The 55,041-nt window shown below is 43.8% G+C and carries 54 protein-coding genes, 2 tRNA genes and 2 rRNA genes (2 of these 58 cut by a window edge); 31 read left to right on the top strand and 27 right to left on the bottom strand.

The window, feature by feature from the left end; translation table 11 throughout:
- The 3 genes from V7S74_RS10970 to V7S74_RS08105 all read right to left on the bottom strand — a co-directional run.
- Positions 1–161, bottom strand: a 23S ribosomal RNA gene (locus V7S74_RS10970) (it extends 2,778 nt beyond the left edge of the window).
- 84 nt (positions 162–245) lie between these two features.
- A tRNA-Ile gene (locus tag V7S74_RS08110) sits at positions 246–319 on the bottom strand.
- A 129-nt stretch (positions 320–448) separates the two neighbouring features.
- Positions 449–1,954, bottom strand: a 16S ribosomal RNA gene (locus V7S74_RS08105).
- The 16S and 23S rRNA genes sit together here with 1 tRNA gene alongside, the layout of an rRNA operon.
- A gap of 444 nt (positions 1,955–2,398) precedes the next feature.
- On the opposite strand from V7S74_RS08105, the gene V7S74_RS08100 reads away from it, so the two are divergent.
- A complete protein-coding gene (locus tag V7S74_RS08100) occupies positions 2,399–3,124 on the top strand; it encodes an RluA family pseudouridine synthase (protein ID WP_406778254.1) in 726 nt (241 codons plus the stop codon).
- Between the two features lie 10 nt (positions 3,125–3,134).
- Here V7S74_RS08100 and V7S74_RS08095 read toward each other — a convergent pair whose 3' ends face one another.
- The 5 genes from V7S74_RS08095 to V7S74_RS08075 all read right to left on the bottom strand — a co-directional run bounded on the left by V7S74_RS08095 (position 3,135) and on the right by V7S74_RS08075 (position 7,610).
- The gene (locus tag V7S74_RS08095) at positions 3,135–3,542 is read right to left on the bottom strand and encodes an RrF2 family transcriptional regulator (RefSeq protein ID WP_130895317.1); all 408 of its coding nucleotides are present in this window, start codon (positions 3,540–3,542) and stop codon (positions 3,135–3,137) included.
- Positions 3,543–3,688: 146 nt separating this feature from the next.
- Complete coding sequence (gene rpsG / locus V7S74_RS08090; protein ID WP_130895318.1) at positions 3,689–4,156, bottom strand: 30S ribosomal protein S7; 468 nt, start codon at positions 4,154–4,156, stop codon at positions 3,689–3,691.
- 70 nt (positions 4,157–4,226) lie between these two features.
- The gene (gene rpsL / locus V7S74_RS08085) at positions 4,227–4,631 is read right to left on the bottom strand and encodes a 30S ribosomal protein S12 (RefSeq protein ID WP_127805424.1); all 405 of its coding nucleotides are present in this window, start codon (positions 4,629–4,631) and stop codon (positions 4,227–4,229) included.
- 139 nt (positions 4,632–4,770) lie between these two features.
- Positions 4,771–5,961 carry a mannonate dehydratase gene (gene uxuA / locus V7S74_RS08080; RefSeq protein ID WP_406778253.1) on the bottom strand — a complete coding sequence of 397 codons (1,191 nt, stop codon included), beginning with the start codon at positions 5,959–5,961 and terminating at the stop codon, positions 4,771–4,773.
- A 185-nt stretch (positions 5,962–6,146) separates the two neighbouring features.
- Positions 6,147–7,610: a DUF4301 family protein gene (locus V7S74_RS08075; RefSeq protein ID WP_406778252.1), complete on the bottom strand. Its 1,464-nt coding sequence runs from the start codon at positions 7,608–7,610 to the stop codon at positions 6,147–6,149.
- Positions 7,611–7,709: 99 nt separating this feature from the next.
- On the opposite strand from V7S74_RS08075, the gene V7S74_RS08070 reads away from it, so the two are divergent.
- Positions 7,710–9,632, top strand: a complete 1,923-nt coding sequence (locus V7S74_RS08070) for a RecQ family ATP-dependent DNA helicase (RefSeq protein ID WP_406778251.1) — start codon at positions 7,710–7,712, stop codon at positions 9,630–9,632.
- Here the strand turns inward: V7S74_RS08070 and lon are convergent.
- The 7 genes from lon to V7S74_RS08035 all read right to left on the bottom strand — a co-directional run bounded on the left by lon (position 9,593) and on the right by V7S74_RS08035 (position 18,029).
- Positions 9,593–12,088 carry an endopeptidase La gene (lon, locus tag V7S74_RS08065; protein WP_406778250.1) on the bottom strand — a complete coding sequence of 832 codons (2,496 nt, stop codon included), beginning with the start codon at positions 12,086–12,088 and terminating at the stop codon, positions 9,593–9,595. The two genes, V7S74_RS08070 and lon, sit on opposite strands and share 40 nt — an antisense overlap.
- A gap of 80 nt (positions 12,089–12,168) precedes the next feature.
- Complete coding sequence (locus V7S74_RS08060) at positions 12,169–12,648, bottom strand: DUF6702 family protein (RefSeq protein ID WP_406778249.1); 480 nt, start codon at positions 12,646–12,648, stop codon at positions 12,169–12,171.
- On the bottom strand, positions 12,649–14,040 hold the full coding sequence (gene rseP / locus V7S74_RS08055) for an RIP metalloprotease RseP (RefSeq protein ID WP_406778248.1): 1,392 nt from the start codon (positions 14,038–14,040) through the stop codon (positions 12,649–12,651).
- Between the two features lie 6 nt (positions 14,041–14,046).
- Positions 14,047–15,207, bottom strand: coding sequence for a 1-deoxy-D-xylulose-5-phosphate reductoisomerase (locus V7S74_RS08050; protein ID WP_406778247.1), 1,161 nt, complete (start codon positions 15,205–15,207; stop codon positions 14,047–14,049).
- Entirely contained in the window at positions 15,204–15,818 is a 615-nt protein-coding gene (locus V7S74_RS08045; RefSeq protein ID WP_406778246.1) for a rhomboid family intramembrane serine protease, read from the bottom strand. Before V7S74_RS08045 ends, V7S74_RS08050 begins: the two co-directional genes overlap by 4 nt.
- A gap of 17 nt (positions 15,819–15,835) precedes the next feature.
- Positions 15,836–16,813 (bottom strand): polyprenyl synthetase family protein, encoded by a 978-nt coding sequence (locus V7S74_RS08040; protein ID WP_406778245.1) that lies wholly within the window; start codon positions 16,811–16,813, stop codon positions 15,836–15,838.
- Position 16,814: 1 nt separating this feature from the next.
- Positions 16,815–18,029, bottom strand: coding sequence for an NADH-quinone oxidoreductase subunit D (locus tag V7S74_RS08035; protein WP_406778244.1), 1,215 nt, complete (start codon positions 18,027–18,029; stop codon positions 16,815–16,817).
- A 134-nt stretch (positions 18,030–18,163) separates the two neighbouring features.
- On the opposite strand from V7S74_RS08035, the gene rpmG reads away from it, so the two are divergent.
- The 3 genes from rpmG (at position 18,164) to ftsY (ending at position 19,585) form a co-directional block, all read left to right on the top strand.
- Positions 18,164–18,346, top strand: a complete 183-nt coding sequence (rpmG, locus tag V7S74_RS08030; protein WP_130895329.1) for a 50S ribosomal protein L33 — start codon at positions 18,164–18,166, stop codon at positions 18,344–18,346.
- Between the two features lie 8 nt (positions 18,347–18,354).
- Positions 18,355–18,507, top strand: coding sequence for a DUF4295 domain-containing protein (locus V7S74_RS08025; RefSeq protein ID WP_109324168.1), 153 nt, complete (start codon positions 18,355–18,357; stop codon positions 18,505–18,507).
- A gap of 100 nt (positions 18,508–18,607) precedes the next feature.
- On the top strand, positions 18,608–19,585 hold the full coding sequence (gene ftsY / locus V7S74_RS08020) for a signal recognition particle-docking protein FtsY (RefSeq protein ID WP_406778243.1): 978 nt from the start codon (positions 18,608–18,610) through the stop codon (positions 19,583–19,585).
- Here ftsY and V7S74_RS08015 read toward each other — a convergent pair whose 3' ends face one another.
- On the bottom strand, positions 19,586–21,256 hold the full coding sequence (locus V7S74_RS08015) for a glutamine--tRNA ligase/YqeY domain fusion protein (RefSeq protein ID WP_406778242.1): 1,671 nt from the start codon (positions 21,254–21,256) through the stop codon (positions 19,586–19,588). It abuts the gene before it with no gap.
- Between the two features lie 107 nt (positions 21,257–21,363).
- Here V7S74_RS08015 and V7S74_RS08010 point away from each other — a divergent pair, with 107 nt between their 5' ends.
- A complete protein-coding gene (locus V7S74_RS08010) occupies positions 21,364–22,401 on the top strand; it encodes a WD40/YVTN/BNR-like repeat-containing protein (protein WP_406778241.1) in 1,038 nt (345 codons plus the stop codon).
- Here V7S74_RS08010 and der read toward each other — a convergent pair.
- Both der and era read right to left on the bottom strand, forming a co-directional pair.
- Positions 22,381–23,703, bottom strand: coding sequence for a ribosome biogenesis GTPase Der (der, locus tag V7S74_RS08005; RefSeq protein WP_406778240.1), 1,323 nt, complete (start codon positions 23,701–23,703; stop codon positions 22,381–22,383). The two genes, V7S74_RS08010 and der, sit on opposite strands and share 21 nt — an antisense overlap.
- 11 nt (positions 23,704–23,714) lie before the next feature.
- Positions 23,715–24,617, bottom strand: a complete 903-nt coding sequence (gene era / locus V7S74_RS08000; RefSeq protein WP_406778239.1) for a GTPase Era — start codon at positions 24,615–24,617, stop codon at positions 23,715–23,717.
- A 107-nt stretch (positions 24,618–24,724) separates the two neighbouring features.
- Here era and V7S74_RS07995 point away from each other — a divergent pair.
- Both V7S74_RS07995 and V7S74_RS07990 read left to right on the top strand, forming a co-directional pair.
- Positions 24,725–24,797, top strand: a tRNA-Met gene (locus V7S74_RS07995).
- A gap of 148 nt (positions 24,798–24,945) precedes the next feature.
- A complete protein-coding gene (locus V7S74_RS07990; RefSeq protein WP_406778238.1) occupies positions 24,946–25,260 on the top strand; it encodes a LytR/AlgR family response regulator transcription factor in 315 nt (104 codons plus the stop codon).
- 62 nt (positions 25,261–25,322) lie between these two features.
- On the opposite strand, the gene V7S74_RS07985 is transcribed toward V7S74_RS07990, so the two are convergent.
- The 5 genes from V7S74_RS07985 to atpD all read right to left on the bottom strand — a co-directional run bounded on the left by V7S74_RS07985 (position 25,323) and on the right by atpD (position 29,191).
- Positions 25,323–26,222, bottom strand: coding sequence for a flagellar motor protein MotB (locus tag V7S74_RS07985; protein ID WP_406778237.1), 900 nt, complete (start codon positions 26,220–26,222; stop codon positions 25,323–25,325).
- 74 nt (positions 26,223–26,296) lie between these two features.
- Positions 26,297–26,743 carry a MarR family winged helix-turn-helix transcriptional regulator gene (locus tag V7S74_RS07980; RefSeq protein ID WP_406778236.1) on the bottom strand — a complete coding sequence of 149 codons (447 nt, stop codon included), beginning with the start codon at positions 26,741–26,743 and terminating at the stop codon, positions 26,297–26,299.
- Positions 26,744–26,854: 111 nt separating this feature from the next.
- Positions 26,855–27,427 carry a hypothetical protein gene (locus tag V7S74_RS07975; RefSeq protein WP_406778235.1) on the bottom strand — a complete coding sequence of 191 codons (573 nt, stop codon included), beginning with the start codon at positions 27,425–27,427 and terminating at the stop codon, positions 26,855–26,857.
- Positions 27,428–27,434: 7 nt separating this feature from the next.
- Positions 27,435–27,665: a F0F1 ATP synthase subunit delta/epsilon gene (locus V7S74_RS07970; protein ID WP_406778234.1), complete on the bottom strand. Its 231-nt coding sequence runs from the start codon at positions 27,663–27,665 to the stop codon at positions 27,435–27,437.
- Positions 27,666–27,673: 8 nt separating this feature from the next.
- Positions 27,674–29,191 (bottom strand): F0F1 ATP synthase subunit beta, encoded by a 1,518-nt coding sequence (gene atpD / locus V7S74_RS07965; protein WP_406778233.1) that lies wholly within the window; start codon positions 29,189–29,191, stop codon positions 27,674–27,676.
- Positions 29,192–29,404: 213 nt separating this feature from the next.
- Between atpD and V7S74_RS07960 the strand changes: the two genes are divergently transcribed.
- The 8 genes from V7S74_RS07960 (at position 29,405) to V7S74_RS07925 (ending at position 36,265) form a co-directional block, all read left to right on the top strand.
- Positions 29,405–31,501: a tetratricopeptide repeat protein gene (locus V7S74_RS07960; RefSeq protein WP_406778232.1), complete on the top strand. Its 2,097-nt coding sequence runs from the start codon at positions 29,405–29,407 to the stop codon at positions 31,499–31,501.
- 105 nt (positions 31,502–31,606) lie between these two features.
- Positions 31,607–31,912, top strand: a complete 306-nt coding sequence (rpsJ, locus tag V7S74_RS07955; protein ID WP_130895342.1) for a 30S ribosomal protein S10 — start codon at positions 31,607–31,609, stop codon at positions 31,910–31,912.
- A 91-nt stretch (positions 31,913–32,003) separates the two neighbouring features.
- Positions 32,004–32,159: a 50S ribosomal protein L34 gene (rpmH, locus tag V7S74_RS07950; RefSeq protein WP_130895343.1), complete on the top strand. Its 156-nt coding sequence runs from the start codon at positions 32,004–32,006 to the stop codon at positions 32,157–32,159.
- 62 nt (positions 32,160–32,221) lie between these two features.
- Positions 32,222–32,626, top strand: a complete 405-nt coding sequence (locus tag V7S74_RS07945; protein WP_406778231.1) for a ribonuclease P protein component — start codon at positions 32,222–32,224, stop codon at positions 32,624–32,626.
- Positions 32,610–34,181, top strand: a complete 1,572-nt coding sequence (locus V7S74_RS07940) for a S41 family peptidase (RefSeq protein WP_406778230.1) — start codon at positions 32,610–32,612, stop codon at positions 34,179–34,181. Before V7S74_RS07945 ends, V7S74_RS07940 begins: the two co-directional genes overlap by 17 nt.
- Position 34,182: 1 nt before the next feature.
- Complete coding sequence (gene tsaB / locus V7S74_RS07935; protein WP_406778229.1) at positions 34,183–34,857, top strand: tRNA (adenosine(37)-N6)-threonylcarbamoyltransferase complex dimerization subunit type 1 TsaB; 675 nt, start codon at positions 34,183–34,185, stop codon at positions 34,855–34,857.
- A 1-nt stretch (position 34,858) separates the two neighbouring features.
- Positions 34,859–35,368, top strand: coding sequence for a DUF2480 family protein (locus V7S74_RS07930; protein WP_406778228.1), 510 nt, complete (start codon positions 34,859–34,861; stop codon positions 35,366–35,368).
- Positions 35,369–35,377: 9 nt separating this feature from the next.
- Positions 35,378–36,265 carry a fructosamine kinase family protein gene (locus V7S74_RS07925; RefSeq protein ID WP_406778227.1) on the top strand — a complete coding sequence of 296 codons (888 nt, stop codon included), beginning with the start codon at positions 35,378–35,380 and terminating at the stop codon, positions 36,263–36,265.
- Here the strand turns inward: V7S74_RS07925 and V7S74_RS07920 are convergent.
- A complete protein-coding gene (locus V7S74_RS07920) occupies positions 36,240–37,541 on the bottom strand; it encodes a 4-hydroxy-3-methylbut-2-enyl diphosphate reductase (protein WP_406778226.1) in 1,302 nt (433 codons plus the stop codon). The two genes, V7S74_RS07925 and V7S74_RS07920, sit on opposite strands and share 26 nt — an antisense overlap.
- 103 nt (positions 37,542–37,644) lie before the next feature.
- Here V7S74_RS07920 and V7S74_RS07915 point away from each other — a divergent pair, with 103 nt between their 5' ends.
- From V7S74_RS07915 to V7S74_RS07900, 4 genes are read left to right on the top strand one after another with little or no spacing between them, the layout of a single operon-like run.
- Positions 37,645–38,010 carry a hypothetical protein gene (locus tag V7S74_RS07915; protein ID WP_406778225.1) on the top strand — a complete coding sequence of 122 codons (366 nt, stop codon included), beginning with the start codon at positions 37,645–37,647 and terminating at the stop codon, positions 38,008–38,010.
- Complete coding sequence (locus V7S74_RS07910) at positions 37,997–38,761, top strand: exodeoxyribonuclease III (RefSeq protein ID WP_406778224.1); 765 nt, start codon at positions 37,997–37,999, stop codon at positions 38,759–38,761. Before V7S74_RS07915 ends, V7S74_RS07910 begins: the two co-directional genes overlap by 14 nt.
- A 4-nt stretch (positions 38,762–38,765) precedes the next feature.
- The gene (locus tag V7S74_RS07905; protein WP_406778223.1) at positions 38,766–39,068 is read left to right on the top strand and encodes a (2Fe-2S) ferredoxin domain-containing protein; all 303 of its coding nucleotides are present in this window, start codon (positions 38,766–38,768) and stop codon (positions 39,066–39,068) included.
- Between the two features lie 8 nt (positions 39,069–39,076).
- The gene (locus tag V7S74_RS07900; protein ID WP_406778222.1) at positions 39,077–39,700 is read left to right on the top strand and encodes a hypothetical protein; all 624 of its coding nucleotides are present in this window, start codon (positions 39,077–39,079) and stop codon (positions 39,698–39,700) included.
- On the opposite strand, the gene V7S74_RS07895 is transcribed toward V7S74_RS07900, so the two are convergent.
- Positions 39,683–40,366 (bottom strand): YjjG family noncanonical pyrimidine nucleotidase, encoded by a 684-nt coding sequence (locus V7S74_RS07895; protein ID WP_406778221.1) that lies wholly within the window; start codon positions 40,364–40,366, stop codon positions 39,683–39,685. The genes V7S74_RS07900 and V7S74_RS07895 overlap by 18 nt on opposite strands.
- Positions 40,367–40,419: 53 nt before the next feature.
- On the opposite strand from V7S74_RS07895, the gene V7S74_RS07890 reads away from it, so the two are divergent.
- From V7S74_RS07890 to V7S74_RS07840, 11 genes are all read left to right on the top strand, one after another.
- Positions 40,420–41,229 carry an exonuclease domain-containing protein gene (locus V7S74_RS07890; RefSeq protein WP_406778220.1) on the top strand — a complete coding sequence of 270 codons (810 nt, stop codon included), beginning with the start codon at positions 40,420–40,422 and terminating at the stop codon, positions 41,227–41,229.
- A 105-nt stretch (positions 41,230–41,334) separates the two neighbouring features.
- On the top strand, positions 41,335–41,664 hold the full coding sequence (nuoK, locus tag V7S74_RS07885) for an NADH-quinone oxidoreductase subunit NuoK (RefSeq protein ID WP_406778219.1): 330 nt from the start codon (positions 41,335–41,337) through the stop codon (positions 41,662–41,664).
- 28 nt (positions 41,665–41,692) lie between these two features.
- Positions 41,693–43,576, top strand: coding sequence for an NADH-quinone oxidoreductase subunit L (gene nuoL, locus V7S74_RS07880; protein ID WP_406778218.1), 1,884 nt, complete (start codon positions 41,693–41,695; stop codon positions 43,574–43,576).
- Positions 43,577–43,597: 21 nt separating this feature from the next.
- Positions 43,598–45,043: a complex I subunit 4 family protein gene (locus tag V7S74_RS07875; protein ID WP_406778217.1), complete on the top strand. Its 1,446-nt coding sequence runs from the start codon at positions 43,598–43,600 to the stop codon at positions 45,041–45,043.
- A 19-nt stretch (positions 45,044–45,062) separates the two neighbouring features.
- Positions 45,063–46,460 (top strand): NADH-quinone oxidoreductase subunit N, encoded by a 1,398-nt coding sequence (locus V7S74_RS07870; RefSeq protein ID WP_406778216.1) that lies wholly within the window; start codon positions 45,063–45,065, stop codon positions 46,458–46,460.
- 9 nt (positions 46,461–46,469) lie between these two features.
- Positions 46,470–46,964: a GtrA family protein gene (locus V7S74_RS07865; RefSeq protein ID WP_406778215.1), complete on the top strand. Its 495-nt coding sequence runs from the start codon at positions 46,470–46,472 to the stop codon at positions 46,962–46,964.
- A gap of 191 nt (positions 46,965–47,155) precedes the next feature.
- Entirely contained in the window at positions 47,156–47,332 is a 177-nt protein-coding gene (locus tag V7S74_RS07860; RefSeq protein ID WP_161566409.1) for a hypothetical protein, read from the top strand.
- Between the two features lie 66 nt (positions 47,333–47,398).
- Positions 47,399–48,013, top strand: a complete 615-nt coding sequence (locus tag V7S74_RS07855) for a SprT-like domain-containing protein (RefSeq protein WP_406778214.1) — start codon at positions 47,399–47,401, stop codon at positions 48,011–48,013.
- Positions 48,000–51,125 carry a type IX secretion system sortase PorU gene (gene porU / locus V7S74_RS07850; protein WP_406778213.1) on the top strand — a complete coding sequence of 1,042 codons (3,126 nt, stop codon included), beginning with the start codon at positions 48,000–48,002 and terminating at the stop codon, positions 51,123–51,125. Before V7S74_RS07855 ends, porU begins: the two co-directional genes overlap by 14 nt.
- Before the next feature lie 3 nt (positions 51,126–51,128).
- On the top strand, positions 51,129–52,280 hold the full coding sequence (gene porV / locus V7S74_RS07845) for a type IX secretion system outer membrane channel protein PorV (protein WP_406778212.1): 1,152 nt from the start codon (positions 51,129–51,131) through the stop codon (positions 52,278–52,280).
- 1 nt (position 52,281) lies between these two features.
- Positions 52,282–53,547, top strand: coding sequence for a M16 family metallopeptidase (locus V7S74_RS07840; RefSeq protein WP_406778211.1), 1,266 nt, complete (start codon positions 52,282–52,284; stop codon positions 53,545–53,547).
- Positions 53,548–53,550: 3 nt separating this feature from the next.
- Here V7S74_RS07840 and V7S74_RS07835 read toward each other — a convergent pair whose 3' ends face one another.
- Positions 53,551–54,459 (bottom strand): PfkB family carbohydrate kinase, encoded by a 909-nt coding sequence (locus V7S74_RS07835; protein ID WP_406778210.1) that lies wholly within the window; start codon positions 54,457–54,459, stop codon positions 53,551–53,553.
- A 10-nt stretch (positions 54,460–54,469) separates the two neighbouring features.
- Positions 54,470–55,041, bottom strand: partial view of a hypothetical protein gene (locus tag V7S74_RS07830; protein WP_406778209.1) — the final stretch only. The gene runs 604 nt beyond the window's last position; 572 of the gene's 1,176 nt are visible here — the last part of the coding sequence; its start codon lies beyond the right edge, outside the window — the gene reads right to left on this strand; its stop codon occupies positions 54,470–54,472.

Here is a 55,041-nt window from a genome sequence, read left to right as displayed (position 1 = left end):
CCTCTATAATCTCTACTCTTACTTTGTACTCTGGTGGAGAATAACGGATTCGAACGCGGAATGCAATTCCGTTGACCCGGTCAACTTCACACTTGTGGAGAATAACGGATTCGAACCGTTGACCCCCTGCGTGCAAGGCAGGTGCTCTAGCCAGCTGAGCTAATCCCCCAGGGATTATGTTGCTTTTAGCATTTCTGCTTTTAGCGGCTTTTGCCTCTCATCCTCACTAGCCTTTCAATTTCTTGTGGGCCTGCGTGGACTCGAACCACGGACCTCTACATTATCAGTGTAGCGCTCTAACCACCTGAGCTACAAGCCCGCTTAATCTTTTAATCTAATGCTTTAAAAGCTTAACCGCTTTTGGTTAGCTTTTCCTTTAAGCGTGTGATAAAAACAAAGAAGATGAATAAGCACTAATGCGCTTAAGCGAAAATAATAGCTTCTCCAGAAAGGAGGTGTTCCAGCCACACCTTCCGGTACGGCTACCTTGTTACGACTTAGCCCCAATTACCTGTTCTACCCTAACTGGCGGTTTAACGGCCAGCTTCAGGTCTACCAGACTTTCATGGCTTGACGGGCGGTGTGTACAAGGTCCGGGAACGTATTCACCGCGTCATTGCTGATACGCGATTACTAGCGATTCCAGCTTCATAGGGTCGAGTTGCAGACCCCAATCCGAACTGTGAACGGTTTTCGAGATTGGCATCCTGTTACCAGGTAGCTACCCTCTGTACCGCCCATTGTAGCACGTGTGTAGCCCTAGGCGTAAGGGCCATGATGACTTGACGTCGTCCCCTCCTTCCTCTCTACTTGCGTAGGCAGTCCATTTAGAGTCCCCACCATAACGTGCTGGCAACTAAATGCAGGGGTTGCGCTCGTTGCGGGACTTAACCCAACACCTCACGGCACGAGCTGACGACAGCCATGCAGCACCTTGTTTCAGGTCATTGCTGACTGATCCATTTCTGTATCATTCCTTCACATTCTAGCCTAGGTAAGGTTCCTCGCGTATCATCGAATTAAACCACATGCTCCACCGCTTGTGCGGACCCCCGTCAATTCCTTTGAGTTTCACCGTTGCCGGCGTACTCCCCAGGTGGATAACTTAACGCTTTCGCTGTGGCACCGACCAGATTCGGCCGACACCTAGTTATCATCGTTTACAGTGTGGACTACCAGGGTATCTAATCCTGTTTGATACCCACACTTTCGTGCATGAGTGTCAGTAAAAGCCAAGTGAGCTGCCTACGCAATTGGAGTTCTTGATAATATCTATGCATTTCACCGCTACACTATCAATTCCGCCCACCTCTACTTTACTCAAGTCTACCAGTTTCAATGGCACTGCAATCGTTGAGCGACCGTCTTTCACCACTGACTTAATAAACCACCTGCGCACCCTTTAAACCCAATAAATCCGGACAACGCTTGCACCCTCCGTATTACCGCGGCTGCTGGCACGGAGTTAGCCGGTGCTTATTCATACAGTACCGTCAATGCCTCTCGCAAGAGTCGTTTCTTCCTGTATAAAAGCAGTTTACAACGCATAACGCCTTCATCCTGCACGCGGCATGGCTGGGTCAGACTTGCGTCCATTGCCCAATATTCCCTACTGCTGCCTCCCGTAGGAGTCTGGCCCGTATCTCAGTGCCAGTGTGGGGGATTGACCTCTCAGTTCCCCTACCAATCATAGCCTTGGTGAGCCGTTACCTCACCAACTAGCTAATTGGACGCATGCCCAGCTTACATCGATAAATCTTTAACAGCTGCTGGATGCCCAGCTACTGTCTTATGCGGTATTAATCTCCCTTTCGAAAGGCTATCCCCCAATGTAAGGTAGGTTGCATACGTGTTACGCACCCGTGCGCCACTATGTCCGAAGACACCGTTCGACTTGCATGTATTAGGCCTGCCGCTAGCGTTCATCCTGAGCCAGGATCAAACTCTCCATTGTAAATAATCTTTGGATGTTTGACTGCTCTTATTTTAATAAGAAAATTGTCATTATCCTTGTCTTGAATGCTACTATTTCGACACTGTGATTTAAACACAGTATCTCTTCTTTATTTCTATCAACACGTCAAAGAACTCTTGTACCTCGATGTAAATTAAACAAAGCAACCCGCTCTGTCGTGAACTTAATCACCTAATCTACTCTCAGTCTTGTGCTAGAAACCTTTTGTTCCTAGCGATTGGGAGTGCAAAGATGTAGGATTATTTTATTATTAACAAATCATGACCAAAACTTTTTTAAACATTTCACGTAAATGACTGAAAATCAAAGGAGGAATTTTTAAAATATTTTTAAACAATTAGCATATCGTGAAATAATCCTACCTTTGCGGAGGAAATAGGCGGAGAGATTTTGGCCTAAACAAAGCCAGATAATTAAAAAAACATGAAAGACTACCATATCGTATACGAAGACAATCACCTCCTGATCGTGAATAAACGCGCAGGAATTCTCGTACAGGGAGATAGTACTGGAGATGTTACCTTAACCGATGTGCTAAAAGAGTATATCAAGGAAAAATACCAAAAACCCGGCGCTGTTTTCTTACACCCGGTGCACCGCTTAGATCGTCCGGTAAGTGGATTAGTGATTTTTGCCCGTACTTCTAAGGCTTTAGAGCGAATGATGGAGATGTTCCGCAAGCGGGATATTCAGAAAACCTACTGGGCTGTGACGCGCAAAAAGCCTTATCCTGAAAAAGGCAAGTTGACTCACTGGCTTTTAAAGAACGAGGCCAAAAATACAACGACGGCATACGATTACCCAGAAGACAAAGCGTTGAAGGCGGAGTTGAATTATAAGATTTTGGGAAAAATCAACTTACACTACTTAGTAGAGGTAGAACCGATCACAGGTAGACCACATCAAATTCGCGTGCAATTAGCTTCGTTGAATTGCCCCATTCGCGGGGATATCAAATACGGCTACGATAAACCAAACGTAGATGCCAGCATTAATTTGCACGCACGTCGCTTGTATTTCATCCATCCGATCAAAAAGACACCGATTATCTGCAAGGCGTCTGTTCCGGAGAATCCGTTCTGGGAGGAGTTTTTAGAATTAGATAACGATGAGTTCAAGATGAAAAACTTGGACTACTTATACGAATAAAAAAAGGAGCTTACATAAGCTCCTCTAAAGTCGTATTTTCTAAAACGGACAAGTTCGCATCCCGCCATTTTGTTAAAACCGTTCTGAGTTGACACGTTTCCTCGTCAGCACAATCATCGCATTTGCCATAAAAGTGTAAAGAAACACATAAAGCTGGGGCAATGGGACCATCCACGATGCGGATGATTTTGGCAAAAGTCACTTCAGCAGGAGGAATGCGTAGGTAATAGCCTCCGCCCTTTCCTTTTTGGGACTGCAAAATTCCGTGATTACGTAATTCTAATAAAATAGCTTCGAGGAATTTCTTCGGTATTTTCTCCGATTCCGCGATGTGCGAAATCAATAAGGGCCCTTTCTCATAGGATTGCGCCAATACTTTTAAAGCCTTTAAAGCATATTTTGCCTTCTTCGAAATCATAGTGTTGTTGATTGAGATTCAAAGCTAAACAAAATTCAGGAATACTCCATTAGCCCGCTCGATTAAGTACTAAATACTGCGCCAGCATTCAGGCATAAAAAAAGAGGCTAACCTTTCGTTTAGCCTCTTCATGTAATTCAAATGAATTAGAAACGGAAGTGAGAGAACGCTTTGTTCGCTTCTGCCATTCTGTGTGTATCATCTTTCTTCTTCACAGCTGCTCCCTCACCTTTCGATGCTGCAATGATTTCATTCGCTAAGCGATCCATCATTGTTTTGTCACCACGCTTACGCGCGTAACCGATTAACCACTTCATTCCCAATGAAACTTTACGTTCAGCTCGTACTTCTGTTGGTACTTGGAAGTTTGCTCCACCTACGCGACGGCTCTTAACCTCCACGGATGGCATCACATTGTTTAATGCTTTTTTCCAAGTTTCTAAACCGTTTTCTTTTGTACGCTCCTCTACTTTATCTAACGCATCATAAAAGATGGTAAATGCCGTAGATTTCTTTCCATCGTACATTAAGTTGTTTACAAACTTAGTTACTAATACATCCTTAAATTTAGGATCTGGTAATACGTAGCGCTTTTTTGGTTTCGCCTTTCTCATGTTGTTAGTTCTTTAAAATCGACCCAACCTTCTGCTTTAACGAAGCATACTGGATCTTTCTGTTAATAAATTATTTCTTTTTACCTGTTGGAGCTGCTTGACCTGGTTTAGGACGTTTAGCACCATACTTCGAACGAGACTGTAAACGACCAGAAACACCGGCTGTATCTAAAGCTCCACGAATGATGTGATAACGTACACCTGGTAAGTCTTTCACACGACCACCACGGATCAATACGATCGAGTGCTCTTGTAAGTTGTGACCTTCACCTGGAATGTAGGCATTCACCTCTTTTTGGTTTGTTAAGCGAACACGAGCTACTTTACGCATCGCTGAGTTTGGTTTTTTAGGAGTAGTCGTGTATACACGAGTACAAACCCCTCTTCTTTGTGGACAAGAATCCAAAGCTGGTGACTTAGATTTCCAAGTCATTTGCTCACGTCCCTTGCGCACTAATTGCTGAATAGTTGGCATTTTGGAATAATTACCGTTTAAATTTTAAAATTCTTTTAATCCCTTCAAGCGCGTCAGACTCAATTAGATAGAGTTCTCCCACACTAATGGGGGTGCAAAGTTAGCAATAAGATATAGAAATCAAAAGGGGAAATTAAAATTATTTCAAAAAGCCCCGTATACCCATTTCCAAACCGCGTAATTCGGCTAACCCGCGTAATCGACCTATCGCCGTGTAACCTGGGTTCGTCTTCTTCCCTTCTTGCAAATCATCTAACATGCGGTGACCGTGGTCTGGTCGGAAGGGCAGGCGGAAATCTTTGCGACCAGATGCGATACGCTTATCCTGCTCATTTACTAATCCCTTCATCACCCCAAACATATCCACATCACCATTTAAGTGATCCGCTTCATGGAAGTTTCCATATTGATCACGACGCGTAGCGCGTAGGTGAATGAAATTAATGCGATGTCCAAGACGCTCAACCATCCCCACTAAATCATTGTCTTCGCGAACGCCATAACTACCGGTGCAGAAGCACAAGCCGTTCACATTGCTTTCGTACGCATTCAATAATTGTAGCGCATCACTTTCTGTACTCACCACACGGGGTAAGCCTAAAATCGGATACGGAGGATCGTCTGGGTGAATCGATAAATTAACTCCGGCCTCCTCAGCCGCAGGCGTGATTTCGCGAATGAAATCATATAAGTTTTCCCGCAATTCCTTCTCCCCTACGTTTGCATAGGTGTCCAAAGCCTCTTGGAAAGACTTCAAGGTAAAGCTTTCTTCAGAACCCGGAAGGCCAGCGATGATATTCCGAATTAATTTATCTTGTTGCGCTTGTGTAGCGGATGCTAGCCATTTCTCCGCTCTAGCGATTTGCTCTGCTGTATAATGCTGCTCTGCGCCTGGGCGCTTTAATAAGAACAATTCAAAGGCACAGAATTCTGCAGCATCGAATCGAAGGCCAGTACTTCCATCTGGAAAACGGAAATCTAAATCCGTCCGAGTCCAGTCTAAAATAGGCATGAAATTATAACAAACTAAATCAAGGCCTGCCTCCCCTACATTTCGAAGCGAAGTTTTATAGTTCTCAATGTATTGCTTGTAGTTGCCAGAACGGGTTTTGATATCCTCGTGCACCGGAATACTTTCGATCACGGACCAGGTCAAACCAGCCGCTTCAATGATCGCTTTGCGTTCCAGAATATCTTTCAATTCCCACACCTGTCCATTCGGAATTTGGTGCAATGCACTTACAATACCAGTGGCGCCCGCTTGACGGACATCGGATAATTGAACGGGGTCGTTTGGACCAAACCACCTCCATGTTTGTTCTAAGGCCATATATTTTTGTTTACTAACCTTATAAAGGCTTTTTTCTGGCAATTTTACCTAGTGCTAGATTAAATAAAAAACCTTGCCTGGAAACCGGGCAAGGTTTTTGTAATCAAGCATTTATATACTTCCTTTAAAATCTCTTTCTTAGGGGCGACAAAAATAGGGAGTTTTTCTTCAAACAAAAAAATATCCTAGCCATTTTGATGAGCAGGTCGCACTAAATCAGTCACCGTTTTCACTGGGTTGAATGTTTCCAACGGAACTTCCACAAACAAGGTATTCCAATCGGACATCGCCCCATTCCAAAGACCCGGTAATTCCATCGCCTTTAGTTCCTTGCCATCTTTCGTCTTATCGGTAATGAAACCGGTGTTCATATCGCGGTAGTTCAAAAGGTTTAAACCGCGAGTCGCGCACACTAAATCCACCGGATTGAAGTGGGAGGCTTGGTGGAATTTGGCTTTTTGGGCTTCATCCTTCATATCAATCTGCGCCGACTCGACTAATTGCAAAGTGAAATTTCCTTTCGCATCCTGGCACCAGAAGGGGCCTCCTCCGGGCTCACCCGTATTTTTCACCACCCCACACACGCGGGTAGGACGAGCTAAGACTTCGCGGATTTTTGTGATTTTTTCTTCTTGTGACGAGCCCGCGAATTCCGCCGAAGGCACAAAACCTAAATAGGTAGCCATCTCTTGCAGCGCTTCCTTTATCGTTGCCTCCGATGGATTTTCTTGCAGTTGCTTATCGAGGTGTTCGATGCCTTCCAAAATCCAAAGCAATAATCCCCCCAGCGCTTTCTTGTATTCTATGGTCGGTTGCTTCAATGCATCCGGCACGACATTGTCGATATTTTTAATGAAGATGACATCCGCTTTCAGATCATTTAAGTTCTCTAAAAGGGCACCGTGGCCAGCGGGTCTAAAAAGTAGCGAGCCATCCGCTTCCCGGAATAGGGTATTATCAGGGTTTACGGCAATTGTGTCTGTGGCAGGCTTCTGCTCCGAGAAGGTGATCTCGAAATCGATGCCTGTTTTTGCGGACCAATTAGGGGCAAGCTGGGCAACTAATGCTTCGAAACCCCTGCGGTGTTCTGGCGAAACCGTAAAGTGCAAACGGGCTTTTTTACCGTTCGAAGCATAGGCCGCCGCCTCCACGATATGTTCCTCTAAAGGGGTTCGCGCTCCTTCCGGATAGGAATGGAAGGCGAGAAGGCCTTTGGGTTTTTGGCCATAATCCATGCCATCTGACCCAAGTAATTTTTTCAAAATATCAGCCGATTCGTCCTTATCACCGATCAAGGTCTTCAATTCAGGGTAAAATGCGAAGTGATCCAGTTCATCAAAGAACTTGGTACACTCCTTGTTTTCCTGACCGGACGATAAAAACTCGAACAAAGATTTAAACATACGGGTGGCGGCACCCGATGCTGGCACCATCTTCAAAATCGAAAGAGCTGATTTTTGCTGATCAAAACGATCGATGAATTCCTGACGTTGCTCGTCCGAAAATTGAAAAATCCCGTTTCCGATGGAGGCTGATTTTTCCAAATTCATCCAAGGGAAACCTGACTTAAAAAAATCAACTTGTTGATTAATTTCTGCGGGTGTAATTCCGCGTTTCGATAATTGGGCTAAATCCTTCTCTGATAACATACACGCTTTCTTTTGTGTCTAAAAATAAGAATTTCTTCGCAGGAATTCCTAAAAATCTGCTCGAGGAGTTCATTCTTTTTTGGTAGATTTGTTTAGACGATGGCAGAGATCAATGACATATTGCAAAAATACTGGGGACACACCTCCTTTAGACCCTTGCAGGAGGAGATCATTCACTCGGTACTCGAAGGCCAGGACACGCTAGCCTTATTGCCTACCGGCGGAGGAAAGTCGGTGTGCTTCCAGGTCCCGGCATTAGCGATGCCTGGAATTTGTATCGTCATTACGCCTTTGATTGCCTTAATGCAGGACCAAGTTGATCAGTTGAATCGTCGAGGGATTCCTGCCACGGCCATTTTCTCTGGGCTCCGCCAGCGCCAAATCGACATTTTACTCGATAATTGCATTTACGGCAACACGAAATTTCTTTATGTTTCGCCCGAGCGTCTAAAAACAGATCTGTTCATCGAGCGCGCGAAGCAAATGAATATTAGCCTTTTGGTTATCGACGAGGCGCACTGTATCTCCCAATGGGGATACGATTTTCGGCCGCCTTATTTAGAGATCGCTACCTTTCGCGCATTGATTCCCTCGGTGCCTTGCATCGCTTTAACGGCCTCCGCGAACGAGGAAGTTCAGCATGATATTCAAGAGAAGCTGCATTTTAAAAAACCGAATGTCTTCCAAAAAAGCTTCAGCCGAGCGAACCTCTCCTACTCCGTCTTGTACGAGGCAGACAAGGAAAAGAAGTTGTGCTCGATGTTGCAACGGGTTCCCGGCTCTTCCATAGTCTACGTTCGAAATCGCCGGAGGACCCAGGAGATTTCTGATGTAATATCTAAAGCCGGATTGTCTAGCACTTTTTACCATGCGGGCTTGCCATCAGACGTGAGAAGTTCGAGGCAAAAAGATTGGATTGAAGGCAAAGTTGATTGCATCGTGGCGACGAATGCTTTTGGGATGGGTATCGATAAACCGGATGTGCGCCTGGTCGTTCACCTGGATTTACCGGATACGATTGAGGCCTATTACCAAGAAGCGGGGCGTGCGGGTCGCGATGAAAAGAAAGCTTACGCTGCCATCCTCTATGAAGAAAAGGATATTCTGGATTTAACAGCGCAATGGGAAAAATCCTTCCCGACGGCTGAAATCATCAAGCGCACGTATCAGGCGGTCTCCAATTATTTGCAAGTGGCGGAAGGTAGCGGAGAATTGCAGAGCTATGATTTTGACTGGATGGATTTATGCCAAAGATTCAATTTACCTAGCTCCCAAACTTATTTCGCACTGAAAATGCTCGAAAATGAGGGTTTGATTCTCTTGAATGAGGCTTTTCAAAATCCCTCGAAAATTCGTTTCATCGTCAGCTCGACCGAATTATACGATTTCCAAATCCGAAACGAGAAATTCGAATCCTTCCTAAAAGCACTACTTCGAATCTATGGAGGGAATCTGTACACGCAATTTGTTTCCATCTCAGAGGCTGACTTCGCACATCAAATCAAAATTCCACCGGCAGAGGTAGAACGAAATCTGGCTTTACTGGAGAAATTTGAATTGATCGAATACGATAAGCAAAATGGATTGCCTAAACTCATTTTCTTAACACCTCGAGCGAACATTGAAAATTTACCGATTCTTTGGTCGGAGTATTTAAAGAAGAAGGAACGGACGAAGAAGAAGATTGATGCGATGGTTCACTATGTGAAGCATCCAGAGGCTTGCAGAACCTTATTGATTACGTCGTATTTCGGGGAGTCGTTACAGCAAAGCTGTGGAATTTGCGATCATTGCTTGCAGCGCAAAAAAGAAGCCTCCGGGAAAAATATCCCCGAAGGCCTCGAAGCAGAACGCAAATTGATTCTGACTTATTTGAAGAACGGACCTTTATCTGTTCAAGATCTAGTTGAATGCCTCCGCCCATTGGCATCTGCTGAGGCACTTCGCATCATCCAATTCAGCTTGGAGATGGGCGAAATTCACTATAACGCCGCAGACGAACTCGCTATCGGCTCTGCCTGAAAAACAAATTTCACTGGGCTCTTCACCTGCTCTTTCAATAGAGCTAAAGCTAATACCTCCTTCGCATCGTCCACATAATGGAAGCTCAAGTCTGAGATATAATGCGCCTCGATTTCCTCCACATCTTTGCGGTTCTTCGAGCACATGATAATCTCCTTAATTCCCGCTCTTTTGGCCGCTAAAATCTTCTCTTTAATTCCGCCTACTGGCAACACCTTTCCTCGTAGCGTAATCTCACCGGTCATCGCTAACTTCGATTTTACCTTGCGCTGAGTTAATGCGGAAGCAATCGCCGTTAGCATCGTAATGCCGGCAGATGGACCATCTTTAGGCACCGCCCCTGCTGGAACGTGAATATGCAAATTGTATTGGTCGAAAATGCGGTAATCAATGCCGTATTCTTCTGAATGTGCCTTCAAGAAACTCAAGGCCGCCATCGCCGACTCTTTCATTACATCCCCTAGTTGACCAGAAAGTGTTAAAACACCTTTTCCTCGGTTCAATAAGGTTTCAATGAATAAGATGTCTCCTCCCACCGGTGTCCAGGCTAAGCCTGTTACGACTCCGGCGTATTCATTATTTTCGTAGGTGTCCTTATCGAAGTGTTCTTGTCCTAATAATTTCACGACATCCGTCGCCGAAATTTTGTGCGGATAATCCTGGTCCATCGCGATGGACTTCGTGATTTTACGCACTACGCGACCAATCTCTTGCTCGAGTTTACGTACACCAGATTCACGGGTATAGCCTTCGATGACCTTTTGGATCGCCCCTTCGTTCATCGCAAATTCTGCTTTCTCTAATCCGTGCTCTTTCTTTTGCTTAGGTAATAGGTGCTTTTTCGCGATTTGGACTTTCTCCTCCATCGTATAGCCACTTACCTCAATGATCTCCATCCGGTCGCGTAAAGCAGGATGAATCGTATCTAAATTATTCGCAGTAGCGATGAACATCACACGCGATAAATCGTAGTCACACTCCAGGTAGTTATCCATGAAGCTGCTGTTTTGTTCCGGATCCAACACCTCTAACAAAGCAGACGAAGGATCGCCGCGGTGGTCTGAACCTACCTTATCAATCTCATCCAAGATGAAAACCGGATTCGATGATCCCGCTTTTTTGATGCTTTGAATCACCTTGCCTGGCATCGCGCCCACATAGGTTTTGCGGTGACCTCTGATTTCAGCCTCATCACGTAGACCACCTAAGGCCATACGCACGTATTTACGTCCTAAAGCTTTCGCAATCGAACGACCTAAAGACGTCTTGCCTACACCTGGAGGGCCATAAAGGCATAAAATAGGGGCCTTCATATCACCCTTCATCTTCAATACCGCTAGGTATTCGATGATGCGTTCTTTTACTTTTTCTAAACCAAAATGATCCGCATCCAACACCTTCTTAGCCTTCACTAAATCAAAATTGTCTTTGGTGAATTCTCCCCAAGGTAAATCAGCTAACAACTCGACGTAATTCATCAACATCGGGTATTCACCTGACATGGAGTTCGTGCGCTGAAGTTTAGAGAGTTCTTTTTGGAAGAAATCGTTTACTTCTTTCGACCATTTTTTCTTCGCCCCTTTCGCGCGCAAGCCGTCCAATTCTTGTTCTGGACTTTCTACACCTAGCTCCTCCTGCAAGACCTTGATCTGCTGGCGGATATAATAATCACGCTGCTGCTGGTCGATATCGCTTGATGCTTTACTCTGAATTTCACGCTTCAACTCCAAATGCTGAATGTCCTTCAACATGTGCTCCAGCAAGTGAGTCGCTTGTTCGATTCCATCCAAAGTCTCTAACAAAGCCTGCTTTTCTTTCAATTCCGCATTGATATTCGAGGAAAGGAAATGGACTAAGAAGGCTGAAGATTCGATGTTGTCTAAGGCAATTTGTGCCTCGCGGGGAATCTCTGGATTCAGATTTAATATTTTCAACGCGCACTCTTTCAACGTCGAAACGAGTGCCTTATTCTCCTTATTTAATTTTTTCGGGAAGGTATCTTCGATGTAGGTAACGCGAGCTAACAAATTAGGCTCAGTCTTGATGTATTCACTTACCTCAAAACGTTTGCGACCCTGAACGATAATCGTTGTGTTCCCACCTGGCAAAACGAACATCTTGACGATGTGCGCTACCGTACCGATCTTGTACAAATCATCTGGTGTCGGTTCTTCTTTGGAATTGTTTGCTTGTACTAAAACCCCAATCGTGCGATCGCCTTTGTACGCCTTCTTCACGAGGCGAACAGATTTTTGGCGAGAAACCGTAATCGGAATAACCATCCCTGGAAACAGGACAATATTACGAATCGGAAGGATAGGCAATTGGTCTGACAAAACACTCATTTTGTCATCATTATCCATCCCCTCAGATCCGATAGGAATCAATTCTATATTTTCAAAATCAGACATCTCCGAAAGCTGTAAATGCTTAAAAAGGTCATTTGGATTATTCATACCACATTTTTAAATTCTGCTCCTCAGTGAGCAGACGATATTAATCAATTTTTATGCCAAACGTCAAGATGGCAGTATGATTATCTTGATAATTGTTGGATCTCCTGACTTTTTCGAAAAAGATAGGACTTCTTTTGGCCGGCTGAAGCCCACTGAACGAGGTTCGTTTGGTCCTCAAAAATCTCCAGAAAAATGGAATTTTCCAGATAAGATCCCGCTAAATCGGACGTGGTCGGAATTTCAAGATATACCCAAATCGCGTCCTGTTGCTGCTCCGTTCCTAACCAGCGATAAGGGGTGCTTATTTGCTTGCCTGCATGAAACCTGAAATGCTTCCGAAGGTAGGTATCTAACTCTTTTTCAGAGGCCTCATCCCCCGGAATCATGCGGTATTTCTTAGCTATCGCCGAACTAACACTTTGTTCTAAATCATCCTGAAATAGGCGAATGCTAATTTCCCAGCTTTGGTCCTTCTGATTATAGCTCATCTCCGTCACCGAACTATGAAAGGGGTGCAGATCAGGTAAAAATAGGCTTAAAAACAGAACCAGCAGTTTCAATTAGAAGAAGGCTTTAAAGATATCGTTTCCAAACGTATAGGCCATCAAGGCTAGCAAGATGATCATACCCACCTGCTGCGCCTTTTCTAACACCTTTTCAGACGCTGGTTTTCCCGTAATCATTTCATAAATCAAGAAGATCGCGTGACCCCCATCCAATGCAGGAATAGGTAAGATATTCATGAAGGCCAAAGCCATCGACAACAATCCTGTCAACATCCAGAAACGATTCCAATCCCATACGCCACCGAACATTTGGGCGATACCGATCGGACCGCTCAATGCCTTCGATGCCGAAACATCACCTGAAGCAATTTTCTTGAAACCTTTGATGTTATCCGAAATCACAGAGAAAGCGCGACCCGTTCCGATGCTAGCAGCCTCCGCAAACGAATAATCCTCGTGCGTCACCTGAATTAGCATTTCCGGAATAAATCCGATTTGACCAGAAGAAGCTACTTGCATTTCTAGTGTATCCGCCACGCCTCCGCGTTGGATTCCTAGACGAATCTGCTTTCCAGCGCGCTTTGATAGCAATTCTTTTACCTCATGGTAAAAGTGAACCGGAGTCGAATCTACAGAGGTGATCACGTCCCCTTTCTTCAAACCAGCGGCATAAGCTGGCAATAATTCTGTGGGCTTCGATGCAGAGAACTTATCGAAGAATCCTGGCTCTTCAGGTGCAGCAACTTCGGCTACTTTAAAGGCCGCCATCGGCTCGATAAATGCCGCTTTTTTATCGCTTAACTTTTCGATGAAGTTCGATGGGATTTTGATCTCCAAAGTCTGATCTCCACGTTGCACCGTGTAAGAAGAATTCTCTCCCAATAACACATCCGATGCACGTAAATCAGATAATTGCTTGTAATCTGCTCCGTTCACGCGAATGATTTTATCACCCGTTTTAAGACCAATTTGCTGACCTAAATCCATCGCCACGATGCCGTTCTTATTTAATTCTTCTTTTGAAATAAAGTTATTCCCGTTCGAATAAGTCAAGCAAACGAAGATTACCACACCGGTAATCACGTTCACGATTACACCACCTAACATCACGATTAAACGCTGCCAAGCTGGTTTCGCGCGGAATTCCCAAGGTTCTGGATCTTTCGCTAAGGTCGCTGCATCTTGCGTTTCGTCAATCATTCCGGCGATAGAAACATAGCCTCCTAGCGGGAACCAGCCTAAACCGTATTCGGTATCGCCTACTTTCTTCTTGAATAAAGCGAAGTTTAGTAACGTAGGAATAGGGAACATAAAGTCGAAGAAAAGATAAAACTTCTCGACTCTCATTTTAAACCATTTGGCTGTAATAAAATGACCAAACTCGTGCAATGTTACTAAAATCGACAACCCCAAAATCAGTTGCCCTGCCATCACTAAACCTTCCATAATTCGCTATTTTCTATTTTTATCCACCCAGTCCTGGGCCATTATTCTACTTAATTTATCACTTTCAATGTAATCCTCTAATGTCGGATTCGCGATAAAAGTTCCCTGATTCATCACATATTCGTTCAAATCAGACATCGCTAAAAACCCAATTTGATCCTCTAAAAAAGCCGCCACCGCCACTTCATTCGCGGCATTCAGCAAACAAGCCTTATTTCCTCCCTGCTCCAGCGCCTGGAAAGCCAATCCTAAATTGCGGAACGTCTTCGTGTCCGCCTGCTCGAAAGTCAAGGACGAATATAATTTAAAATCAAAACGAGGGAAACTCGCCTTCATCCGATTCGGGTAACCTAAGGCAAACTGAATCGGCAATTTCATATCCGGCAAGCCTAATTGCGCCTTAATCGAACCATCCTCAAACTGTACTAAGGAGTGCACAATCGACTGCGGATGCACCACCACTTCGATTTCTGACGGTTTCACGTCAAATAACCAAGCGGCTTCGATCACCTCTAAACCCTTGTTCATCAAACTGGCAGAGTCGATCGTTATCTTCGCTCCCATCGACCAATTCGGGTGTTTCAAGGCTTGTGCCCGAGTTACTTGAGCTAATTGCTCCCGGCTCAATCCTCTAAAAGGACCGCCTGAAGCGGTTAATATCACTTTTTCAATCGGGTTGTGGGACTCGCCCATCAAACACTGAAATATGGCCGAATGCTCTGAATCAACAGGTAAAATAGGCACGCCCATCTCCCTTGCCAACGGCATAATTAAGGCTCCAGCTACCACTAAGGTTTCCTTGTTCGCTAAAGCAATCGGCTTCCCCGCCTTGATGGCTTTCACCGTAGGCAACAAGCCCGCATAACCTACTAATGCGGTTAAAACGATATCGACAGAATCCAACGTCACTACTTCTTCCAGGGCCTGAGCACCTGCGTGGACTTGGATGCCTGTTCCGGATAAAGCCTCTTTTACCTGCGCATATTTTGCTTCATTCCCAATCACCACATGCGCCGGTTTCCAGGCTAAGGCTTGGGTAATGAGGAGATCGGCTTGGTTTTGGGCGGTTAAGACCTCCACCGAAAATTCAGATGGGTGCTCTGCAATCACCTCCAATGCCTGCGTTCCAATTGAACCCGTACTTCCTAAAATCGCTATTCTTTTCATCGCAGCATCGCCGTTATTTGTTCCACAAAACTAATCCACACCTGCGGATACAAAATAGTCATCGCCACTAAACCGAATAAAGCACCATATAAATGCGCGCTGTGATTAACGAAGTCACGGCTGCGTTTATCCATCTCCACCGAATACCAGGTGAATAATCCCGCATAGATGAAACCCGGGATTCCGAAGAATCCGAAAAGGTAAATTTTCTCGGTCGGAAAAAACAAGATTCCTGCGAAGATAACCGCAGAAACCGCTCCTGAGGCACCTAATGAATTATAATGGGGATTATTTTTCTGTTTGAAATAGGTCGGCAAATCTGCGACTAAAATCGCTAACAAATAAAATACGAGGTATAATTCGGATGCAATGGAGGGAAATAATTGATTAAAAATCCGCTCTAATTGTACCCCAAAAAAGAAGAACGAGAATAGATTAAAAAACAAGTGCGTGAAATCCGCATGAATGAATCCGGAGCTGATAAATCGCCAGTATTCATTTCTGTGTTGAATCCGGTACGGATTCATGAGCATCTTTCCCATCCACTCTGGCTTTTGCAGGGCAGCAAGGGAAATAATAATCGTCACAACAATCAGTAAAATCGAGACCATAGGTAAACAAAACTACGTTAAACTTCTCGATCAACCAACCCGCTCATGAATTTAACCAAGGCAGATTTTTGCTCTTCGGAAATAGCTAAGCCTTGGATCTCGTCGAATGCTGAATCAAAATAAGACGCGATGACCGCTTCTGTTTCTGCTTTCAAACCTAAGGAATCATAAATAGCCGTTACCGCTTGTACCTTTTCTGCCGCCACATAGTCCGTAGCAGCCACCCAGTTTTCCAGTGAAGCAAGGGTGGAACCTGTCGCTTTTTCGAACGCTTTTATCAGTAAATAGGTTTTTTTATTCGCTAAAATATCACCGCCTGGCTGCTTCCCGAATTTCTCCGGATCGCCATAGACATCTAACAAATCGTCTTTTAATTGAAATCCTAAACCGATCGTTTCTCCGATGCGGTACAAGGAATCGCTCACGGAAGCAGGGACCGAGGCTAGCAAGCCGCCCATCTCCATCGAAAAACCGATCAAAACAGAGGTCTTCAAGCGAATCATTTCGATGTATTCCTCTACTTTCACATCGTCACGGTTTTCGAAATTCATATCGAATTGTTGTCCCTCGCACACTTCTGCTGCGATGCGTGAAAGGCGTCCTAACAAGTGTTGGAATGCCTCTAGGCTCAACCCTTGTACCTTATTTAGGTATTGGTAGGCATTTACTAGCATCACATCCCCAGAAAGAATGGCGATGTTGTCGTTCCATTTTTCGTGGACTGTTTCTTTGCCACGACGTAAAGGGGCTTTGTCCATGATGTCGTCGTGCATCAAGGTGAAATTGTGGAAGATTTCTACCGATAGAGCCGCAGGAACCTGTTTTTCCCAGTCCGACTTGAAAAGTGAATAGGTTAATAAACAAAGAACTGGACGTATCCGTTTGCCGCCTAAACTCAGGAGGTAATGGATGGGGTCGTAGAGCTCGCTAGGATTTTGGCCTATATCTAAACGACTAATTTCCTCATCGAGGGCTGCTAAAAATGCTTTGTTCATCTTATCTATCTACTTCGCCCATCACTAAATCCAAAGATCCGATGATGGCTACTAAATCTGCTAAATAGGTTCCTTTCGCCAAATAAGGCAACACCGAAAGGTGGTGGAAAGAGCAAGCGCGCACTTTCAAGCGTTGTGGAATATCCGAGCGTCCGTCCGTACGAATGTAAAAACCGAGTTCTCCTTTCGGATTTTCTGCCCTCACATAGGTATCCATCGCTTTAGGACGAATCTTTTTAGGGACCAAAGACTGAGGGTCAAACTCCCTCGTCCGCTTCTCATCTCCTAGCAAGGCCACTATACATTGTTCAATAATCCGTAGAGATTCCTCGCATTCCCGGATACGCACGTGGTTTCGATCCCAACAATCCCCTACGGATCCCATCGCTCCTTCGCCCACTGGAATGTCAAATTCCAATTCCGGATAAACCGAATAGGCATCGATGCGACGAAGGTCAAATGGCAAGCCCGAACCCCGCAATACCGGACCCGTACATCCATAATTAATCGCCGCATTCAGGGGTAAGACACCTACATTCGCGGTTCTTTTAATGAAAATACTGTTATCTTCTACTAACTGCTTTACTTCTTTAATCGTGTTTTTGATCACCGGAATTAATTCCTGCACCTTCTCTTCAAATCCTAGAGGCAAATCATAAAATAAACCTCCTACCCACACATAATTATATAACATCCTCGCTCCCGAAAGCCATTCTAACATCCGCTGAATGTCCTCTCTGTCACGCATTAGCCATAAAAAGGGAGTGTAAGCCCCGATATCCAAGCCATACGTTCCAATCGCCACGAAGTGCGAAGCAATTCGATTTAACTCCGCCACCAAGACCCGAATGTATTCGATACGCTTAGGCAGTTTACCCGTAAGATCCAGCATCTTTTCCACCGCCATCACATAGGCATGCTCTGAATTCATCGCGGCCATATAGTCCAAACGATCCACGTAGGGGATGATTTGGTTAAACGGCAACGCTTCAGCATGCTTCTCGAAACATCGGTGTAGATAACCTAAATGGGGGACGACTTCCTTGATCCACTCGCCGTCTGAAATCACCTCTAAACGGAGAACTCCGTGCGTCGACGGGTGTTGAGGCCCCAGCGAAATGATCATCTCCTCCGATTTTAAATCCTCTACCCGAAATTTATTCGGATCAGAATTCTCAAAATTTTCAGGAAGAAATTGATACTGGATGGGATTCATTAAACAAAAATGAGAAATCTAACGGGTAAAAATAAATTTTTCCATCTATTTTTAGCAAAGGCTTTGGGAAAAAAAGAAATTCTTCTACCTTTGCATTCCGTTTCGAGCAGAGGCGGATAAAAGATTTATCTATTATGGCAAAGAAAGGAAATCGCATTCAAGTAATCTTAGAATGCACTGAGCACAAAGAAACTGGTTTACCAGGCATGTCTCGCTACATCACTACGAAAAATCGTAAAAACACAACAGCACGTATTGAGTTAAGAAAATACAATCCTGTTTTGAAAAAAGTTACTTTACATAAAGAAATTAAATAGGTTGACCCATGGCTAAGAAAGTAGTTGCAACTCTGAAGAAAGAAGGCGGCGTTAAGTACGCTAAGATCATTAAGGCGGTTAAGAATCCTACAACAGGAGCTTATACCTTCAAAGAAGAAATCATCCTTCAAGATGAAGTTAACGCAGCGTTGAAAAACTAATTTTTCAATACCCGTTACCCTATCTTAAAAAAATTGAAGTCCCTTCTTGAAGGGACTTTTTTTATTTTGATTACCTTCGCATTGTATTTTAAATCACCTCATGGGATTATTCGATTTTTTCAAAAAGAAACCTGAACCTCAACAGCAGGAAGAGATCCAAGCTTTAGAGCAAGGATTAGAGAAGACATCCACTGGATTATTCTCTAAGATCGGTCGTGCGGTGGTAGGTAAATCGAAGGTAGATGAGGAAGTACTCGACGAATTAGAGGAGATTTTATTGACTTCCGATGTAGGTGTAGCCACCACGTTGAAGATTATTGAGCGCATCGAACGCCGCGTAGAACGCGATAAATACGTTTCCACAGAAGAATTAGATAAAGTATTACGCGAAGAAGTCGCAGCACTTTTAGAAGAAAACCAATCCTCTTCTTTAGAAAATGCCTTCGCAGAACCTTCCCAAAAACCCTATGTCATCATGGTCGTAGGAGTGAACGGCGTAGGTAAAACCACCACCATCGGTAAACTTGCTTCTCAATTCCATCAAAATGGATTGAAAGTCGTATTAGGTGCGGCAGATACTTTCCGTGCGGCAGCAGTCGATCAATTGAAGTTGTGGGGAGAACGCGTGGGAATTCCAGTGATTGATCACGGAATGAATACGGATCCGGCAGCAGTGGCTTATGATGCTGTGAAGCAAGCGGTGGACATGAACGCAGATATCGTGATCATCGATACAGCGGGACGTCTACATACGAAGGTGAATTTGATGACTGAATTAGGCAAAATCAAGCGCGTGATTCAGAAATTTATTCCAGAGGCACCACACGAGGTGATGCTGGTTTTAGATGGTTCTACAGGCCAAAACGCTTTCATACAAGCCCAAGAGTTCACAAAAGTAACCGAGATTACCTCCCTAGCGATTACAAAGCTAGACGGTACGGCAAAAGGTGGGGTGGTGATTGGAATTTCGGATCAGTTCAAGATCCCAGTCAAATACATTGGAGTGGGAGAAAAAATCTCCGACCTCCAAGTATTCAACAAGACCACTTTCGTGGATTCGCTTTTCGCGAAAAAATAATTACTTCGCCTTTTCTTTAGCCCACGTATCTTTCAACGTCACTGTACGGTTAAAGACTAATTTATCTGAGCTCGAATCTAAGTCAAGACTATAATAACCTTTGCGGATAAACTGCAATGGCTGACCTACCGTAGCTGATTTCAAACCTGGCTCCACGTAGACTTTTGGAATAATTTGCAATGATTCTGGATTGATAAACTTCAAGAAATCATCCCCTAATTCAGAGGCATCCTCCACGATCAACAAGCGATCAAAGTTACGTACCTCAGCCTCCACCGCATGAGCGACAGAAACCCAGTGAATCGTTCCTTTTACGTTTATGCCACTCGTATCTTGACCAGACTTACTTTCTGGGATGTATTCCGCGTGCACCTCTGTCACATTCCCTGCCGCATCCGTTTTGAAATCCGTACACGTCACAATATAAGCTCCTTTCAAACGCACCTGCAAGCCCACGCCCAGACGGAAGAACTTCTTAGGTGGATCGATCATAAAGTCTTCGCGCTCGATGTATAATTCGTTCGAGAAAGGCACAGAACGCTTCGTGATTACCTCTGCCTCCGGATTATTTTCAATCTGTAAATCCTCCGTTTTATCGGCTGGATAATTCGTAATCACTAATTTAATTGGGTCCAAAACAGCCATCACACGATCCGCTGACTTGTTTAAGTCTTCGCGGATACAGAATTCCAAAAGACTCAAATCAATTAAATTATCCCGTTTCGCCACCCCGATGCGCTCGCAGAAGTTGCGAATCGAAGCCGGCGTGAATCCACGTCTGCGTAAACCAGAAATCGTAGGCATGCGGGGATCGTCCCAGCCGTTCACTACTTTCTCGTTCACTAATTGTAATAATTTACGCTTACTCATCACCGTGTGGGATAAGTTCAAGCGCGCAAATTCATATTGATGAGAAGGGAAAATCCCTAATTTATCTAAGAACCAATCGTATAATGGACGGTGAACGTCAAATTCAAGCGTACAGATCGAGTGGGTGATTTCTTCGATGGAATCACTTTGGCCATGAGCAAAATCATACATCGGGTAGATGCACCATTTGTCTCCTGAACGGTGGTGTTTTACGTGACGGATACGGTACATCAAAGGATCACGCATGTGCATGTTTGGATGTGCCATATCGATTTTCGCACGTAATACCTTCTCTCCATCCGCATATTTTCCGGCACGCATGTCACGGAATAATGCTAAATTCTCTTCTACGCTGCGATCTCTGAAAGGACTGTGCGTTCCAGGTGTGGTAGGTGTTCCTTTTTGAGCTGCAATTTCTGCCGCCGAAGAATCGTCCACATAAGCGAAAGAAAGCGTAATTAACTTCTCTGCAAATTGGTATAAATCTTCAAAGTAGTCCGAAGTATATAATTCCTCCGCCCAAGTAAAGCCTAACCAAGAGACGTCTTTCTTAATCGACTCCACGTATTCTGTTTCCTCCGTCACCGGATTCGTGTCATCAAAACGCAAATTAGTTGCCCCGCCAAAACGCTGTGCTAGCCCAAAGTTCAAGCAAATACTCTTTGCGTGACCGATGTGCAAGTAACCGTTAGGCTCCGGTGGAAAACGAGTCAAAATACCGTTCGGGTATTTTCCTGACGCGATGTCCTCAGAAACGATTTCTTCTAAGAAATTCAGGGATTTGGGTTTTAATTCTTCCATGTATTATTTTTCGTGTTCCTTTTCGTGTCGACGAATAAAATTTAAGCTATAAGGTTCAAAAATAAACATTATTTGCTAAAATCCGTAATTTGCAGCGCTTTATCGATATGAGAAAAAACAGCCTATTACTCGCCTTATTTATTTGTGGATTTTTCCAAGGCTTCGCCCAATGGACTCCCATCACACTTGAAACGAAAGCCTCATTCCGAGCGATTCGCTCCCACGGGAAGCATATCTGGATCGGTGGAACCCGAGGAACGGTGATTCATTCGAGCGATGGTGGCGCAAATTTCAATGTCCGCAACGTACCCGGAGCGGATTCTTTGGACTTCCGCGACCTTGCTATCCTAGATGACAAAACCGTCCTGCTGATGAGTGCTGGGCCGGCTGAAAATGGAGCCGCGAAAATATTTCGAACAGAAAACGGGGGTGAAAGCTGGGAAATGGCCTATCAAATCAAAGAGAAAGGTTATTTCTTCGATGCTATTCTTTGGGAAGGGAAACAGGGATTGATTTTATCTGACCCGGCGGGTCCATTTTATGGCTTGATTCGAATAAGCAATAAGGGCCGCGACTTTTCTTTATTGAATCCGGCGAGTTACCCCGAACTACAAAAAGGAGAAGCCGCGTTCGCAGCGAGTGGATCTAGTTTACAGAAAACAAAACAGGGTTATTATATCGTGACGGGCGGCGGTTCTAAGGCTAGAGTATTGTTCAGCAAGGACGCACTGAATTGGGAAAACATTTATTCGGAAATTCCGGGTGGCGAAGGAACAGGATTTTTTAGCCTAGGTGTTCGTGACGCAAAAAATCTATGGATTGCCGGTGGAAATTATTCCCGGATTAAGGAAGGGCCGGTGCCGGTATTAGAAAGTCTGGATGCCGGCAAGACGTGGTCTCCAGTGGCGAATGCACCAGGGTATTATGTGGAGAAAATTCTATGGGCAGATCCGTATTGGATACTATCGGGGCCGGCGGAAAGCTCGGCTTTTGACCCTATGAAAAAACGCTGGATTAGCTTAGGAAAAAGTCCTTATCACAATGTGTGTCGAGTAGGCGATCGCCTGTATGGTGTAGGCGGAAGAGGCCAAATCGGTTTCATCAGCCTCTCCCAAATACAGCAACTATTTCTTTCTAAAGAATAGCGAAATAGGCGTTCCTGATAAATCAAAGGCCTTACGCATCTGATTCTCGAGGTAACGCTCATAACTTTCCTTAATATACTGAGGTAAATTACAGAAGAAAATGAACGTAGGATACGGAGTCGACACCTGCGTACAATATTTAATCTTGATGTATTTTCCTTTCCAGGCTGGTGGCGGATAACTTTGGATCACATCCAGCATCACATCGTTTAATTTCGACGTAGTAATCTTCTGCGTACGGTTTTCGTACACCTTAAGCATTAATTCCAAAGCTTGGAAGATACGCTTCTTCTCAATCACCGATGTAAAGATGACCGGCATATAATTCAAAGGCGCCATACGCTCCTTGATCGCTTTCTCTAATTGAATCGCAGTATTCGTGTCTTTCGCCACTAAATCCCACTTATTAATCATCAATACGATACCTTTCTTAGCCTTGTCCGCCATGCTGACAATGTTCATATCCTGCGCCTCTAGACCCGTTAATGGATCAATCGTCGTCGCATCGATGATGATAATAGCCACATCGCATTCCTCCAAAGCCTTCATCGAACGCAATACCGAGTAGTATTCGATGTTGTCGTCGATTCTCGCTTTTCGGCGAATACCGGCGGTATCCGTAATGATGAAATCCTTCCCAAACATCGTGTAGTGATTTTGAATCGCATCACGCGTCGTTCCAGCTTCATCGGTCACAATCGAACGATCTTTTCCTAAGATCGCATTCAAGAAAGAGGATTTTCCTACGTTCGGACGACCTAAAATCGCCACGCGTGGAATCCCTAATTCTGGATTTTCGATTCCTTCATCCTTAAAATGAGAAACCATTACATCGAGCATGTCACCCGTACCACTTCCGCTTTCGGCAGCAATCGCAAATGGATCACCTAAACCTAATTCGTAAAATTCAGCGGCAGCATAAGCTTTCTCGTGTGTATCAGCTTTATTCGCGATCAAGATAACCGGCTTCTTTGAACGACGTAAAACGTTCGCAAAATCCTTATCCAAATCCGTTAAACCCGTAGAACAATCTACGACAAACAATAAAACCGCCGCTTCTTCAATGGCTAATTCTACCTGCTCGCGTATTGCTCCTTCAAACTTATCTTCTGAACCATGCACGTAACCTCCCGTGTCAATCACGGTAAAGAAACGTCCTGTCCATTGACCGTAACCATAATGGCGGTCGCGCGTCACCCCGGACAAGTTGTCCATGATAGCTTTCTTTTGTTCGATCAAGCGATTGAACAAAGTAGATTTCCCTACATTGGGACGCCCCACAATTGCAATAATATTTGACATTCTTTGTTAAATTAATCGAGTGAATACCCGAATGAACGCAGCTTGTCGGTCTTCGCACGCCAATCAGGCTCCACTTTGACAAACTGCTCTAAAAATACTTTTTTACCAAAAAATTTCTCTAAATCCTCTCTTGCCTGAATTCCCACTTTCTTGATATTCTCCCCTTTGTGCCCGATGATAATCGCACGCTGCGATACCCGCTCCACATAAATCTCCGTAGCAATACGTAAAATGGTAGGCTCCTCCTTAAAGGATGTCACCACTACTTCACACGAATAAGGAATCTCCTTTTTATAGTTCAAGAAAATCTTCTCTCTCACAATCTCCGAGGCAAAGAACTTTTCTGGCTTATCTGTCAGTTCTTCCTTATCAAAAAAGGGCGGATGAACTGGCAAATGTTCCATGAGGTGGCTAAAGATTTGGTCCAAATGAACCGATTCTAAAGCCGAAATAGGGATAATCGGTTTGCCCGGGAAAATTCCCTGCCAATACGCGACCTTCTCCTCTAACTTCTCCATGCTCACTAAATCGATCTTGTTTAACAAAACAAGAATAGGCGTCTCTGTGAAATCTTTCCAATTGGTCAAAAAGTCCAAATCTTCGAATTCATCAAACACATCCGTCACATACAATACCACATCCGCATCCTCCAAAGAGCTTTTCACGAACTGCATCATGGATTTATGCAACTCGTATTTAGGCAATAAAACACCAGGCGTATCTGAGTAAACGATCTGGTATTCAGTTCCTTTATGCTCTCCATTCAACATCCCCAAAATTCGGTGACGCGTCGTCTGCGCTTTCGAGCTCACAATCGAAAGTCTCTCCCCCACGAGTGCATTCATCAGCGTGCTCTTCCCCACATTGGGTTTGCCAATAATACTGATAAAGCCTGCCTTGTGTTCTGGGGTCATAGAAATGAAATGTAAAATCTGCCTTAAAAAGGATAGGCAAGAATAATTTCTACAAAGATACTTGTTTTTTCTGAAAGAAACGTGCATCTTTGCACTCCCAATTATATCGCGGGGTGGAGCAGTTGGTAGCTCGTTGGGCTCATAACCCAAAGGTCGTCAGTTCGAGTCTGGCCCCCGCTACATCGAAAGAGGTCTTGCAAAAGACCTCTTTTTTTATGCCCTTTACTCAACGCCATCCGACCGCTAAATAAATAGACCAACCGCTTAATAATTCTTCAACCAAGGTTTAAATCAAAAGCACTAGGTTTACTTTAATTAATACGTGCGCATGAGAAAAACTTTGAAAATCCCCGGAATCGACCAATGCCCTGTTGACGACATCGTCAGCATCGAAGGCAAAGGAAATTATACGACCATCTTCCTGAAGAATGGCGAAACGATTCTGATGGCAAAGACACTCAAGAAATTCGAATCACAATTGCGCTTAGGCACTTTCCTTCGCATTCACAAGTCCTATCTGGTGAATAAAGTCAATATCATCGGACATGACCTAGAAGACACGAAGACCGTGAAAACAATCCTGCAACATTCCTTACCTGTCTCGCGCAGAAAATTAGATTTAGTTAGAGGGCAATTAGCCTAAAAAAAATCCATAAAAAAAGGGCCTCGATTTTCATCGAGGCCCTTTTCATTTAATCAGTAGGCTTATTTCGCTTGTGGCGCCATTAAGCTAAAGAATTGATCCAACTTAGGAGTAACAATAATCTCCGTACGGCGATTTTGCTTACGACCCTTAGAAGTCTTGTTTGCTGATGCTGGCTCATACTCACCACGTCCACCTGCTGTTAAGCGCTCTGGATCCACATCAAATTTCGTTTGTAACACACGTACCACTGAAGTTGCACGCTTCGCTGATAAATCCCAGTTGTCTTGGATACAATCAGTAGAGATAGGCACTGTATCTGTGTGGCCTTCTACTAATACATCAAGCTCTTTGTGATCATTTAACACCTTTGCTACTTTCGCTAACACAGCCACCGCTTTCGCGTTAACTACTGCGCTACCTGAAGCAAACATCAAGTTGTCAGAAATAGAGATATAAACAACCCCTTTCTTCACTTCAACTGTTACGTCTTCATCATTCACATCCGCTAATGAACGCTTCAAGTTCATTACTAAAGATAAATTCATTGAATCCTTACGTTGGATTGATGAGTTTAGGTCTTTGATGTATTTTCCTTGCTCGTTTAATGCGTCTAATGACTTACGGATACTTTCCGCACCTGACTTATTGATAACTGAAAGATCAGATAAACGATCTAATAAGTTCGTATTTGTCTTCTTGAAGTAATCTAATTGCTCTTGTAAAGCTTTCAATTGACCATTCTTCGCTTCTAAATCTGTATCTCTTTTTTTCAACTCCCCTTGAAGGCTAGCTGTCAAAGATTGGCAATCAGATAAATCAGCTTTTGCTTTTGATAAAGCGGAGCTACTAGATGCTTGTAATTGGGTTAATTGTGATTCTAAATCAGCTAATTTCTTCTTTCCTACGCAAGAGGTAAACAAGAAAGGCATCATCGCGAACACTAAAAGTAGTTTTTTCATAACGCTGGTTTGTTTAATTATCGAGCAAAAATAAGGATCTCTTGTTATATCCGTATCCCGAAATGTATTTTTTTCTAGATTGTTTTTAAAATTTCTCCTACGTCCTCGCCTAAAACTTGGTTAACGGTTGCCATGACATCGAAGAAAACAGCCATTTTTTCGGGCTCTACCCGGTCGTAAATCAACTTATTAAAGGCGATTACCCCCTTGCGCGCTTGATCTCGCTTCTTCTTTCCGATCTCCGTTAAAAAGATCTTCACCACTCGTTTATCCTCGTAGTTTGCAGAACGCTCGATCCACTTCTTGTCTTCTAAAGTTTTCAACATACGGGTCAAAGACCGCGCCTCCAAACCTAGCGCCGGTGCAATCTTCGTCGCAGGGGTTCCATCCTTATCGATATGCAATAAAACATAGCCGATTGCCATCGTCATATCAAACTGCGCCGAATACGTGTTGTACATGCGGCTAATGGCATACCAGCCGGTCTTTATATGGAAATCAATCGTTTCTTCTGCTTTCATAAGTTGATCATTGGATGCAAACAGATATGCTGGCATACCTTTGGGCAAAAATGAAGCAAAAAAAAATAGGATGCAAGCATCCTATTTTCAAAAACCTATAAAAACAAAAACTTATTGCACTCGATTACCTTTCATTCGTTTCGAATTCACTTTCAATCCGCTTAAAGATGATTTCATAATCATTAAACGAACACGAGGTGTTTTCGTCACCGACTTCGTCAAACCTTCGTATTTCTCATTGTAGACTAGGTATTTACTCCCCTCAAAATTCAAACGAGAGATCGAAGAATTCCCAGTTTCATCTACTAATTGATAGAAATACTCTCCGCGTTCCCCTAATACAGGCGCAAAGATCAAGCTATTCGACTCCTTCGCCGGATTGTCAAACGAGACATACAACTTATCTCCTTCTTCCTTTAACAAGGCGCCTGGAGTTTGTTTCTCTAAACTAACGCGGTTAATGGATTTGCCATTTTTGAATACTAATGCTCCTGCTTTCACATTTGCATCAGTTGAGCTCATCTCTCTTTCTAAAATCAAGCCATTATCATTATAGAACTGAATCTTCTGTAAAGGAATATTATTTTCCTTCACCGTTGCTAAAATAGATCCTGTTAAGAAAGCCTTTTCAGAGCAGGAGCTTAAAAGGACCGTAGCAAATAAGAATAGGGCAAGTTTTTTCATGAGAATGTTAGTTAACGCCTTCGGCTAAAACAAGTACTCGATTATTCAAAACTTCAACAACTCCTCCTTCGATTTGGAAGACCTCTTTATCAGCTGATAATTCTCCTTTAGCTAAAGTAGAAACGATCGCTGCGTGGTCATTTAAAATTTGGAAGGAACCATTAACGCCAGGCAAAGTCACTACAGATGCTTCTGCAGAGAAAACTTTACGATCCGGTGTAATAATTTCTACAAACATAATTTTCTTTATTTAGCAGCCTCAGCTAATAATTTCTCTCCTTTCACTACCGCATCCTCAATAGTACCTACTAAGTTGAAAGCAGCTTCCGGAAGGTGATCGTATCCACCATCGATGATCGCGTTGAAACCTTTGATCGTATCGTTGATATCTACTAGAACGCCTTTTAAGCCTGTAAATTGTTCTGCCACGAAGAAAGGTTGTGACAAGAAACGTTGTACACGGCGTGCGCGAGAAACGACTAATTTATCTTCTTCAGATAATTCATCTAGACCTAAGATCGCGATGATATCTTGTAATTCTTTGTAACGTTGTAAAATCTCCTTCACACGTTGCGCCGTATTGTAGTGAGAATCACCTAATACTTCCGCAGACAAGATACGAGAGGATGAATCTAATGGATCCACCGCTGGGTAGATACCTAATTCTGCAATCTTACGAGATAATACAGTTGTTGCATCTAAGTGGGCAAACGTGGTTGCTGGAGCTGGATCCGTTAAGTCATCGGCAGGTACGTAAACCGCTTGTACCGATGTAATTGAACCACGCTTCGTCGACGTGATACGCTCTTGCATGGCACCCATTTCTGTTGCTAAGGTTGGTTGGTAACCTACCGCAGATGGCATACGACCTAAAAGGGCAGACACCTCAGAACCCGCTTGTGTAAAACGGAAGATGTTATCGATAAAGAATAAGATGTCACGGCCTTGACCTTCGCCATCACCATCACGGAAGTGTTCCGCTACTGTTAATCCTGATAAAGCCACACGAGCACGGGCTCCAGGAGGCTCGTTCATTTGACCGAACACTAAAGTAGCTTGTGATTTCGCTAGTTCTGTGTTATCAACTTTCGTTAGATCCCACTCACCCGCTTCCATCGCGTGCTTAAATTCCTCACCATACTTGATAACGCCTGATTCGATCATCTCACGTAATAAGTCGTTACCCTCACGAGTACGCTCACCTACACCTGCGAATACAGAAAGACCTTCGTATGCTTTGGCAATATTATTAATCAACTCCATGATCAATACGGTTTTACCTACACCGGCACCACCGAATAAACCAATCTTACCACCCTTTACGTAAGGTGCTAATAAGTCGATAACCTTAATCCCTGTGAATAAAACCTCAGTTGTAGTCGCTAATTCATCAAATTTAGGCGCAGCACGGTGAATCGGCAATCCTTTGTCTGACTTAGGTTGAGCGATACCATCAATGGCATCTCCTACTACGTTGAACAAACGACCTTTAATACCCTCACCTGTCGGCATCGTCATCGGAGTACCTTTATCGATTACCTCTTGTCCACGTTGAAGACCTTCCGTTCCTTCCATCGCAATCGTTCTAACGCGATCCTCTCCTAAGTGCTGCTGCACTTCAAGAACAAGCGTTTGACCATTTGATTTCGTTACTGAAAGAGCATTCAAGATCGCTGGTAAATGTGATCCTTCTCCTTCGAAGCTCACATCGACAACGGGTCCAATTACTTGCGCAACTTTTCCTTTATTAACTGCGTTTGCCATTTGAATTTTAATTTGTTAGCTAAAAAACTAAGATTGTGTTTTGTTTACGAATGATACTAACATTCGGACTGCAAAATTAGCCTCTTAATTCGAATTTACCAAAATAGAAATTAGTATTTTTCAACTATTTTTTGCCAAAATCAGGCAATTTCTTTGAATGAATCGTAGTTTGTGTGAAATTTAGGAATTCATTTTTTTGACCAAAATAGGAGCATGACTCGCCCATCACTTAAAAACTCCCTCTTTTATACCTGTATCGCCTTGGTTTTAGGCGCCACAGGCTTGTGGATTTATGGTGGAGTGGCCCTTTTTGATTGGGTGGAGGTGGCCGAAATGATGCCTTATCAAAAAGTAGTGGACACGCGAGCTGGCCAGGACCTACATTCAACGGTTTATTTTATTCGCCAAAACTTCCAAATACAGGCAATCCCCCTCGATTCTACTCCTGAAATACTAGGAATCATCGTGGCGCTGATGGGTTTAGCCGTCTTATTGTTTTCGATTTTACCCGCTTGGCAAGCCCTGTTAGGAGCCACACTTTGGCTAGGAATCGTCGCTTTTTCTCTGTCTGACGCCTCCCTTGTTTCTCTAACACAAATTATAAGTAGTCAAATTTTCAGCCTAAGTCTGCTCGCTTTTGCAGGTCTTTCGGTGTTGAGTGCCGCCGCAATACCTTCTTTTCTACTAGGCGTCTCGCACGGAGCTGATCGCTTGAGCTCGAAGCGGAATCGCACGATTTTGGGTTTGTTTTGGGGAGTAAATTTAGTCTTGACCTTCGCTAATCAGCGATTCGATGTGGGCATCCGCACCGCTATCCCTGCATTTTTATGGGCGATGGTAGCTATGGGGCTCTATCTTTACCAAAACAAAGACAACAAAACCCTGCTCGGTCTCGGCTTACTTTCACTTTCATGCCTTGCCCCTATTTTGTGGCACAGCAACAGCCCTGGCGTTTTAGCCATCGAAAGCTGGAATATGATTAACCAGGTGATCATGGCTTTGCTGTTCCCCTTATTTATTCTCCGGAATTTTGGCCCGCTGATGGCCCAAAACCTCCCCATCCACAAAGTCATTCACAAGGCAGCTCTTCTGCCCCTGCATTTAATTCAAATAGGCGTTGTCATTTTGAGTGTGGGTGCCGTTTTCGCCTTCAATTCAGGCGCCTATCACCAGGGAATGGCCGCTAAAGAGAATTACGCCGGCGACATATCTGCCTTATTAGATGACCATCAGATGGCAGAAATCCACTATAAGAATGCCACACTTCATAGCCGCATAAACACGAAGAGCAATTTAAGTTTAGCTGCCTTAGCACAACAAGCAGGCGACACGGAAACCTTTGCCTATTATGTAGCCGCCAGCCAAAGCAATCGTCGTGACCCCGCACTCTCCGTAGCGCTTGCGAATGTATTTGCCACAGAAAACCGTCCTTTTGATGCTTTGTTCACCCTACAAAAGAGCGATTTAACGGATCCCCGAATTTTAACCCAATTAGCGCTACAATACGAACGGCTAGCCACGGCTGATTCTGCCGCCTATTTTTACGAAAAGGCAGCCAGCCTTAAACCCGAAAACCCGCTCTTTAAAGCTAACAACTTATATGCCGAGGTGGTCTATCGCAAGCAAAAACCCGAATTCGATCCCTCAGAAGATCTAGCCACTCAAGCTAATTTACTGGCAGCTGGCATTCCCACGGCGCCGATGAATCCTTCTTTTGTTCCTTCTGCCGACTTGCGTGATTTGGTCTACTTATATAATGGCTTGTTTTATTGGAAAGGAAAAGCCCCTCGATTCCCGCTAGCCGATTGGCAAAAAACGATGGGCGATATGTTCCCAGAGCTAGAACTATTAAAATCCTGGCAGGAATTTTATCACGAGAAACCTTTGGCGGCTTTGAATCAACTCAATGTTTCCATTGCCACCGACACGACACAGAGTTCGGGGATGACGGGTGTTCTTGCCTTTTGGAAATATGCGACAGCATACCCTGCGAAAACACCAGCCGTAACTAAAGCGAACGCCTTGCAAATACTAGAAAAATACCCTTTCCAATTAGCTGTTCTGCGAGAGGGGCTACCGTTTGTGCCTGCCAAAACAGGCTATGAGTATAGTCTAGCTGCCCTGCAATGGAACGAGCAGAATCCGGCCTATTATCCTATATATGCCTTTCAAGCGCTCAAAATGGGCGAAATATCCTATGCAGATGAGGCGATGGATCAACTAAAATCACTCGATCCGGCTTTATATCAAGCTCAGCAAGCGAGCTATTTAGCTGAGAAACAGCGGGCTCTGCAAAAAACAAAATTCTGAGGCTTGCATAATTAATAGACATTCCGTACTTTTGCAGTCCTAATTAATTTAAGTAGCGGAGTAAATGGTTCTTTCGCTGCTTAATCATTTAAAGAACCATCTTATATGAATCAAAAAATTCGCATTAAGCTGAAGTCATTTGACCACTCATTGGTAGACAAATCAGCAGAGAAAATCGTTAAAGCGGTAAAAGCTACAGGAGCAGTTGTTTCTGGCCCTATTCCACTTCCAACAAAAATTGAGAAATTCACTGTTTTACGTTCACCACACGTTAACAAGAAAGCACGTGAGCAATTCCAATTATGTACTTACAAGCGTCTAATTGACATCTTCTCTTCTTCTGCAAAAACTGTAGATGCTTTGATGAAGTTAGAATTGCCTTCAGGAGTAGACGTAGAAATCAAGGTTTAAGGACCGGTCAAGCGTAGCTTGATGAATAAATATTTTGTTTTACCTTTGCAAGCCCCAATCGAAATGATGGGCTGCTTTAACAAATAAAGAAATGAAAAGAACTTTTCAACCCTCTGTACGTAAGAGAAAAAACAAACACGGTTTCCGTGAGCGTATGTCTACGGCAAACGGTCGTCGCGTGTTGACAAACCGTCGTGCTAAAGGACGTCACAAGTTGACTGTTTCAGACGAAAAAAGAGGCAAATAAGCCATAGATCTTAGAAAAGAAGATTTCTGGTTTGCTATTGTTGTACACTTAGTATTCCTGCTTTGAAATTTACATTTTCTAAATCGGAGCGTCTAACGCATAGTAAGATTATTGATTCCTTATTCGAGAAGGATAGTCGAATCGTTGAAGAGCGATTTGTCTATCCTTTTCGTGTTTTATACATCCGGGAGAATACCTTTGAGCCCGGACTCGAGCAACCACAGATTTTGATTTCGGTTCCCAAACGTCGCTTCAGCAAAGCCGTGGACCGAAATACGCTCAAGCGTCGCATCCGCGAGGCCTACCGCCTGAACAAACCTCATTTTCAAGTGGAGGGCAAGTTGAAACTTCCAGATGTGTTGGCTTTTGTCTATATTGGTTCCACCATCGAACCTTCTGACAAAATCCACAAGAAAATGGCCGCCATCTTTGATAAATTCACCCAGCCGAATGAAACAGCTAATTAGACTAAGTCTTTTCGTGGTTTTGGGTATGGGCTTGTGGGCTTTTAGCCGGGCGGACCAGTTGTTTGATCTTGCCAAAAACCTAGACATTTACGCCAGCGTCATCAAAGAATTAAATCAATTCTACGTCGACCCCATCGACCCGAACAAGGTGGTCAAAAACTCCATCGATGGCATGCTGGATCAGTTAGATCCCTATACGGTGTATTATCCCGAAGAGGATTTGGACGAATTCAACACCCTGACCACCGGCAAATACGAGGGCATCGGCATCCGGGCCTCTTGGGTGGACAAAGGCTATTACATCACCTATGTAGACGAAAACAGCCCCGCATTGCAAGCAGGACTACAAATAGGGGATCAATTACTCTCCATTAATGGGGTAAAAATTACAGAAGATTCAGATCCTGGTCAATTAATCAAAGGCCCGAAAGACAGTAAACTAACCGCAGAAATTTCACGTGGGGAGGAGAAGCTCAGCTTGACGGTGCAGAGGTCCACCGTACAAATCAAAAACGTAGGCTATTCCGGCATCATTCGCCCAGGAATCGGCTATATCGAACTAGAAGAATTCAATCAATCCGCTACGAAAGAAATGAAAGCCGCCTTGCTTCAATTGAAGAAAGACGGGATGAAGCAATTGATTTTAGACTTACGAAACAATCCGGGTGGCTTATTAACCCAAGCGGTGGATATCTGTAACTTGTTTTTAGATAAGGAAACACCCATCGTGAGTACACGCGGGAAATTGAAAGAGTGGAACGCAACCTATAAAGCCTTAAATCCGAGCTGGGACAATTCACTTCCGATAGTGGTTTTAATCAACCAAAACTCGGCTTCAGCTGCCGAAATTGTAGCAGGCGTTTTGCAGGATTATGATCGGGCGACGATTGTAGGGCAACGGAGTTTTGGCAAAGGCCTAGTGCAAGTGACCCGCGACTTACCGTACCGAGCTAAGATCAAAATCACGACTGCGAAATACTACATCCCGAGTGGGCGTTGCATACAGGCCATCGACTATTCAGAAAATAAAGATACTGTTAAGCAAGAATTCAAAACCCGTAAAGGTCGCAAGGTAAATGCGGGAGGAGGAATTGAGCCCGATGTGTTGGTGGGAAGACCGCAAGCGAATAGCCTGATTCAGCAGTTATTAAAAGAGCGGATTTTCTTCCAATATGCGCGTTTATATAAACTAAAGCAGGCTAAAATTGCCCCTGCCGCTAATTTTCACTTAAACGATACGGAATACGAAGCGTTTGTTCAATGGGTGAAGGCGAGCAAGTTTCACTACGAAAGCCCTTTGGAAAAACAGATGCGCGATGTATTAAAAGAGACTTCGAAAGATATTTTATACGCGAATTTAACGAAAGAGCTAGACCGATTAAAACCAGAATGGGATTCCTCCGTGGCGCGTGAGTTACAAGGAAATAAAAAGGTCATCGAAGGTCTTTTAGAACAAGAAATCGTACATCAGTATTATTATAAAAAGGGAATCAATGAATGGTCGTTTGAACATGACCCTACCCTTTTGAAAAGCCTAGAATTAATTAAAAATTAACATGAGTCTGATCCTAAGTTTAGATACGTCGACCCAAAATTGCTCCGTTGCCTTACACGATAAAGGGCAATTGATCAGCCAGGAATTGGTTTCTGAGGAGGGCTCACACTCGAAAGCGCTCACGCTTTTGATTGAAAAGGTGATGAAAACCGCGGGTTTCGCGCTGGCAGATCTTTCAGCTGTTGCTGTTTCAAATGGCCCCGGTTCCTACACTGGTTTACGCATTGGTTTAGCGACCGCAAAAGGAATCTGTTTTGCGTTAGATAAACCCTTGATTTGTTTACCTACTCTGCAGGTCTTAGCTGCTGCTATTCAGGCACCTGCTGAAAAATTACTTTTACCGCTTTTAGATGCGAGAAGAATGGAAGTTTATGCCGCAGTGTACACCGCTGATCTACACGAAGTATCTTCTCAAGAAGCCCATATTTTAAACTCTGGTTCTTTTCAGGAATTCAAGCCTCTACTTGCATTCGGAAATGGATCTGCAAAATGGAAGGAAACTTGCGCTCATACCGCCATCACTTTTGTTGAAGAACCTTTGTGTCCGGAGGCTCAATACATGGGTAAATTAGCTTATGAGGCCTTTTTGAACGAAAAATTCGAAAACCTCGTTACCAAAGAGCCCGATTATTTAAAGGAATACATGGGCACTAAACCGACCTTAAAATCGCTGTAATATGGCAGAAGAAATCATCAATCGGGTGAACCAAAGCGGATTAACGCAAATCGACCTAGAGGATTTGCGCATTCCTGGGGAGCGAGTTTTTATCGATATCAAGGATCAGTTATTCCAGGGAATTGCCCTAAGAGAAAAAGATTTTCGAGAATTTATCGCGTCGCAGGATTGGTCCATTTATACTGGCAAACACGTAGCAGTGGGTTGTAGCGAAGATGCGATTATTCCAACCTGGGCTTATATGCTGCTAGGGGTCCAATTGACTCCTTTTGCAAAGACGCTTGTTTTCGGGGATTTAGCAGACTTGGAAAAACTTTTATTTGATCAGGCTTTAGCAAAGGTAAATCCAGCTGATTTTCAAGATGCCAAAATCGTCATCAAAGGTTGCTCGAAAGAATCCGTTCCCACGGATGCCTACCTAAAAATCACGCAATTATTGCAGCCGGTGGCGAAGAGCTTGTTTTATGGAGAACCTTGCAGCACGGTTCCGCTTTATAAAAGAAAATCGTAATTTTGATTTATGTCCACCGAAACGCAAGCACAATACCAGTTTATTGATAAAATTATCCAGCATCACTTAGGAGAAAACACCGAAGTGAAGGACTTGGAATTCTTTTATGGGGGTAATTTCAATTTAGCGGTACGCGTAAAATTGCAGTCAGGGGACGAGTATTTCATTAAATGGAACCAAGGTGATCACCAAGGTTTATTCGAAGCGGAAGCAAAAAATCTACATTTAGTCGGGAGCACATCTACCATTTCGGTCCCTAGCGTTATCGGCGTGGGTTCGATGGAGGAGAAGGAATACTTGATGATGGAATGCATTCCGTCGGGAGAGAAGGCGGCGAATTACTGGGTGGATTTTGGGGAGAAACTAGCGCGATTACATCGAAACACGAGTCCAAAAGGGCATGGTTTGGACTATACTAATTACCTAGGTTCTGCCGCTCAAATCAACACTTGGAACACCGATGGTGTCGCTTTTTTTACAGAAAATAGATTGCGCAAGCAATTAACGCAGGCGGTTTATGACCGTAAAATAGAGGGCGCTTTAGAGGAAAAATTAGAAGTCTTATTCGAAAAATTACCTTCGCTTTTACCGAATGAATCGTCTGCCTTGATCCATGGAGATCTTTGGTCAGGCAATGCGATGACAAATCCCGCGGGACAAATTACCTTAGTCGATCCGGCCTGTTATTATGGATTGAGAGAGGCAGAAATTGCTTTTACAACCATGTTTGGGGGATTTGAGGAAGCATTTTACGAAGCGTATAATGCGAATTTCCCTATCCAAAAAGGATTCCACGAGCGAATTCCGCTGTATAATCTGTACCCATTATTAGTACATGTGAATCTTTTCGGGGAAGGCTATTTGCCTGCTGTTAAGAAGATTGTAGAATCGTATTAACGACCTCATCCACGTCCTTTGAACCTGGGAAAAAGGACACTAATTTTCGCAAAATTTCTTCCATCACCGCATCTGGACAAGAGGCTCCACAGGTCAATAGTACACGAGTTTTTTCTTTAGAAGGAATGTAGGAGGTGGCTATGAGCTCTTCTTTGGCCACATTATCAAAATGCAAAACCTCTTCTGCTGAAATCAACTTCTCTGCATTCTTGATAAAATAGGTCGGTAATTTCGCCACACACAAGTCAACTAAGTGAGCCGTGTTCGAAGAATTATAACCGCCAGCGACAATCGCAAAATCAGCCTCCTCGGCTAATAAACCGTAGGTTGCACTTTGGTTATCGTTCGTAGCATAACAAAGTGTATCGCGCGTGTCTGCAAAATAATCCTTGATATTTTCTGGAGCCACTTGGTAGTGCAAGCGGATCACCTGACGCAAATAATCCACAATTTCTTGCGTATCAGTTGCGAGCATGGTCGTTTGATTAACGACACCAATACGCTTCAAATCCTTCATCGGATCAAAACCCACTGAAAATTGCCCTTCAAATTCCGCAAAGAATTCCTCCGACGTTTTTTCCTGTTTGATATAGGCCGCTAAAGCAACGGCTTGATTGATATTTTTTAAAATCAGCGTAGGCGTCACCGCTTGTGAATGCGAAAACGTAGCCTTCGTCTCTTCGTGACTTGGTTTCCCATGCACGATCACGGTATAATCCTTTTTGCCGATTGCTTCTGCTCTATTCCACACCTTTTCCACAAAAGGACAGGTCGTATCATAAGCATAGGGATCGATTCCGCGCGACTGCAGAATCGCCTGTGTCTCTAAAGTGGTCCCAAAAGCCGGTACAATCACAATGTCATTTGAGCTCAACTCCTCCCAGGGCACTAACTGATTTCCATAAGTATCTTGAATAAAACGTACACCTCGGTCCGCTAAATCCGCATTGACGGCCGGATTGTGAATCATCTCAGACAATAAGAAAATGCGGCGATCTGGGTTTTGATCAATAATATGGTACGCCGTTTCTACGGCATTTTCCACTCCATAACAAAATCCAAAGTGCCTCGAAAGCAACACCTCTACGGGACCAAAATCCAAGTGCGTAGGTGTAAAATCCTTTTTTAATTTATCTTGAACCCGACGAGATTCCTTGATTTGACCTATCACGTTACTCTTAAATAAAGAGGGAATGGAGAAGGATTTCATTTTTTTAAAGGTTCGTTTATTCGTTCGAAGGGTATGAAAGGCACGTGGTTCTGCAATCGAATGCATTTTATAAACTAATTTTTTGGTTATTGGTTTCCAAAATTACTACATCTACCGCAAATTATCATTTTTTGTCCCTAATTTGCGCCTCATTTAAATCACAAGCTATATGGAATTTGAGCCCGCCGTTGTTATTGAAGAATGGGAGCTGATTCTCGATTTTTTCGAAAACACGTTTGGCAAGCGACCATCTGAAATGGAGCCCATCTTGTTGATGATAGGCGTTCAGGAATTAGGGCAGGGTCACGCGCATTTTACCAAAGAACAGAAACAGGATCTCCTGCACATTGCCACGTGTAAAGTGCTGAGCTACAGTGATTTTTACGAACTAGAAGGTTTAGATGAAGAAGGTTGGCCACATTGGAAAAATGTGCAAGCTATCCCTTCACTTCCGCTAAAAGAGCAAGAACTGCTATTAAAAGCACACGTCATTCACTATTTCAAAACCGAGGTATTTCCGAATGAAGATCATTAGTTATAACGTTAACGGCATCCGTGCCGCCATCACGAAAGGTTTTACCACTTGGCTACAAGAGGAAAATCCGGACATCCTGTGTATTCAAGAATTGAAGGCAGAAGTCGAGCAAGTGGACTTGTCTGAAATCTTTGCTTTGGGCTATGAAGTCTATTGGCATTCTGCTCAAAAGAAAGGCTACTCAGGTGTGGCTATTTTCAGTAAGATTAGGCCAAATAACGTGTCCGTAGGTTGCGGTATCGATAAATACGATGCAGAAGGCCGCGTTTTGCGTGCGGATTATGACGGATTTTCCGTGATGTCTGTCTATATGCCATCAGGTTCAAGCGGAGATGAACGCCAAGCCTTCAAGATGGAATGGTTAGGCGATTTTCAAAATTACATTAACGACCTTAAGATTGAATTCCCCAATTTAATCATCGCTGGCGATTACAATATTTGCCATAAAGCCATCGATATTCATAACCCTAAAGGCAACGCGAACAGCTCTGGTTTCTTACCCGAGGAACGCGAATGGATGGATGGATTTGTGAATCGTGGATTCGTAGATTCTTTCCGGGCGGTGAATGAAGAACCGCACCACTACAGCTGGTGGTCTTACCGCGCCGGAGCAAGAGGCAAAAACTTGGGCTGGCGAATTGATTACCAGATGGTTTCTGAGCCTTTGGCCTCTAAAATTCAACATGCCTCTATCCTGCCAGAGGTGAAGCATTCGGACCATTGTCCTATCGTATTACTTTTAAATAGCTAAAACTATGCACTTCGAAAAACACGTATTTATCTGCGCTAACGACAAAGATGCCCCTAAAAAATGCTGTGGTTCTGCTCACGGAATGGAATTAGTCGATGCTTTCCGTGCGAGTTATGCCGCGCAAGGAGGAACCGCTAAAATCCGCGTCCAAAAATCAGGCTGCCTTGATTTCTGTGGAAAAGGCCCTACGATGGTCGTTTACCCAGAAGGCGTTTTCTATGGCAATGTACAAGTGGAAGATGTGGCAGAGATCACAAAATCGCATTTAATCGAAGATGAAATTGTGACTCGCCTTCAAATTCAATAAATTGCAGCATGATTTACCGCTTATATCCCACGCTTTTAAATTCCTTTCATCTCTATGCGAATCAATCACGCGATTCGAATGGCAAGATTATTGTGGATGAAATCGAGTTGATTGACCGCATTAATCGGGTTAAAAAACCGACGACGAATGCGCAGCAAAAGGGGATTGATTTTGAGCGAGCGGTGACTTTAGGTGAAAATGAAGAGGCATTCGCGGAAGGAATCATCGATCAAGCCCGCGACTTATTGCCGGCTAAATACAAAACCCAATTTTACGTAGAAGCCCGCTACAAAAACGCCCAGATTTATGGTTACGTAGATGGCGTGGGTGATACGGTGGCGTTTGACTTAAAAAGCACGGCCTATTATGAGCCGAATCGCTTTTTGACTAACCACCAAAACCTCTACCTGTTAGGTCTTCAAAAATACGGAATTCAGCGACTAGACTACGTTATCACCGATTTCAAGCAAGTCTATGTCGAATCTTACGATGTGAATAACATCGATTTCAGTGTGCAATATGAACAAATCGAGCAATTCATTTTGTTCCTTGAAGAGAACAAAAAATTCATTCGAGATAAGAAGATTTTTGATCGTAAATCGAGCGATAATCAATTATCGATTTTTGAGTAAAGCCCTCAGCTCATCCAAGTGCTGTATTTCGTGAGGTAAATCCGTTTCCATTGAAAAAGGATTATAGTGAATCGCCGGAATACCCACCTGCAAAGCACCACGCACATCCGCCTCCACGTGATCCCCGATCATCAAGGCCTCCTCGGCTTGAATTCCAGCACGGGTTAACGCATAATGGAAAAATTGCGGATTCGGTTTCTTCGTCCCCACCTGCTGCGAGGTGATTATTTCTTTGAAAAAAGAGCGCATACCAGCTCCTTCAATTTTCACATATTGAATATCATCGAAGCCATTTGTTAAAATGTACAGGGGAAAATGCTCGGCTAAATCATGAATCAGCTCAAAAGCACCCGGCATCAAATTCGTCTTCCGTGGTGCACGTTCGAGGTATTTATCCCCGAATTCCTGCGCAGGCCCCTGGATGCCGACCTCCTCAAAAAAGCGAACAAAGCGAATCTCGCGTAATTCTGATTGTGAAATCTCACCTGCGGCGTATTGGTCCCATAAACCGTTATTGATTTTTTCGAAGGTCGCCCAGTAGCTCTTTGGCTCGATGTCTAGCTCGTATTCAAGCGCTAAATCCAGTAATACTTCTCGGGCATTCAAATCATGATCCCACAGGGTATGATCCCAGTCAAAAAAAAGCGCTTTCGGTTGAAAATTCATTTGACAAAGGTAATAATAACTTATCTTTGCTTTGGCCCATTTTAAAAAATCCCATGGAACATCAATTACAACTAAAGAGACCTCTAGCGTTTTTCGATTTAGAGACGACCGGCATTCAAATTAACCGCGATCGCATTGTGGAAATTTCGATTGCCAAAGCCAATCTAGACGGAACCGTGGAGGTGAAAACGCGTCGCGTGAACCCGGGTATCCCGATTCCACTCGAGGCATCTTTAGTTCACGGGATTTATGATGAGGACGTGAAAGATGAGCCTACTTTTCGCATGGTAGCTCGCTCTTTATCCGCTTTTTTAGATGGTTGCGACCTAGCTGGATTTAATTCCAATCGTTTCGATGTGCCCATGTTAGTAGAGGAAATGCTTCGCGCTGAGGTAGATTTCGACATGAAAAACAGAAAATTGGTGGATGCTCAACGCATTTTCCACTTAATGGAGCCACGCAACTTGACTGCTGCTTACCAATTTTATTGTGGCAAAGAATTAATCGGAGCCCACGGAGCAGAGGCGGATGTATTAGCCACGCTTGAGGTATTAAATGCCCAAGTAAAACACTACGCGAATAAGTCCATTAAGGATGCGGATGGTAAGGAAGTCTTCCCGATCCAAAACGACATGGATAAATTACATGAGCTAAGCGCCTCTAATTCAATTGACTATGCGAACCGCATGGCCTATAATAAGGACCGCGTGCCTTGCTTTAATTTTGGCAAACATATAGGCAAACCAGTTCTTGAGGTTTTGAAGTCTGACCCCTCTTATTACGACTGGATGATGAAGGGTGATTTCCCGATGGACACGAAGCGAAAACTAACCGAAATAAAATTGCAAGGTTTTCAGCGTTAAGGCATTTTTGATGTCGAGGCTATCAGATATTTTCGTATTTTTGCCTCGCATAAATGCATTTTTTGGACGGGCTTTTGCCTGAAGCCTTGGTAATTATTTAAGACTATGCAATCAATACCTGAAATTATTCGTACGATTCCATTAACGCATTACATTATTTTAAGCTCTGCTTTGTTTTGTATAGGTATTTTGGGCGTATTAACTCGCAGAAACGCGATCATCGTATTCATGGCGATCGAATTAATGTTAAATGCCGTTAACTTGTTGTTAGCTGCTTTTTCATCGTATTATTCTGATCCTGCGGGTCAAATCTTCGTGTTCTTCATCATGGCCGTGGCCGCAGCTGAAGTAGCTGTAGGTTTAGCTATTATCGTGATGATTTACCGCAATATTCAAAGCATCGACATCGGTGTTCTCAACAAGTTAAAAAACTAATTCAGCGAACCCATTCCGCCAAATTAATATGTCTTTACTATTCCTTATTCCACTATTACCCTTATTAGGATTTGCTATTAATGGTTTAGCGCACCCTAAATTGCCGAAGCAAATCGCGGGCATCATTGGAACAATTCCTCCCTTGGTAGCTTTCGCACTATCGCTTCAGTTATTCTTGAATTTCGATGGACAGGCGCAAATTTTGCCCATCGCGGATTGGATTAACGTGGGTGATTTAAAGATTCCTTTTGCCTTCCAAATCGACCAATTATCGATTTTAATGCTTCTTGTAATTACAGGGGTTGGAACTTTAATTCATATCTATTCAATCGGTTACATGTCGCATGATGCGGGTTTTGGCAAGTTTTTTGCCTTTTTGAACCTGTTCGTGTTCTTCATGTTAATCCTAGTATTAGGGGCAAACTTCACCGTGTTATTCATCGGTTGGGAAGGCGTAGGATTATGTTCATACTTATTAATTGGATTCTGGAACCAAAAAAATTCGTACGGAGATGCGGCTCGCAAGGCCTTCATTATGAACCGTATTGGTGACTTAGGTTTCTTGGTGGGTATCTTCTTGTTGATCCAGGATTTTGGGACGACAGATTACAACACGATTTTTGCAGCGATTCAAAGCGGTGATTATACAACAGACTTAAGCATCATCGCATTCTGTTTATTCATCGGCGCGATGGGTAAATCAGCACAGATTCCTTTGTTTACTTGGCTGCCAGACGCGATGGCAGGTCCTACTCCAGTATCTGCCTTGATTCACGCAGCGACGATGGTGACAGCTGGTATTTACATGGTGATTCGTGCCAATGCCTTATTCGAATTAAGCCCAGAAGTATTGCACTTCGTAGGTTGGATCGGTTTAGCGACAGCCTTATTGGGCGCTGCAATCGGTTTATTCCAAAACGACATCAAGAAAGTCCTTGCCTATTCTACGGTATCCCAATTAGGCTACATGTTCATGGGTTTAGGCGCATCAGCTTATACCGCTTCATTCTTCCACGTAATGACACACGCCTTCTTTAAGGCCTTGTTATTCTTAGGAGCTGGTTCGGTCATTCACGCGATGTCTGACGAACAAGATATTCGCCGCATGGGTGGGTTGAAATCAAAGATGCCTATCACGTTCATCACCTTTATGTTAGGTACGATCGCGATTGCAGGTATTCCTCCATTTGCCGGTTTCTTCTCGAAAGACGAAATTTTAGCGAGCCTTTACCACCATGATCCGATCATGTGGGGTTTAGCGATTTTGGGTTCTGCCTTAACTTCGTTCTACATGTTCCGTGTGTTTATCTTAACTTTCTACGGAGAGTTCAGAGGAACAGAAAAACAAGCGCATCACTTACACGAGTCACCTATCACGATGACTTTGCCCTTAATTATTTTAGCGGTATTCTCTGTAGGTGGCGGATTAATTAACCTGCCGCATTTCGCAGGAGGGAATGAATTCCTAGCCCATTGGTTAGCCCCATTATTGCCAGAAACAGGCGAAGCAGGGGAAGTAAACTTCTTGAGTTTAGAAGGTGGCGCTCCACTTTTAGCGGCTTTCTTGCCAGCGTTCTTAGCCATTTACGTATTCGGAATGCAGAAATCGGTTCCAGCAGAAGATGCCGAAGTATCTGGTATCCAAAAAGTGATTTACAACAAATTCTATATCGACGAATTGTACGATACCTTGTTTGTGAAGCCGATCTCGTTCTTGTCTAATTTCTTCTTCCAAGTAATCGACTTCTTAGTGATCGACTTGTTCGTAGAGGGCTTAGGTCGATTCGTGAAATATGCGTCGAGTGAGTTCCGCAGAGCCCAAACCGGTAACGTAGGCATCTACTTATTCTGCATGGTTGCGGCCATCGTTGTTATCTTATTTGTTAGTTTAAAAAGTACGATCCTTCATTAATCCTTCGATCGCCACATAGCTATGTATCTACTATTTATACTTTTATTCCCGCTTTTGATTGGATCAGCTTTGTTGATCTTCAAGCCAAAAAATGCGTTTGCCATTTCCCTAGCGGCCTCCCTCATTGAATTAGCTGCAACCGCTTTCGTATTACAAGAAGCAAGTTTGAGCCCCGTTTCTTTCTCTGCCCCTTGGGTAGCGGAAGCAGGTTTGTCCTTCTCTTTATATGTAGATGGAATCAGTGGAGTACTAATCGGACTTTGTGCTTTATTAGTTCCCTTCATCGTAGCAACTACGGCAAACACGGATCGTGCGAATAATTCACAATTCCAAGGCTTAATGCTAGCGATGCAAACAGCCCTAATGGGTGCCTTTTTAGCGAAAGATGCGTTCTTATTCTACTTCTTTTTCGAAGCGTCTTTATTGCCGATTTACTTCCTTGCAGCTATTTATGGCGGTGAAAACAAGAATGCAATCACGTTTAAGTTCTTCGTTTATACCTTATTCGGGTCTTTATTCTTCTTAATTGCCTTGGTATTTGTGTACTTACAAACGCCAGGTGAGTTCCACTCAGCGGACATGGATGTGTTGTATCAAACGGCCAAAGGACTTAGCGCAGATCAGCAAGGTTTTTTATTCGCTGCTTTCTTCTTGGCTTTCGCCATTAAGATGCCAGTCTTCCCTTTCCATACCTGGCAACCAGATACCTATACCGTTGCTCCTGCACAAGGCACCATGTTATTATCAGGTATCATGTTAAAGATGGGTACTTACGGAGTGATTCGTTTAGTATTACCGATGTTCCCAGTAGGTGTAGCAACGTGGGGTTTGACAGCTTCAGTCCTTTCGGTGATCGGAGTAATCTATGGATCGATTATCGCCATTCAACAAAAAGATGCAAAACGCTTATTAGCTTATTCTTCTTTCGCTCACGTAGGCTTGATGTCAGCAGGTATTTTATCCGGTAGCATCGAAGGTATTCAGGGTGCATTATACCAAATGTTATCCCACGGTATCAACATCGTCGGCTTGTTCTTCGTGATCGAAATTATCGAACGCAGAACGAAGTCGAGAGAAATTGCACAATTAGGCGGTATCACACAATTCTCTTATCCATTAACAGTGACTTTCGTGATCTTAAGTTTAGGATCCGTTGCTTTACCATTGACGAATGGTTTCATCGGGGAGTTCTTGTTATTGAAGAGTGTGTTTGACCAAAATCTAACACTCGGAATTATCGCCGGTATCACGATCATCTTAGGTGCGGTGTATACCTTGCGTTTGATTCAGAAATCCATGTTCGGGAATGTATCTCGTATCACCTCTGACTTTGCAGACTTAACGGGTGCTGAGAAAGCGGTATTAATTCCCCTAAGTGCCTTAGTTATATTAGGTGGAATTTTCCCATCGACAGTTTTAGGTTTTAGTGAGCCAGCGGTTCAGCAATTAATCCAATGGTTCAAATAAAATAGTATTAAAAAGCATTATGACGGCTATCATTGCATTATCACTTCTAGGTATTTTAAATTTATTCTTGGGCTTTTGGCTTTCTAGAAAAACCATACAGGCAGCGACACTTTTGTTTTTAGTGGGCAGCATGGCCTTAACGGCATTGGACTGGAATCACGAAATGTTGTGGTACGGACACATGTTCCACACGACGAACACATCCATTAGCTTTAGCTTAATCATTCAATTAGCGGCCTTTATGGTGGTGAGTTTCTCGAAAGGCTTTGGCATCGATGAAGAACATACTCATCCAGCAGAATACTACGCCATCTTATTGTTCTCCGTTGTAGGGGCCATTTTAATGGTTTCCTTCGATCACTTAATCATGTTCTTCGTCGGATTAGAGATTCTATCCGTTGCGATGTACGTGTTAACGGGATCCGATAAACGTAATTTGCGTTCAAACGAGGCCGCTTTGAAATACTTCTTAATGGGGTCTTTCGCAACGGGTATCTTGTTATTCGGGATTACTTTAGTGTACGGAGCGACTCGTTCCTTCTACCTAGCAAACATCGCCCAGGTGATTGCGAATACGCCACCAGAATCTACGCCTATCTTCCTTTCGATCGGTGTATTATTAATCTTAGTGGGTTTCTTATTCAAGATTTCGGCCGCTCCATTCCACTTCTGGACACCAGACGTATATGAAGGAGCTCCTACCATCTTTACCATGTTCATGTCGACCGTGGTGAAGGCAGCTAGTTTCGCGGCTCTGTATCAATTATTAAATGGTCCTTTCGGATCCATGTACGGAACGTGGGTTTACCCGATCTACTACATCAGCATGTTAACGCTTCTAGTGGGTAACATTACGGCGGTTTACCAGCAGTCATTAAAGCGCATGTTAGCTTATTCAAGTATTTCCCATGCGGGTTATATGTTGTTAACGGTGAGTGCAAAACAGGTGACTACGCCGTCGACCATTTTGTACTATTCTTTATCCTATACCCTAGCGACTATTGTAGCTTTCGGTGTAGTGATGTTAGTGGCTGAGTACCAAACAGGGCGCACCGAGAAGCCTGAGAACATCAGCTCTTTCGAAGGTTTAGCGAAGCAAAATCCAGGCTTAGCTTTCTGTTTCACCATTGCGATGTTGTCTTTAGCGGGTATTCCGTTGACAGCGGGTTTTTGGGGTAAATTCTTCGTCTTCTCAGACATCTTTAATCGCCATGTCTACTATCCAGTGATCTTAGCCATTGTAATGTCTGCGGTCGGAGTTTACTACTATTTCAAAGGAATCATTGCAATCTACTTCAAAGAAGGAGATATCGAACGCATTGAATTGCCAGGCTTAGTGAAGTTCGCGATGTGGGCTTGTACGTTAGGTACCTTGTTATTAGGCGTTTATCCAAGCATCGTAAAAAACCTTTTTTAACCTAGGCCTTTGAGCGACAAGAAAGCAGCCCTCTTTAATCAGAAAGACTTATTCGCCTATTTTATTGTGGCTGGATTAGGGGCTTGCGTTCAACTCTTAGCCGGAGGTTTAATTAAAGATTGGTTTCGCGTATCCTACGAAGATTCGATACTTCCAGCTTATTTCATTGCCTTAGTGGTAGGGTTCTTCTTAACCAAACTCTTCGCCTTTAATGCCCGCCAAAGCAAGCAGACAAGACGCGAAATGTTCAAATACGTCCTGGTCGCTAGCTTCTCCGGGATCATCACCTGGTTATTCAGCACCATCCCCTACGATTTTATCCACGCGCGCTACCCAGATTTCTTTTTTCACATACCTTATTCGGTAAAAAAGATCAATATCACCCAAATCGGGACTACGATTCATGGGATGGGCTATAGTTTTGTGTCGAACTACATCTTGCACAAGACCTTCACATTCAAGTCCAGCGGCTTTTACGATCGCTTCAAAGATCTGTTAAAATAGGACTAATCTAATTTAGCCCAAATTTAAGGGGTCAATTCTTAAGGAATTCTAAGCCGAATACAGGCCATTACGGCACATTTTCCAAAAAATTTAGCCATTCCTTAAAAAAATCTTAAAAATTATTTTGCATTTATTTGTACTTATAAAATAATGCCGTAGATTTGTGACTCAAACCTTAAACAAAATAAGAAATGAAAAAAGTATTCGCTCTAGCTTTCGTTGCTGCAATGGTAACTTTAGCATCTTGTGGTGAGAAGAAAGCAGAAGCTTCTGCTGACACTGTTGCTGTTGATTCTGCTGCTGCTGCTGCTCCAGCTGATTCTGCTGCTGCTGACACTGCTGCTGCTGACACTGCTGCTGCTAAATAATTTTAGCACAACGATCAGAAAAAAGTCCTTCGCATGCGGAGGACTTTTTTTATGCTTAAAATCTGGATGAAGAATAAAAAGATTGATTCCTTTTTTGACCACTTCCCCCCCAAAGTAGCGGAATACTGCTTTCAACTTTGGCATGATTATTCCTTTGACTTTATCGTCAGCAAATCCCGTGATTCGAAATTAGGCGACTACCGCTTCAGTCCTGCGAAAGGTCACCAAGTCACCGTTAATCACAACCTCAATCCCTACGCCTTTTTAGTGACCTACATTCACGAGGTCGCCCACTTAACGACTTACCTCGCTCACAAGAATAAGGTGCTGCCGCACGGGCAAGAATGGAAGAATGAATTCTATACCTTATTCGAACCCATTTTAGACGAAGAACTGTTACCGGCTGAACTCGTGAGCGTTTTGCGCGCCTATCTAAAAAACCCGGCAGCCTCCTCCACCGGCTACCAACCCCTAGTAGATATTTTAAAGACCTACGATGCTGCGCCTCCAGCCGGCACTCCGGTACATGAATTAGCTGAGGGAACTGCCTTTCAATTAAAAAACCTTTCCTTTATCAAAGGAAAACTTCGCCGAACACGTTACATTTGCAAAGAAATAAATTCCGGCAGGAACTACTTAGTAGCGAAGAATGCATACGTGTTTCCGATTGAAATTTCTTAACCTTTGCTTCGTTCTGCTTTTAGCGGTTTCAACGGCTTATGCCCAAAACTCCGTCCTCGCCACCGGCAAATGGATTAAAGTAGGTATCACCCAATCCGGCCTCTATCAAATAAGCCCTGCCTTTCTAGCAAAGTACAATCAAAAATCCTCTCAAATAGGCGTTTATGGCCACGAAATAGGGCAATTACCTCAATCCAATGCAGCGTCTAGACCTGTTGACTTACAACCCATACCTATTCTGAAGCAAGGAGATAAGGTAGTTTTTTGGGGAGAGAAATTCCAACATAGCTACAGCGATACGACATTTTATTATATCCGTTTAGATGATCCGGCGCCTTCTTTTGTTTCGAACTATCCGGCAACCGGTTCTGCGAGCACCCCTACTTTGGATTATGGACTTAGCCGATTTCATTATGAACCCGAAACGTATAATCTGTTGCAGTCGGGTAGAGAATGGCTGGGAGATGGATTTTTTGGGAATGTAAATCGGAGTATTCAGTATCCATTGTCGGATTATAAGACAGGCCTCCCGGGAAATCTGAAAGGGCGTCTTGCCTCCTCTTCTATCGCACCTGGCACCTTTACTTTTTCGATTCCGGGAAATACGATTGCACCGCTGGTATTCCCGGCGACCACGGGAGGTCGCTATGATCAAAAAGCCTTCGTTCGGGACTTTGCAGCCAAAGTCAACCCTGAAATAAAAGACGGAAACTGGAGCTGGAATTTAGCTTACTCCAATACGACGGGCTCGGGCTACATCGATTTCATCGACTTCGAATACCCACGCCAATTTAATGCCCTTAACGAGAACCCTCGGTATTTTTTACCGAATAAAACGGATTCCTCCTTTAGTATCTCCATCAAAAACCTGCAAGCGAATCAACAGGTTTGGGTAAAGGAAACAGGCAAGATGTGGCAAAAATCAAACAGCCTCTTCTTTTCAGATTTAGCTCCAGGCGCTGAATTACTAGTTTTTGATCCAACTAAAGCCGCTGACCCCAGCTCCTTCGAACTGATTGCCAATCAAAACATCCGGGCAGACGCATCCGCCGATTTGATTATCATAGCTAGTCCCTCCATTTTACCCGCCGCTAAACTCTTCGCGAGCTACCGCGCCTCCCAAGGGCTAAAGGCAAAAGCCTATTCGACCGCAGAAATTTATAATGAATTCTCTGCAGGCAAGGTCGACGTAACGGCCATCCGAGATTTCATCCGACTAAAAAAGCCTCGCTATTTGCTGTTGTTTGGGGATGCTTCAGTCGATTATAAGGGGATCAATAAGGTGGCCACCGCAACAGAGCGAATTAATTACGTGCCTAGCTATGAAAGTAGGGAATCGCTGCAACCTTTGCAGACCTACGTTTCGGATGACTATTTTGGCCTAATTGCAGATAATCAAGGGGAGTGGCTCGAAGGAAATGAAGCCGAGAATGAATCGATTGCTGTCGGAATCGGCCGCATTCCAGCTAAATCAGCGGAAGAAGCTTTTACGCTGCTAAACAAAATCATCAGCTATGAAACGATCAAGGCTAAACAGCCTTTCCGCTTTGCTTGGCTAGCCGACGATGGGGATTCTAACATCCACGTGCAAGATGCAGAGGATTTTTCGAAATTAATACCGGCCGCATTTCAGGTGAATAAAACCTACCTAGACCAGTACCCTCAAGAGCTAACGAATGGGTTTTATGGCTCGGTAGCGGCAAAAAAAGCGAGTCTCGACCTCTTCAATCAAGAGGCTGATTTCATCCATTTCCTCGGGCATGGTTCCGAATCCGCCTGGACGGATGAAAAGGTGATCACTATAAACGAATTGCAGACGCTGAAAAACAGTAAGCAATTACCGCTCTTATTGACGGCGACGTGCCAGTTTGGGCGTTTTGATGACCCCAATCAATTGTCTGGAGCAGAGGTCAGCTTGCTGTCGAATCAGGGTGGTTCCATCGGACTGATTTCAACGACTAGACCCGTATTTCAGAGCAGTAATTATTTATTCGGACAGGCATTTTATAGACAATTAGTTAATTATCTAAATGATAAAAATTTTCGACTTGGCGATTTGTTCAAAGTCGCGAAAAATGAGAGTCAATCTGGGGTCATTAACCGAAATATTACTTTGCTGGGAGATCCCTCGATGCCGCTTCCTTGGAATCAACAGACTTTGAGCCTTCGCCTGGATACTTTAGCGAATGGGGTCATTCAAGGTCAGACGACACCAGCCATCGACGGAGAGATTCAGGTCTATTATTATGGGGAGGACCGGAGTTTACAGACTTTGGGGACCAAAACAGATAAATTCAGCTACACCATTCCTGGCGCACTTGAAGGAGGTATGGCTGCCACCGTGGTAAAAGGCAAATTCAACCTTGCGAGTGTGCCCAGCTCCCAATTAAAATGGCGCGCCCATGTCGCTGATGGAACGCGCTACGGCGGAGGAATGAAGGTTCAGCTCCGAAAAACCACGGAAACCAGCGAATCAAATGCCCCTGCTTTAACGGTCTTACTTTTAAATGAAACAGACGTACAAGCCTGCTCGCCTAATCCGATTCTACAAATCCATATCAGCGACGCGAGCTCCCTCCGTTTTGTGGGTCCTAAAGGTGAATTAGCCTATCTAAGCATCAACGATACCTTAAAAATTCCACTTTCACAGGTATTTATTCCTGTGGTAAATTCCAGCAACAAAGGGTCCATCACCTACCCTTTTGACTCCTTAAAACCGGGGAAATACAAAATTCAGGTTTCTTGTTTCGATGTACATACGAATCAAGGGAATTTAACGTTTGAGTTCACGGTGGCAGCGGCAAAAGAAAATCGGACACTACGGATCTACCCGAATCCCATGACCGAACGAAGTAACTTCTCCTTTTTACAAGAGAAACGCTGGACCAGCTACGCCTACAAACTAAAAATTTATAGTAACTTAGGGAAACAAATCGTAGAGCGAAGCGGAATCATTCCTGGTAGTGATGACGCTAACCTAACATTCTCCATTGATTGGAGTAACGAGGAGAAAGCCCAATTTGATTTCATCAACTACTATCAATTAGAATTGACCTACGGTACTGGAGCTCCATTTGCTAGCTTTAGCGGCAAAATTGGGCATATTAAATAGAACATGAGAAAATTACTAACCCTACTAATTACGACCATCGGATTTGCTTCACAAGCGCAAACTACCCTCGTTTCCGGCCAAGTGAATGCCGGGCGTATTCCGACACCCACCCTTTTATTCCTGAATGTAGCCCCTGATGCGCGTTCTGCAGCAATGGGAGATGCGGGAGTAGCTTTATCCGTGGATGCAAATGCGATTCACTGGAATACGGCAAAATTAGCGACGACGGATAAGAAAATGGGCTTCTCCCTATCCTATACCCCTTGGTTACGCAACCTCGTGAACGACATGGCACTTTATAACGTGGCAGGCTATACGGTGACGAAAAAGAATTTAGTCTTTGGGTTTGCTATCGATTATTTCGACCAGGGTATGTTCCAAGCGACTTTAGATAACGGAACTAGCGCAGGTAATTTTAATTCCAAAGAATTCGCCATCGGCATTTCCCACGCCAGAAAATTATCTCCCGCACTTTCATTAGGGATGAATTTAAAATACATCAACTCGAATCTATTAGGTAATTACCAGGGTTCTGGCGGGGTTAGCAACGCGCTAAAACCAGCCCAAACAGTAGCCGCAGACATTTCTGTGTTCTACTCCAAGCCGAGTGTAGGTCCTTGGAAATACAGCTACGGCTTAACCCTATCGAACATTTCTGGTAAAGTAACCTACGGGGGAACAGAACGAAACTTCATCCCAACTAATTTACGAGTGGGCATGGCGGCGACGCACGAGATAGACGATTTAAACAAGCTGACTTTCACGGTTGACTTCAATAAATTGATGGTTCCTACGCCTCCTTCCTACGAAAATGGGAAGATGATCGGGACAGATCCGGCGACGGTTTCAGCGATCGGAGGAATTTTCGGATCCTTAGCGGATGCGCCGGACGGAATTAGTGAAGAGATGAAAGAGGTGACGACTTCGGTGGGCGCTGAATACTTGTTTAATAATGCCTTTGCTTTGAGAACAGGTTATTTCCACGAGAGCGAAATGAAGGGGAATCGCAAGTACTTCACCTTCGGATTAGGCTTTAAAATGGATTCGAAATACGGATTGGATTTTGCCTATTTAGTGCCGAGTGGTCAAGGAAGCCCTTTAGCTAATACCTTACGTTTAACGCTCATAGCGGGCATTAATCAGCCTGTAAAATAATATGTTAGATCGCCGTAATGCCCCTGCCGCCTACCCGGTGGAGAAAGTTTTATTCCCTTCCCCTAGCCTACACACCTTATCGAATGGGATCCAGGTTTGGGTGGTATCAGCGGGAGAGCAGGAGGTTTTTAAGTTAGAGTTGAGTACCAAAGCAGGTGCCATTCACAGCCCTCTAGCCGGATTAGCCGGAATGACTGCCTCCTTGATGAAGCGGGGAACCGCGACGCATACGGCTCAACAAATACACCAAGATTTTGATTTTTTCGGGGCTTTTTGGGACGTTCAAGCGAGCCTAGACCAGGGAACCTTTACGGTTTACGGCCTCAATAAACATTTTAATTCCCTACTTCCGCTGGTCGCTGAGATTCTGCAAGAAGCGAGCTTCCCGGCAGAAGAAGTCGAAAAGGAACTCGAAATCGAGCGCCAAAAAACGAAATTAAACTGGGAGAAAACTTCGTATGCTGCCAGTCAGAAATTCCGTTCTAACCTATTCCCAAGCGACCCCTACGGTCGTTTTACGGTGGCATCGGATTTTGACGCTTTAGATCAGCAGGTAATTAAGAAGCATTTCGAAGGCACCTGGAAATCCCAAAAACCTGTCATCTTCCTTTCAGGTAAGATTAGCGATACGCAAATCGCCTATTTAGATGCGACGCTGGGGCAAATAAACTTTAACAGCCCAGCCATTTCGATACCAACACTCCAAACAGCGAAAGAACCTATCCGCCTTCGGGAAGAAAAAGAAGGATCCGTTCAGAGCTCCATCCGATTCGGATTACCGGCCATTTCGAGAAATCACCCGGACTATTTCCATTACAGTGTGATGAACACGGTGCTGGGAGGGTATTTCGGATCTCGTTTGCAGAAAAATATTCGCGAAGACAAAGGTTTCACGTACGGCGTTTCCTCCAGCCTAGCACCTTACCCGCGGGGAGGATATTGGGTCGTAGGAACGGATGTGAATGGGGAGAATGTGGACGCGACTTTGGCAGAAATCAAAAAAGAAATCACGATTCTTCAAAACGAATTAGTCCCTTCTGAAGAGCTAGAGATCGTGAAAAGTTACCTGATGGGAAGCTTCACAGGTGAACTGACCCAGGCCTTCGATATCGCAGAAAAGGTGCGCGTGATTCAATTAGATGGCTTAGCGCCTAACTTCTATGATCAGTTCCAGGACAGCATACAAAATATCCAGGCCCAGGATATTAGAGACATAGCTGCTAAGTACCTGAACCTGGATAAGATGCACGAGGTGATCGTGGGATAAGAATTAGAACGAAGCTAACTCTCTAAATTCATTGACACGGCTCGCTAAATCAGCTTCCGTAATTTCAAATAAACGCTCAGTTCCGAATTTCTCCACACAGAAGGACGCCATCGCTGATCCGTGAACAATCGCACGACGCATATTTTCAAACGAAATATCGTCCGTCTTTGCTAGGTATCCGATGAATCCACCTACGAAGGTATCACCCGCACCTGTTGGATCAAATACGTCTTCTAATGGAAGCGCTGGGCAATAGAACATGCGATCTCCTTGGAATAACAAGGCACCGTGCTCCCCTTTCTTAATGATTAAGGTCTTAGGTCCCATGGCCATGATCATTTTAGCAGCCGTTCTTAAAGAGTATTGCTCAGATAACTGACGTGCCTCCTCATCGTTGATGCAAAGTACATCTACCATCGTCAACACACGCTTCAAATCGTCCATCGCTACGTCCATCCAGAAATTCATGGTGTCCATTACGACTAATTTCGGGCGCTTAGCTAATCCTTGAATCGCTTCGATTTGCACCTGTGGAGTTAAGTTACCCAACATTAAATAATCACAATCTTGGTAAGAAGCAGGAATAACCGGTTTGAAATCCGCTAACACGTTCAATTCCGTCACTAAAGTGTCACGAGAATTCATGTTGTTGTGGTATTTACCTGCCCAGAAAAACGATTTCTCCCCTTTCTTGATTTGTAAACCATCTAAGTTGATGCCGCGAGACGTCAAAGTGTCCATGTATTCTTGTGGAAAATCATCTCCTACTACAGCCACTACGTTTACTTTTGGCAAAAAAAAGGCCGCTGATAAAGCAATGTAAGTACAAGATCCACCGATGATTTTATCGGTCTTTCCGTAAGGAGTTTCTAAGGCGTCGAACGCAACGGTTCCAATGGATAATAAGCTCATAATAAATTAATTAACCTACTTTAGGACAACGACTAAAGGGTTGGTTTGGATTGAAAAATTTGCGGTATGTAATAAAAGTTTTATCGTTCGTGGCTCCTAGTTGGGAGACAAATCGAAGCATTTTGGGATTGAAATCACCCACCCAATTCATGTCCATCGTTGTATATGGATAGAATGGATTTGTGCGAGCTACCTCGCGGAAGCGAAGTGCAATGGCTGACTCGACGCCTTTGCCTTGGTGATCTGGGGTTACCCCAAAAATCACCCCACACGTACGCGTCAAGGTTCCTTTTAATTTTAATAATAAGAACTTAATCATGCCCCACCAGTTCAGTTTACCGTTTAGGTGTTTCACGATTTGGTTCAAATCAGGGATCACAATGAAGAAAGCCACTGGCGTTCCATCTGTTGTGTAGGCAAACCATAATAATTGCTCATCAATGATGGGCTTCATGGTTTTTACGAGTTTTTGGGCAGATTCAGAGCTCATTTCCTTTACACCTGGGAATTTTGCCCAAGCCGCATTGAAAATGAAGCGAAAGTCTTCTGCATATTTAGAAAGATTACTTTTTTCGATGTGTT

The sequence above is a fragment of the Aquirufa novilacunae genome (genome assembly GCF_045310505.1).
Classification (GTDB): domain Bacteria; phylum Bacteroidota; class Bacteroidia; order Cytophagales; family Spirosomataceae; genus Aquirufa; species Aquirufa novilacunae.
This window is presented reverse-complemented; position numbering and strand designations above follow the sequence as displayed.

Bases quoted from the DNA above. Each gene is read 5' to 3' on its own strand.
- V7S74_RS07975 (WP_406778235.1), bottom strand. From the start codon at position 27,427: ATGAAAAAACTTGCCCTATTCTTATTTGCTACGGTCCTTTTAAGCTCC.
- lon (WP_406778250.1), bottom strand. From the start codon at position 12,088: ATGAATAATCCAAATGACCTTTTTAAGCATTTACAGCTTTCGGAGATG.
- rpsL (WP_127805424.1), bottom strand. From the start codon at position 4,631: ATGCCAACTATTCAGCAATTAGTGCGCAAGGGACGTGAGCAAATGACT.
- V7S74_RS07905 (WP_406778223.1), top strand. From the start codon at position 38,766: ATGCACTTCGAAAAACACGTATTTATCTGCGCTAACGACAAAGATGCC.
- V7S74_RS08095 (WP_130895317.1), bottom strand. From the start codon at position 3,542: ATGATTTCGAAGAAGGCAAAATATGCTTTAAAGGCTTTAAAAGTATTG.
- V7S74_RS08070 (WP_406778251.1), top strand. From the start codon at position 7,710: ATGGCAGAGATCAATGACATATTGCAAAAATACTGGGGACACACCTCC.
- V7S74_RS08100 (WP_406778254.1), top strand. From the start codon at position 2,399: ATGAAAGACTACCATATCGTATACGAAGACAATCACCTCCTGATCGTG.
- tsaB (WP_406778229.1), top strand. From the start codon at position 34,183: ATGAGTCTGATCCTAAGTTTAGATACGTCGACCCAAAATTGCTCCGTT.
- rpsJ (WP_130895342.1), top strand. From the start codon at position 31,607: ATGAATCAAAAAATTCGCATTAAGCTGAAGTCATTTGACCACTCATTG.
- V7S74_RS07860 (WP_161566409.1), top strand. From the start codon at position 47,156: ATGAAAAAAGTATTCGCTCTAGCTTTCGTTGCTGCAATGGTAACTTTA.
- V7S74_RS07870 (WP_406778216.1), top strand. From the start codon at position 45,063: ATGACGGCTATCATTGCATTATCACTTCTAGGTATTTTAAATTTATTC.
- V7S74_RS07840 (WP_406778211.1), top strand. From the start codon at position 52,282: ATGTTAGATCGCCGTAATGCCCCTGCCGCCTACCCGGTGGAGAAAGTT.
- atpD (WP_406778233.1), bottom strand. From the start codon at position 29,191: ATGGCAAACGCAGTTAATAAAGGAAAAGTTGCGCAAGTAATTGGACCC.
- V7S74_RS07970 (WP_406778234.1), bottom strand. From the start codon at position 27,665: ATGTTTGTAGAAATTATTACACCGGATCGTAAAGTTTTCTCTGCAGAA.
- V7S74_RS07960 (WP_406778232.1), top strand. From the start codon at position 29,405: ATGACTCGCCCATCACTTAAAAACTCCCTCTTTTATACCTGTATCGCC.
- V7S74_RS07985 (WP_406778237.1), bottom strand. From the start codon at position 26,222: ATGAAAAAACTACTTTTAGTGTTCGCGATGATGCCTTTCTTGTTTACC.
- V7S74_RS08010 (WP_406778241.1), top strand. From the start codon at position 21,364: ATGAGAAAAAACAGCCTATTACTCGCCTTATTTATTTGTGGATTTTTC.
- V7S74_RS08050 (WP_406778247.1), bottom strand. From the start codon at position 15,207: ATGAAAAGAATAGCGATTTTAGGAAGTACGGGTTCAATTGGAACGCAG.
- der (WP_406778240.1), bottom strand. From the start codon at position 23,703: ATGTCAAATATTATTGCAATTGTGGGGCGTCCCAATGTAGGGAAATCT.
- V7S74_RS07930 (WP_406778228.1), top strand. From the start codon at position 34,859: ATGGCAGAAGAAATCATCAATCGGGTGAACCAAAGCGGATTAACGCAA.
- V7S74_RS08015 (WP_406778242.1), bottom strand. From the start codon at position 21,256: ATGGAAGAATTAAAACCCAAATCCCTGAATTTCTTAGAAGAAATCGTT.
- V7S74_RS08040 (WP_406778245.1), bottom strand. From the start codon at position 16,813: ATGAACAAAGCATTTTTAGCAGCCCTCGATGAGGAAATTAGTCGTTTA.
- V7S74_RS07895 (WP_406778221.1), bottom strand. From the start codon at position 40,366: ATGAATTTTCAACCGAAAGCGCTTTTTTTTGACTGGGATCATACCCTG.
- V7S74_RS07925 (WP_406778227.1), top strand. From the start codon at position 35,378: ATGTCCACCGAAACGCAAGCACAATACCAGTTTATTGATAAAATTATC.
- V7S74_RS07855 (WP_406778214.1), top strand. From the start codon at position 47,399: ATGAAGAATAAAAAGATTGATTCCTTTTTTGACCACTTCCCCCCCAAA.
- rpmH (WP_130895343.1), top strand. From the start codon at position 32,004: ATGAAAAGAACTTTTCAACCCTCTGTACGTAAGAGAAAAAACAAACAC.
- rseP (WP_406778248.1), bottom strand. From the start codon at position 14,040: ATGGAAGGTTTAGTGATGGCAGGGCAACTGATTTTGGGGTTGTCGATT.
- porV (WP_406778212.1), top strand. From the start codon at position 51,129: ATGAGAAAATTACTAACCCTACTAATTACGACCATCGGATTTGCTTCA.
- V7S74_RS07890 (WP_406778220.1), top strand. From the start codon at position 40,420: ATGGAACATCAATTACAACTAAAGAGACCTCTAGCGTTTTTCGATTTA.
- V7S74_RS07875 (WP_406778217.1), top strand. From the start codon at position 43,598: ATGTATCTACTATTTATACTTTTATTCCCGCTTTTGATTGGATCAGCT.
- nuoK (WP_406778219.1), top strand. From the start codon at position 41,335: ATGCAATCAATACCTGAAATTATTCGTACGATTCCATTAACGCATTAC.
- V7S74_RS07900 (WP_406778222.1), top strand. From the start codon at position 39,077: ATGATTTACCGCTTATATCCCACGCTTTTAAATTCCTTTCATCTCTAT.
- V7S74_RS07940 (WP_406778230.1), top strand. From the start codon at position 32,610: ATGAAACAGCTAATTAGACTAAGTCTTTTCGTGGTTTTGGGTATGGGC.
- V7S74_RS07915 (WP_406778225.1), top strand. From the start codon at position 37,645: ATGGAATTTGAGCCCGCCGTTGTTATTGAAGAATGGGAGCTGATTCTC.
- V7S74_RS07980 (WP_406778236.1), bottom strand. From the start codon at position 26,743: ATGAAAGCAGAAGAAACGATTGATTTCCATATAAAGACCGGCTGGTAT.
- V7S74_RS07910 (WP_406778224.1), top strand. From the start codon at position 37,997: ATGAAGATCATTAGTTATAACGTTAACGGCATCCGTGCCGCCATCACG.
- V7S74_RS08025 (WP_109324168.1), top strand. From the start codon at position 18,355: ATGGCTAAGAAAGTAGTTGCAACTCTGAAGAAAGAAGGCGGCGTTAAG.
- V7S74_RS07835 (WP_406778210.1), bottom strand. From the start codon at position 54,459: ATGAGCTTATTATCCATTGGAACCGTTGCGTTCGACGCCTTAGAAACT.
- V7S74_RS08075 (WP_406778252.1), bottom strand. From the start codon at position 7,610: ATGTTATCAGAGAAGGATTTAGCCCAATTATCGAAACGCGGAATTACA.
- rpmG (WP_130895329.1), top strand. From the start codon at position 18,164: ATGGCAAAGAAAGGAAATCGCATTCAAGTAATCTTAGAATGCACTGAG.
- V7S74_RS07920 (WP_406778226.1), bottom strand. From the start codon at position 37,541: ATGCATTCGATTGCAGAACCACGTGCCTTTCATACCCTTCGAACGAAT.
- V7S74_RS08045 (WP_406778246.1), bottom strand. From the start codon at position 15,818: ATGGTCTCGATTTTACTGATTGTTGTGACGATTATTATTTCCCTTGCT.
- uxuA (WP_406778253.1), bottom strand. From the start codon at position 5,961: ATGGCCTTAGAACAAACATGGAGGTGGTTTGGTCCAAACGACCCCGTT.
- V7S74_RS07990 (WP_406778238.1), top strand. From the start codon at position 24,946: ATGAGAAAAACTTTGAAAATCCCCGGAATCGACCAATGCCCTGTTGAC.
- era (WP_406778239.1), bottom strand. From the start codon at position 24,617: ATGACCCCAGAACACAAGGCAGGCTTTATCAGTATTATTGGCAAACCC.
- nuoL (WP_406778218.1), top strand. From the start codon at position 41,693: ATGTCTTTACTATTCCTTATTCCACTATTACCCTTATTAGGATTTGCT.
- ftsY (WP_406778243.1), top strand. From the start codon at position 18,608: ATGGGATTATTCGATTTTTTCAAAAAGAAACCTGAACCTCAACAGCAG.
- V7S74_RS08035 (WP_406778244.1), bottom strand. From the start codon at position 18,029: ATGAATCCCATCCAGTATCAATTTCTTCCTGAAAATTTTGAGAATTCT.
- rpsG (WP_130895318.1), bottom strand. From the start codon at position 4,156: ATGAGAAAGGCGAAACCAAAAAAGCGCTACGTATTACCAGATCCTAAA.